Source organism: Nocardia concava NBRC 100430 (assembly GCF_000308815.1).
GTDB lineage: Bacteria > Actinomycetota > Actinomycetes > Mycobacteriales > Mycobacteriaceae > Nocardia > Nocardia concava.
This window is the reverse complement of the sequence record NZ_BAFX01000204.1, coordinates 1-56,295: the sequence shown is the minus strand read 5'-3', so window position 1 is coordinate 56,295 and position 56,295 is coordinate 1. Positions and strand designations below refer to the sequence as shown.

Sequence of the window (56,295 nt, the reverse complement as noted above, 5' to 3'; positions counted from 1 at the left end):
GCGCGAGCCGACCGTTCAACTCCGCGAGCTGTGCCTGCGCCTGCTGCAGGGCCTGCTCCTGCAGGATCACGGCCTGCGCCAGCACGTACAGCGCGTCGGGCTGGGAGGCGATGAGCCGCTGCACGGCCTCGGCGGCCTGCGGGTCCTTGGTCACCGGCTGCGCGGCGCGAATGCGCTCGGCCAGATTGCCGATGAGCTGCTGTTCGGTGTGGTCCATGCGATCTCCAATCCGTGGAAGGTCTGGAAACCAACGTATGAACCCCGCGCCCCGGCAACCATCCGCCGAGAGTCCGGAACCGGCCCGCCGGGTGGCTGGCGCCCGGTCGGGCGTCGCAGCCGCGTGGCGGGTTCCCTCCACAACGCGGGTACCGCACGATGGTCGGACCCGAGCGCGGAAAGGAAAGCGCGGAAAGGAATAGGAATGTCCACGGAATCGGAGTCCAGGGTTTCCCTCGCGGTCGCGGAAGGCGAGCACTTGGAACTGTTCCGAAAGGAGTTGCAGGAAGCCTTCACGCAAGCGTTCGTCGAACAGTCGGGCCACCCCGTGGACGAGCCCATTCCATCGGATGATGATGTGCTGAAGGTCTTTTCGTCGCCGGGTGCGGCGATCTATCACATCCTGCTGAACGAGAAGCGAGTCGGCGGCGCGGTGGTGACCATCGATGGCGAAACGAACCGCAACTCCCTCGACTTCTTCTACGTATCACCGGGACTTCATGGCCGCGGCGTCGGCCACGCGGCCTGGAAGGCCATCGAAGCCCAGTACCCCGAAACCGAGGTATGGGAACTCGGTACACCCTACTTCGAGAAACGCAACATCCATTTCTATGTCAACAAATGCGGATTCCATATCGTTGAATTCTTCAACCGGAACCACCCTGATCCGCATGACCGGGACGGGGATGACCAGATGGCTGGGCATCTCCCGGAAGAGGACGACGGATTCTTCCGGTTCGAGAAAGTCATGAAACATTAGCCTCGATCCTTCTCGCGGAGGGGGTGGAAACCAGCCGTTCGGCCGATGCCTCCCCCCGTTCGGCGGATAGACGTCGAGAAGGAAGTCCGGCGAGTATCGACGCGAGGAGCGCAACCCACAATTAGGACCAGGGACAAGGACCTCGAGCATGATCAATACCGCGAAGGCCAACGCATCCACCCGTGACACTGCCTCGAACGTTGTGGGCGGCATCGATATCAGCATGCTCGTCACCCGCGTCGGCTTCGGCGCCCTGCTGTTCGTGCATGGCAGCCAGAAGCTGTTCGGCTGGTTCGGTGGCGCGGGCCTGGATGAGGCGGCGCAGGCCTTCGATGAGTGGGGCTATAACCCAGGCAAATTCTTCGCGACCTTGGCCGGGCTGAGCGAGATCACCGGCGGACTGCTGTTGGCGCTGGGGTTGCTGACTCCGCTGGGCGCCGCCATCGCGCTGGGCACCATGGTGAACGCCGTGTACGTCAACCGGGGTGGTGGTCTCGATACGTGGGAGGCGCCCTTGCTCTACCTTCTCGCCGCGGTGGCGCTGGCCTTCGCCGGTCCGGGGCGCCTCTCGTTGGATCACGGTCGTCCGTGGCAGTGTCAGGGTCTGGTTTGGGGCGCCGGTGCGGTCGCGCTGGGGGTAGCGGCCGCGCTGATAACGCTCGTTGTGAAGTAGGCGGCGGTAAATTCCGACGCCCCAGAGAGGAATATCTACTGTGACCAAACGCTCGACTACGCCTCGATCGGGCATCGCCCGCCTCGGGGCCCTCCTTGTCGGGTCCGTTCTGCTGTCTGCGTGTCTTGCGGGTTGTGGCGGCGGCAGCACACCACGACAGGGTGATGGGCGTCCTGCCGAAGAGCAGGCGGTCGGCATGGTTCCTGGTGCCCCACTGGTGGATCCGCCCGATCTCAACCCGGCGACCCCCGGCGACCTCACCGTCCAGCTCAGAGTGACCGAGCAGGACGTGATGATCTCGGGCAAAAAAGTGCGCGCGGAAACCTACAACGGCAGCCTCGTCGGACCAACCCTGCACGCGGCTCCCGGTCAGCGTGTCACCTTGCAACTGATCAACGAACTCGGCACACCGACCAACTTGCACTTCCACGGGCTGCACGTGTCCCCGGAGGGGAACTCCGACAACGTCTATCTGTCCAACCAGCCTGGTCAGACCCTGACCTACCAACTCGACATCCCTGCGGACCACGCACAGGGGACGTATTGGTATCACGCGCACGAAATGTGCGCGGGGAAGGGCCAGTCGACGCACACGATGTCGATGACCGATACTCCGGCGACGGCTCGCTGCGACGGGACCGAGAGCCAGGTCGGGGCGGGTCTGTCGGGAACCATCATTGTCGGGGACGTGCGCGAATCGTTGCCGGCGGCCTACCGCGGGGTCACCGCACATACCTTGGCGCTCAAGGACACCCAGATCAGTAAAGACAACTCGATCGTCTACCCCGAAGGCGTCCTCGAGCCCCGAAACCCGACGGTTCGCTTGGTCAACGGGCAATACCAGCCCACGATTACCCTGAAAGCCGGGGAAACCCAGCTGTGGCGAATCGCCAACGAGGGCTACGCCATCGTCTACGACCTCCAACTCGACGGCGCTACCTTCACCGTCGTCAGCGAAGACGGGACCCCGGTCGCGGCACCGACTCAGGCCACCCACCTGTTGATGCCGCCCGGCTCACGCCGCGACGTCCTCGTCACCGCTGGAGCCGCCGGATCGACCTGGCTCAGAACCCTCCCCTACGTGACCGGACCGCCCGGCGGCAGCGGCGACGAATACCCCGACACCCCCCTCATGAAAGTCGATGTCGCGCAAAGCGACACGGGACCGGCCGCCACCGGTCCGGCGGGCATGGCCGCCTCGCCCCGGATCGACGGGCCGATACCCGGCTCACTGCCCGACATGTCCAAAGAACCCGTCGCCCAATCCCGAAACCTCGAACTGAACGACAACGGCGAATCCGACTTCTACATCAACGGCAAGATGTTCGACCACCATTCGCCGACCTTCACGACACCGGCCACGCTCGGGACAGTCGAGGAATGGACGCTCACGAACATCAGTACCCACCAGAATCATCCATTCCATCTCCATACCGCACCGTTCCAGGTTCTCAGCATGAACGGCGTCGCCCCGCCATCCATCGACTACAAGGACGTCGTGAACGTGCCTGCCGCAGTCGATGGCGTACCCGGGAAAGTGGTGATCCGGATTCGTTTCGCGGATTACCCCGGCAAATGGAACTTCCACTGCCACGTCACCGGACACGAGCAGAACGGAATGATGGGCTACATGAACGTCATCGCCGCCGGCGCAACCGGGTAGGCGGCAGCTCCCGCGATATGGCTGGTCGGCTGAATCACTAGTCTTCCGAGAGGTATTCGCCGATGACGGCGAGGTTTGCGGCGCGGTGGCGGTGGGCGGTGTCGCCGAGTGCCGCCGCGACCGCGGCCACCAGTCCCTCGGCCAGGATGACCTGGGGGATTCGGCTGGTTACCGTGACCTCGTCCTGGAAGGTCATGTCCGGCATGCCGGTTACCAGGATCAAGCCCGCGAGCGCGGTCACCGGTGATCGTGCGAAGGACGTCATTCCGATCACCGTCGCGCCGCCCGCGCGGGCCAGTTCGGCGGCCCGGAGGCTGGGTGTGCTGGATCCGCTTCCGGTGACGATCAGCGCTACGTCGGTGGGGCCCAGCATGCGGGCGGCGATGTGCTGGCTCATCACGTCGGCCGGGGCCGAGGCGCGCAGGCCCAGCGACATCAACCGGGTGGCGATGGTTTGCGCGACCGGCAGCGACAATCCGTTGCCGACCACGAGAACCGTTGCGGCGGTGTGGATCTTCGCGACAGCGGCCGTCACCGCGGTGTCGTCGAGCAATGCGGTCATCGCCGGAATGGCCGCCGCCGTATGGGCGAACGTAGCCCGCACGGTGCCCGCCGCGCCCTCCAGTTCGGGGGCTGCGTCGGCGGTGAGCGCCGCTTCCCGGGCCAGGACCATGCGCAGTTGCTGATATCCGGTGAATCCCAGGCTCTGACAGGCCCGCACCACCGTCGCCCGCGAGGCTCCGGCGGCGTCGGCGACCTGCTGGGAGGACATCTCCACCACGGCGGCGGGCCGCTCGCTGAACACCTGCGCCACATTGCGTTCCGCGGGCAGCATCGACGGGGCGAGCGAACGGATGTGCGCCAGTACCTCTCCCGGCCGCAGCGCCGCCGGGTTCACGCCCGCCACCGGCCGGTCACGAGCTTGGTGCGGATGCGTCCCGAGATCTGGTCTATCACCATCGTCACTCCCACCACCACCAGGAACAGCGTGCCCACCGTGGACCAGTTCCGATACTGCACATTCTGCACCAGCATGGACCCGATGCCGCCGGCACCGATCAGCCCGAGAATCGCCGACGCGCGGACGTTGATCTCGAAGCGGTACAGCCAGAACGCGAACACCGCCGGCGCGACCGCGGGCCACAGTCCCCACCGGATCACCTGCGCCTGCGAGGCACCGCAGGTGCGGGCCGCCTCCATGGCGCCGAGGTCGGCGGCCTCCATCGCCTCGTAGCCCCATTTGCCCAGGCTGCCGATCGTGCGCACGCCGATGGCGAGCGCGCCGGTGAAGGGGGTGAGTCCGGTGACGGACAGGATGACCACTGCGATCACGATCTCCGGTACCGCGCGCAGCAGGCCGAACACCCCGCGCAGCGGAAGCCGCAGCCAGAGCGGCGCGAGGATCGATGTGGCCGCGAACGAGAGCGGGAAGGAGACGACGATCCCCAGAATCGTGCCCAGCCAAGCCATTTCGACGGACTTCGCGGTGGCGGCGAAGGCGTCGCCGAACGCGGCCCAGTCCGGCGGCAGCAGCATCAGCCGCAGATAGTGCACGAGACTCGACGGGAAATCCGCCAGCCGATCCCATTTGATCTTCGTATGCGCGACGGCGGCCAGGACGATCAGCGTCAGCGCCACCCACGCCGCGTGTGACGCCCAGCGCCGGGGCGGATCGGGCCGCACCGCAACGGGTTTGGTGGTCACGGGGGTCGCGGTCGTGACACCTGCCGTCGGTTCTTCGTGGCCGTTCGGGTCGCTCATGCCAGCAGCCTCTTCCGAACCTGCACCGACACGGCCTCGATGGCCACCACGACGACCAGGATCTCCAGAATGATCAGTGACAGCTCGTGATACCGGTAGAAGCTGCGCACCTCGTCGATCAGCATCCCGAGCCCGCCCGCGCCGACGAGCCCCAGCACCGCCGAGGAGCGCACGTTCGTCTCCAGCACGTACAGCGTGTGAGAAGCGAAGGCGGGCAGGATGTCCGGCATGATCGCGGCCCGGTTGGCCTGGGTGTAGGTGGCGCCCGCGGCGAGGGCCGCCTCCTGCCCGCCGCGCTCGACGGCATCGAGGGCCTCCGACACCAGTTTCACCAGGATGCCCAGATTGAACAGCACGAGCGCGAGAATGCCCGGCAGCGCCCCGATGCCGACCATCGACACCAGTACCGCTGCCGACATCAGGTCCGGGATCGCGCGAATCACGTTCATCACCAGGCGAACCGCGCCGAGCCGCCCGGCGTTCGGATTGGTGATACGGGAGGCGAGAAAGCTCAGCGGAAACGAGATCAGCGCGCTGACCGCGGTCGCGATGATCGCCATCTGCAGTGTCTCGAGCAACGGTGCCACGGTCTCGGGGAAGAACCAGTAGTCCGGCTGCAGCAGTTCCCCGATCTTCGCGGATCCGTTGCGCCAGTTGGCGATGATGTCGGACAGATTGCCCTGCACCCCGATCCAGGAGGCCGCCGTGGCCGCCAGGACGACGGCGAACACCGCCCAGCCCCGCCAGGCGGTGCGGGGCTTGTGCGGACGTACGGAATCGACTGTCATAGTTCCGCTTTCGCGTCCATCACGTCCTCGCCGGTGAGCGAGCGGCCGTAGATGCGTTCGAACACGGTCTCGTCGGCGGCCGCGGCGGGACCGTCGAAGACCACCCGGCCCTCCCGCAGTCCGATCAGCCGGTCGCTGTAGCGGCGGGCCAGGTCCAGGAAGTGCAGGTTCACGACGACGGTGATGCCGAGGTCGGCGTTGATCCGTTGCAGGTCCCGCATGACGACGTGTGAGGTGGGCGGGTCGAGCGAGGCGACCGGCTCGTCGGCGAGGATCACCTTCGGCTGCTGGGCCAGGGTACGGGCGATGGCGACCCGCTGCTGCTGGCCGCCGGAGAGGTTCGCGGCCCGCTGGTAGGCCTTGGCGACGATCTCGACGCGTACCAGCGCCCGCATCGCCAGCTCGACATCTTCGGCCCGCCACGCGCCGAGCAGGCTGCGCCAGGTCGGGGTGTCGTGTAGGCGCCCCATCAGCACATTGTTGAGCACGGTGGTGCGCTGGGCCAGGTTGAAGCTCTGGAAGATCATCCCCACGTCGGCGCGCAGGTCGCGAAGCTCCCTGCCGTGCAGCATCTTTCCGTCCGAGGATCGCAAAGTCCGCTGGCCCACGGTGATCCGGCCGGAGGTGGCCGGAACGAGCCCGTTGACCGCCCGGATGAGCGTGGATTTGCCCGCGCCGGACAAGCCGACCACGGCGACCATCTCGCCCGGTGCGATCGACAGGCTCACGCCGTCCAGGCCGGTATAGCCGTTGGGGTAGCGCACGCAGATATCGTCGAGGACGATGCCCGCGGCATCGGAGGTGTTCATGCGCCGGTGACTCCCTTACCGAAGGATCGGGCCTACTTGCCGATCGAGTCCGCCGTCGTCTTGGCCTGCATCAGCGCGGCCGGGTCGGCGGGCTTCAGTCCGGTGATCTGATAGATATCGGTGAGCGCCTGCACGCCTTCGGGTGTGCCCGCGTAGTCCAGCATCGCTTGGCGAATCTTGTTCTGCCACTCGGAGTTCAGTTTGCTCGTGATCGATACGCCGTCATTGGGCACCTCGTCGGTGAGCGCGAAGACGACGAGCTTGGTCTTCACATCCGGGGTGTCCTTCAGCAGCGTGGTGCGGGCATCCCAGTAGGAGACGCCGACCTCGTCGTCGCCCTTGAGCACCGCCTGCACGGCGGCCGGGTGGCTGCCGACCCGGGTGAGCTCGGTGTCATTGCGGATATCCAGCCCCGCGGCCTTCAGCGCCGCCGCCGGATAGATGTATCCCGCCGACGAACCAGATTCCAGCGCAACCATTTTCGTGCCCTTGATCTTGGCGATCGTGTCGAGGCCCTTGGGTCCGTTGCCGGGCGCGGTGCCGTTGCAGTACAGCAGGCCCTTGCTGTCGGGCGCGGGGGCGTCGGCGCAATACTTCGACGGATTGTTGGTGTAGAACTGGGCCGCGTAGGTGATCTTGCCCGCCCGCACGCTCTGCAGTGACGGTACCGCCTGATACCGCAGGCAGGCCTGCACCATCTGCAGGGGCGGCAGCATGGCGATCTGGGCTTGCCCGGCGCCGATCGCCTCGACGGCGGCCTGATAGTCCTGGGTGATCACGCCCTTCACCGGAATGCCCAGGCGCGCGGTGAGCGCCTCTTCCAACGGTTTCACGCTCTGCACCAGCTTGTTGGCGTCGCCGGAGGGCACCAGCGCGAGGGTGAGCTTGGTGGGTGCGGCCGCGTTCGCCTCGGCAGTTCCTGTGCAGGCGTTCGGGGCCGTACCGGAACCGGTGGTGGCCGTCGTGGATTCGTGTGCGCCACAACCGGACAGCAGTGCCGACGCGGTGGCGAGTGCTGCGACGAGACAGGGGATTCGGTGCCGAACGTTCATGGTTCCTTCTTCATTGCCGACCGCTGGGCATCGGACCCGGTGGTCCAGCGGGAAATTCGGGAGTACAGCGCCTCGAAGCCGGGCCCCGACAGGTCGGGACTGCCGCCGCCGCGGCCGAAGCGGTCGATATGGGCGGTGGCGCAACCCATCTCGTGCGGGATGTGCAGGTCGTTGGCCCAGATATCGCCGATCGACATCAGGCTGGCCGGGTCACCGTCGCCGAGCAGGTCTGCGACGATGCCGCGTAGGCCGTCGGGTTTGCCCGCGTCGGTGACGATCTCGTCGAAGACGCCGGTGAGGCCGAGGACGTCGAGGGTCTCCAGCACGCCCGGTTTCGGCGCGTTGGTGACCAGTACCGCGCGTGTGGGCAGACCGGTGAGGAACTCGCGGAGCCCGGCGGGGGCGTGCACCGACAGGATTCCGGCGGCCAGGTCGGCGCGGCTGGCGTGGTAGCACTCGTTCAGCGCGGCGGGATCGAGTTCCGCCGCCCCGAGGGCCTGCACGAAGTAGTAGCCGTCCGGATAGCCGTCGATCCGGCCCGCCAGGAAATCACGCAGCTCGGATTCGATACGCGCGGACAGGGTTTCGCTGGCGCGTGCGGCGATGTACCGGGCATAGCTCCACACGGGATCGTCACCGAGGCAGATCGTGCCGTCGAAATCGATAACCAGGGTTCGCGGCGGGAGCACACCAGAAATCTAGCCACCCCATGGTCGTTTCGTCCATGGTTTGGCGTGTTACGAAACAAGCGTTCATCCAGCATTCACATGCGCGGGCGGGCAGGTGACCGGTGCGGGGCGGCTTATCGTGCGGGATGGGGAGATTCGGGCGCGTCGGCGGGTGCGGAGGTGAGCCCGGTGCAGGAAGCCGAGCCCGATCAGTCCGGCGGTGGCGGTGGCGAGGCCGAACTCCCAGCCGGGAGGTATCCAGGTGAGGGACAGGGCGGCGTGGTCGGTCCTGGCGGGGATGTCCACGGTGAGGAAGGCTCCGGAGACGGTGGTGTGCGGGATTTCCGTGCCGTTCAGGGTGATTCGGTAGCCGGGCCAGGCGAGGCGAGAGAAGACGATGCGGCCGCCGGATTTGGAGGTGACGCGGGCCGTGGCGGTGGAGCCATCGGCGGATGCCTCGGCGACGGTGACATTCTTCGTGTGGGCGATGGCGCCGTTCGTCTCGGAGATCGGACCGGTTTCGCGTTCCAGGACGGCGATGAAGCGTTCGTGGCCCGGGCAGGGCACCCACTTCCAGCCGGAGGGCGCGGGTTCGGCGCCGGCGTTGGGGTACTGGGCGCGGTGCAGGACTACGCGATCGACCTTCATCAGGTCGACAACCCTTGCGCCGGTGGAGGGTTCGGTGTCGAAAATGCGGCGGAGGGCGTCGGGGCAGGTACTGCCGTCCCAGGACATGCACAGCAGGGCGCTGAAGGCGGCGTGGCCGACGGGGGTGTAGGCGTTGACATAGCGGCGGCCGACGGCCTTGGCGTAGCTGCCGATGGCGAGCGAGCCGTAGGCGCGGTCGAGGCTCTTGTCGGCGGGGGCGATGAGGGCGCGGTCCGCGAGTTGCAGTGTGAGACCGGGGAATTCGGGGAAGGCGGCGGACATGTCCGAGCGCTTCTCGGGGAAGTGGTAGGACATCGGTGTCTCGGGCGCGGCTTTCACCTGGGCGAAGGCGATGGGGAACATAGCCAGGACGGTCAGCGTGCAGGCGAGCGCGATGCCCCTCGAGCGGGCGGCCCACAGCACGCCCGCACCGAGGGCGGCCACCGCGGCCGCCGCGATCAGGTGCCGCGGCCACAGATCCGGCGCGGCCGAGAACGAGCGCACCAACAGCACCCCGATCAGGACCGCGGCCGCGATCCGCCGACGTCGCGCGGCGCTGAAATCGCCATGGCGGCTGAGTAATACGCACACCAGCACGAGCAGGCCGACCGCCACCATCGGCAGCACTCGGGCCGGCCAACGCAGCGGGCCCACCGCGCCCGGTCCGGCCGTCCACATCAGCATGCCGCCGGCGAAGAGAGCGATCCCGCTGTATTCGCGGGCATTTCGGCACACCGCGGGCCAATCGATGAAGGCGAGCGCGGGAACCAGGAACCAGGCGATGTACACCATGGGCAACGGTTGGACGAAACCCCACCAGCCCTCGAAAGCCGGTGTGGTGCTGGGCAGGCTGGCGTTCAGCGACTCCGACCACGGCACGGTCAGGAAGGACTCGTTGCGGATACGCGCATTCCCACGCCAGGTCACCTGTGAGGACAGCAGCAGCGGCAGGTTCGCGATCAGCCCCGCGAGTCCCGCGCACCCGGAAGCCAGTGCCAGTCGCAGCGGCCCCGCCCAGCTCTTCTGATGGATGACCTCCCCGGCTATCACCGCCAGAATCATCAGCGCGGCTTCCACTCCGGGAAATACGTACTGAATCGTCAATGCCAGCCAGAGGAAGGTGAACACTGGAATCGGCCCGCTCCGCCCGCGCGCGTAGCGTGCCGCCGACGCCCACGCGTGCAGCAGCCAGGCGGTCCCGGTCTGTGAGGTGAACCAGCTCGCCTGGTCGAAGAACAGGAACCATCCGCTCAGCGGAAACGCCACGCCCGCAACGGCTCCCCACGCCGGTCTCGCACCGTACGCCAGGCAGATCCGATAGACCCCGAGCCCCGCGATGACCGAGAAGACCAGCTTCACGATGGTGGCGTAGACCGCGAGATTGTCCACCGACGGCGCCAGGAGATAGATCAGCAGTTGTGGCGGATTCAGCAGCGCGGCTTCCTCCAGCGTGTAGTTCCCCGCCATCCACTCCCACGGCACCAGAGCCGGGAACCGTCCCTCGCGCAGTTGCGTCCCGAGCAGCACCCACATCGGCGCGTATTGCGTTTCGGTGTCGTCGGTGAAGTAATGCCGGGCATTCGCGAGCAGCACCACGAGATATCCGGCGACGACCCCGAGTGCGGTGAGCATTCCCCACATGCGGATATCGCTGCTGTCACTTCGGGATTCGACCTCGGCGCTGCTATTCACGGAGAACTGACGCTATGGCAGTTCGATGGGACGCGACAAGAACGCCTCATGGCGGTTTATCGCCCCCGAACGGGGGGATTTGTCCGCCGGTCGGCTGGATGTCGGACAGATCGGATCCAACCGATCGGCTGGACGACTTCGGTCGTGCGAGCGTAGCGACCATGGGGACGGGTCCATACGGTTGATCCAGTTCACGAACGGATTCCTGAAGGAGACCCCAACGATGAAGAAACGCTTGCTCGGTGCGCTGGTGGTCGGTGCCGGCCTCACCGCGGTCACGGTCGGCCTCGCCGCGCCGGCCTCGGCCTGGCCGGACGAGATCCACATCGGTGATGCGTGTCATGAATCCGGTGCGCGCGCAGAGGACCCCTGGGGCACTCCGATCGTGTGCGTCGACCCGGATCCGAATGACCAGAGCGCCGACCTGTTCTGGGTGCACGGCTGATTCAACGCTCGACCACCGAATTGGTCCTGTCCGGATATCCGGACAGGACCAATTCGCGTATTTACATTGTCTCGCAACGGAATCGACGGAGTGGCATCGACTATGTCATTCCGGGACCGGCCTCGCCGAACGGCGAAGCCGCCGTCATCGGCCGAATGGATCTCACTTCGAACGGTTGGACTGACCGGTGGTGAGGCGGCGAGTACTCGGGTGAGGGGTGCCGGGTACTCGCCGCATCCGGGTGGCCTGCCGGGGCCACCGCGTGGTCACCGTTGGATTCGCTTCACTCGATCCTGAGCGATTGCCCCGCGGGGTCGCCATGCGACTGATGGCGGTGGTCATACCCTGCGGGCGGTGAGCCGATCACGGCTTGCGGGTGGCGACGCCGCGATCACAACGATCGTAGGCAGGTGCGGTGTCGGTCGACCATCCGCCGACCGGCCGGAACCACCCGTCTTTCAGCGGGTTTCGCGTCGGCCCGGAGCGCGATGGGACGGAAAAAGATGGCGGCGAGTACCCGGGCGAGGGAATGGGATGCCGGGTGCTCGCCGCCGCCGGTGGACTGGGGAGGCCACCGGGTTCCGGTGGCTGCGGATGCCACCGGGTCGGTCAACGTCGGATTCCGCTCAGCCGAGGCTGAAGGGCTGACCCCACAGGGTCACCACGGAATTGACGTTGGTGGTCGAGACTTTCACCCGCACGAAGGCGCGGGCCTGGGCGTACCCGCCGCAGCCGTTGACGCCGATCGTCGAATCGGCCCAGGTGACGCTGCCGCTGGTGCCTTTGAACTTGTTGCGAGTGTTGTGCGATTCCTTGCCGAAGTCGTCGGCTTCTTCCTCGTCGAGCAGGTACACGGCCCTGGCTTGGCCGGGGCCGAGGGACAGGTTGCCGCCGGCCTTGCCGCCGATCTCCGGTTTCTTGCCCTCCCAGTCGGACTTGGCGTCGACGCCGCCGTTCACGCCGCCGCCGTTGATGGTGACCTGGCAGGCGACGACGTAACCGGGATAGATCTTGCCGCCGTTGGCATTCGGCCCCGACAGCTCGACCTGCGCCGACGCCGACACCCAGGCGTTGCGGTGCACCGGGGTGGCGCCCATGGACGGGCTGATGGTGGCGGACTCGCCGACCAGGCGGACCGTCACCACGGTGCCGTCGGACAGGGTCTGGGTGAGCTCGCCGCCGGGCAGCGGGACGAAGGTGTCGGCGTTGGCGGCGCCGGTGGAGAACAGGCCCAGGGCAGCGGTAGCCGCGGCGCCCGCGCCGGCGACCCGCACCATGGTCTTACGGATACTCATGACTTTCCTCAAGGGTGGTTTCGAATTCGCTTACGCGAGAGATGAATTGGCTTCTCTGGCCGAAAGTCAGCCGATACTGAACGGCTGCCCGTAGAGGCTGGTCTTGGAGTAGTTGTCGCCGATGATCTCCACCACGGCATAGGAACGTGCCTGCGCATAGCCCGCGCAGCCCTGAATCTGCAGTTCGACGTCACGGTATTCGAGGGAGTAGGTACCCGCCTTGGGGATGTCCTTGCCCTCGACCCCGACGAAGGCCACCTGACCCGGCCCGAGCTTGAGCCCGAGCGACCCGCCCGCACCCACGGAGTTGAGGCTGACACTGCCCGAAACCCCGGCCGAGATGGCATCCTCACCGATGCTGACCTGGCAGCCCACGATGTAGCCGGCGCTGATACGCGAAATACCGTGCGTGGAGGAGTTATTGGTGCCCGGCGCGTTGGTGGCGCCGTTGTTCGGTCCGGCCGTGCCCTCCGGGGTCGCGGTGACCTCGGCGGCCACAATGCCCGAAAGCCAGGCCACGCGCCCGGCGCCGTTGGCCGAGAGCGACGGCGAGATCACCGCGTGCTCGCCCGTGCGGGTGATCGTCACCCCCGGACCGACCCGCTGCCCGTCCGGCAGCGGCACGAAGGTGTCGGCGTGTGCCGCGCCCGTGGACGACAGACCCATGGCCACGGCTGCGGCGGCACCGAGCCCGGCAGCTCGTAGACCGCACTTGTCCGTGCGAAAACTATTCATTTCTACCCTCATCAGATACCGAGAGCGGTGCGGGGATTGTGCACCGCTGGGACGAATCGCGGCCCGTCGAAGATGGCGTGCGGACCGCGATTCGCAGCGAGCCTAGGACCGTGCTCGAAGGCCCGGATACCCGCCGACCGGCCGGAACAATCCGCCGATCGGGGGAAATCATCGACCTATGGGATGAATCCGGTGTGAAATGCCATCCCGCGCATCGGTATCGGTGTAGTAGTCGAAGACTTCGGTGCTGCTATCCGTCAAATGGCTGGAGAATCCGCCGAACGACGGGTGCGTCCCACCGATCGGCGGATGGGCGGCGTGACAAGGGATTCCTACCATCACTGCGACAGACGACAGAACATGGCGGCCCCCAGTGATAGTCCGCATCTGAGTCATTTGTTTCCCGCACTCGATGGCGCGTGCAACACCACCCTCCCCTGAATTCGAAGGTAGCTCCGATGAGGAAAATCACCACTCTCACTCTCGCCACCGCCGCCACCCTCGGTGCAGTCGCCTGCACCGCACAGGGTGCCAATGCCGCTCCGACGCAACAGAACCCGGGCATCCACTGGGACACGAAGATCGACGGTGCCTCTGTCATGCTGAAGACCGATGCGGGATCGCTGGCCACTCAGGACGGCCAGTTTCAGGTCCGTGACACCAGCGGCGGTGTAGTCACCCAGTTCCCGCTGAGCTGGATCGACAACGCCGGCGCGCACCCGATCGCGGCCCGAATCGACGGCAACACAGCCACTTTCACCCCGAATATGGACCCGGCCGCCGTCACGCCGGCTCCGGCCCTCCCGGTCCCGGTCGCGAAGGACATCGCGAGCCAGGCCGATCAGGATGCCGCGTTCTCCGCCGCGGTCAACCAGTTCGGCATCGTCACCTCCATGGGCACGATGCTCGGCACCCTGATCGGTGGTGTGGCGGGCTGTGCCATCGGTGCGGTCGGCGGTGCGATCGCCGGTGTCGTGATCATGTCGGTGCCGACCGGTATCGCGGGCTGTGTCGCGGGCGCGGCCATCGGCATTCCGCTCGGTGCCGCCGGTGGTCTGGTGCTGGTGGGTGCGCCCGCCGCCATCGCGGTCGGTCTCGGCCTGGCCCAGCGCCTGACCGCGCCGGACTCCACCCCGGCGAAGTAGCGGGCCACTTGTTCGAGTCGGTGCGAAACTCGCACCGACTCGGACGATCCCGTAAAGAAGTGATAACCTGCCCGACCGCCACGACCTGCTCGACGCTCGGCGCCGTTGCCCTTCGAGTGGCTGATCGAGTGGCGGGGAAGCACCGGTCATGCGCTCGCGAACGGCTGCGCGGCGCGGTCGAAGACGTTGCGGCCCATGATGTAGGTGGCTGCTACCGCGCGCTCGTCGCCGAGCATCATGAGCGAGAAGAGTCGGTCGGCGAAGTTGGCCGACACTTCGGTGCGGCGGCGTAGCACCGGGGTGGCGGCCCAGTCCAGGACCACGAAGTCGGCTTCCTTGCCTGGTTGGAAGTTGCCGATGCGGTCGTCGAGGTAGAGCGATTCAGCGCGGCCGAGGGTGGCCAGGTAGAACCCGCGCAGCGCCGACAGTTTCGTCGCTGATCCTCGGGCTTTCGGCTCTCGTTGAGCATGACGACCTTGTATGCCTCATTCAGCGTCTGCAACTGCGAATAGCTGGTTCCCGCACCGCAATCGTTGCCCAGGCCTACCCTGGCGCCGGCCTTGCGAGCGGCGTCGAGATCGAAGGTGCCCGACCCGAGGAACAGGTTCGAGGTGAGACAGAACGCGATGGCCGCGCCGGTGCCGGCCATCCGCTCCCGGTCAGTGTCGTCGATGTGCACACAGTGCCGGTAGGTCGAGCGCGGGCCGAACATACCCAGGCGGTCGTAGACGTCGAGATAGGAACGCGCACCGCTGAATCGGGCCAGTACCTGTTGGCCGTCGGTGATGTTTCGCGAGTATGACATCTGGATGACAGGGTGCACCGCCGAGCCGTGTGCACCCGGCCGTCGCGACGAATCTTCCGAAACGCTGACTTCGGTCTATCCTGCCGGCATCGTCGCCATGGGGATCGGCATGGGCCTGGCCATGACACCCTCCACTCAGGCTATTACCAGCTTTGGCCGAACTCGCCGCCGAGGTACATCTGTCGGTCTACCACCTGGTCCGGGTGCTCCGGGACTCGACCGGCCAGACGCCGCACCGATTCCTCACCAGGCTGCGGATCGAGGAGGCGAAACGCCTGCTGCGCGGCACCGACCTGCCACTGGACCGGATCGCCCAGTGGTGCGGCTTCGCCACGCCCGGCGCGCTCTCCACCGCGTTCCTGCGCCACACCGGGGTCCGGCCCTCGGCTTACCGCAATTCCTGACCGGCACACCGCAATTCCGCGCATGGGACGGGCAAGCATCCACACGCTAGCGTTCGTTGAATGCAGTCCTATGACGTCACCGCCGAAACCGCCGCCGGGCCCGCAGCCGTGTGGGTCTTGCTGCTCGACCCGCGCAGCTGGCCTATCTGGACCCCGATCGACGCCCTGGAAGCCGGGCAGTCGACGGGCCTCTCCGTCGACGGCCGGGACAGCGTCGGCGCGGTCCGCGCGTTCCGCACCGGAAGAGTGGTCACCAAGGAGCGGATCACCACCCTGGAACCGGAACGCCGGTTCGCCTATGAAGGCGTCGAGAACCCCTACCTACGCGACTACAAGGCCGCGATCGAACTTCAGGAGTTGCCCGGCGGCGGCGCCCGAATCCGTTGGCATGGAACATTTTCGGCGCGCCGGGGTACAGGCTGGTTCCATCAGTGGTACTTGCGCCGCTTCATGCAGACCATGGCAACCGGCCTCGCCGAACACGCCGCCGAACGGACCGACCTCCACCATCGGCCCGGAGCAACCGAGACGCCCCCGCAGAGCTGAATATCGCTGGGCGCCAGTTTCTTTCGCAAAACTGCGAATGGCGCACTCCCACATGAACTCTCGGCCGGCGCGAAGCTTCGCCGCCGCCGGCCGTATGGCGCCGCACTGCTCGACGACGACGCAGTCCTGGATTCGATGCGCGCGCTGGGAAAGACGTGACGGCCAGCGACGATGCGGATCGGCAGCGCCTACGCGGCCTCCGGTCGGTAACAACGCACACTGGGGGCAACTTCGGTTCGGAACGCGGGCTGGACTCGCAGTCTGACCGAGGGCCTGACAAGCGGTGATTTCCAGATGGCCGATGTCTGACCGGATCACGGGGCTGTAGCGCGCGCAATATGATCTCGGTACCAGTGGTAGCTGGCACGGGGCGTGCGCCGCTGGTCGGTGTAGTCCACATGAACCAATCCGAAGCGCGGCCGGTACCCGTGCGCCCATTCGAAGTTGTCCAGCAGCGACCAGCAGAAGTAGCCGTGCAGGTCGACACCGGCCTGCACCGCCCGCTCGGCGGCCTCGATGTGGTTGCGCAGGAACGCGATACGGTCCTGATCGTCGAATCCGCCCGCCGGATCCGGGGCGTCGAGATACACGCAGCCGTTCTCGGTCACATACATCGGCGGCAGGTCCGGATACTGCTCGTGCAGCGTCAGCAGCGCCTCGGTCAGCCCCTCGGGTTCGACCGGCCAGCCCATGGCGGTACGCCCGACATCCGGCAGGCGGGTGGTATCCACTCCGATATCGGCGATGGTCCGCCGTGCGGAATCGGCTTCGGTGTGGGGCGCGGCGGCGGTGTGCAGGCGGTAGTAGTAGTTGACGCCCAGATAGTCCAGCGGCTGCCCGATCACCGCGAGATCGCCGTCGTGGCGGAAGCCGAAATCCGAGACACCCTCGAACATGCGCTCCAGTTCGGCCGGATAGGACCGGGCGAACAGCGGATCGGTGAACTGCCGCCGCAGCAGGGTGTCCATCCGCTCGGCCGCGGCCCGGTCGGCGCCCGAGCTGGACACCGGCACCGTCGGCGACTGATTCAGCACGATCCCGAATTGCTGTTCCGGACGGGCGGATTCGCGCATCCGGCGCACGGCCAGGCCGTGCGCCAACAGCAGATGATGCGCCGCGGCCAGCGCGCCGTGGCCCTCCCGGGCGCCGGGTGCGTGCCGGCCTTCTCCGTATCCGGCGATCGCGCACGGGTAGGGTTCGTTCATCGTCGTCCAGAAGTCCACGCCCGCACCGAGTTCCCGGTGCACCAGCGCGGCGTAGTCGGCGAACCGGTGCGCGGTGTCGCGCACCCGCCAGCCGCCCGCGTCCTCCAGGGTCTGGGGTAGATCCCAGTGGTAGAGGGTGAGGAACGGTTCGATCCCGCGCTCGCGCAGCCGGTCTATCAGGCGCCGGTAGAAATCGAGTCCGCGCACCCGCGCCGGGCCGCGGCCGTCGGGCTGGATGCGGGGCCAGGCCACCGAGAACCGGTAGGCGTCCACGCCGAGCCCGCTCAGCAGGTCGATGTCCTGGGCCCAGCGGCGATAGTGGTCGGCGGCAGGTTCCCCGGTGTCGCCGCCCGCGACGCGGCCCGGTTGTGCGGCGAAGTGGTCCCAGATCGACTCGCCGCGACCGTCGGCGCGGGTGGCGCCTTCGATCTGGTAAGCGGAAGTGGCTACGCCCCAACGGAAATTCGGCCGGAAGCCGCTGGTGTGCATGATTCTCCTGTCGGGAAGGAGCTCCGTTTCACCCCGGGGCGCGTGCGGTACTGGCGCGGACGGTCAGGGTGGGCGGAAGCAGAGTAGAGGGAGCGACCGGTTCGCCGACCAGCAGGCCGACGAGCAGATCGACAGCGCGCTCACCGACCTCGGCGGCGGGGATGGTGATATTGGTGACCGGGACGACCGGGTGTTCGGCGATGTCGTCAGGGCAGAGGGCGACCACGGACAGATCGCCGGGGACCTGTCGCCCGCGGGCGGCGAAGGCCACCATCAGCGGCTCCAGGATCGGCTCGTTGTGCACCACGAGCCCGGTCAGGCCGGGCTGTTCGGCCAGGAGCTGATCGACCAGCCGCCGGGCCGCCTCCACCGTCGGCGCGCACGCCGAGACCGTCGCGGTCATGCCGTGCGCGCGGGCGGCGGCCTGGAAGCCCTCGGAAACCCGGGGCGCGAACGCGGTTTCGCGGGCGTACACCTCCGGCGGCGAGCCGACCATGGCGATGTTGCGATGCCCGAGGCTCGCCAGGTGCTCGGCGCACGCCGCGCCCGCGGCCCGGAAATCCAGGTCGATGCAGGTCAGCCCCTCCGGATCGGCCGGAAAGCCGATCAGCACGCTGGGCAGGCCGATGGTGCGCAGCAGCGGCAGCCGGGCGTCGCGCAACTCCACGTCCATCACGATCAGCCCGTCGGCGATCGAGCCGTTCATCACCCGGCGCAACCCCTGTTCGCCCTCCTCCTGGGTGAGCAGCAGCAGGTCGTAATCGTGGTGGCGTGCCGCGGTGGCGGCCGCGACCGCGAACTGCATGACCACGGGCACACCGACATTGGCGCGCAGCGGAATCATCAGGGCCAGAATGTTGGACCGCTTGCCCGCCAGCGCCCGGGCACCGGCGTGTGGCCGGTACCCGAGTTCCGCGATGGCCTCCTGCACGCGCTGCCGGGTGGCCGCGGAGATGGCCCGCTTGCCGCTGAGCACATAGGACACCGTGCTCGGTGAGACACCCGCACGCTGCGCCACCTCGGCGATCTTGACCAAACGACACCCCGTTCTCGGTGCTGACGCCGAAGTTTATCCCGCGCGTGCCGCTCGTCATCGCGGCGCCCGTACCGACACTGACGGCCCGGTCGCCCGCACGAGCAGCCCTTGTTCATCGGGTTCGGCTGTGCCACCCGCTATCTCGGCCGCCGAGTGGGCGCCGATCAGCAGCACCCGCCAGCCGCCGTCCGGGCCGCTGACCCGCACCTCGGTACCGGAGTGCGTGGTGTGGAATTCCACCGCGTCGGTGCCCGACGGAATCGAGGTGCGGATGTCCGCGCCCGCGGCGAGCTGGTAGGCGTGCAAGGTGACATCCGCGGCGTGGTCGTAGTCGGGCCGATCATCGACGGCGCCGACCGGGATGACCGCGCCCTGCCGCACCAGCAGCGGAATGCTCATCGCGGAATGGGTTTCCCGGATCCAGCGACCGCCGACCACCTTTTCCCCGGTCAGGAATCGGGTCCAGAGGCCTTCGGGCAGGTAGTAGGTCACCGTCCCGTCGGTGCTCAGCACGGGGGCGACCAGCAGGTCCGGGCCCAGCATGTACTGCCGGTCGAGGTAGGTGCAGGCCGGATCGTCCAGGAACTCGAGCACCATGGCGCGCATCATCGGCCAGCCGTGCGCGTGTGCCTGTTCGGCCACCCCCGCCAGATAGGGCATCAGGCGCAGCTTCAACTTGGTGAAGAACCGCAGCACCTCCACCGATTCGTCGTCGAAGGCCCACGGCACCCGGAACGAGTCGCTGCCGTGCAGGCGGCTGTGGCTCGACAGCAGCCCGAAGGCGATCCACCGCTTGAACAGTTCCGGATCGGGCAGGCCCTCGAAGCCGCCGATATCGTGGCTCCAGTAGCCGAACCCGGACATGCCCAGCGACAGTCCGCCGCGCAGGCTCTCGGCCATGGCGGGGAAGCTCGATTCGCAGTCACCGCCCCAGTGCACCGGATATTGTTGCCCGCCCACGGTGGCGCTGCGCGCGAACACGACCGCCTGCCCCTCGCCGCGCCGCTTGCGCAGCAGCTCGAACACGGTCTGGTTGTAGAGCTGGGTGTAGTAGTTGTGCATGCGCTCGGGATCGGAGCCGTCGTGGTAGACGACATCGGTGGGGATCCGCTCGCCGAAATCGGTTTTGAAGCAGTCCACGCCCATATCCAGCAGCGCCGACAGCTTGTCCGTATACCATTGCCGCGCTTCAGGATTGGTGAAGTCGACGATGGCCAGGCCGGGCTGCCAAAGATCCCACTGCCACACCGAGCCGTCGGGCCGCCGCAGCAGATAGCCGCGCTCGCGGCCCTCCTCGAACATGGGGGAGCGCTGCCCGATATACGGATTGATCCACAGGCTGACCCGCACGCCCCGGGCCGCGAGTCGCTTCAGCATGGCCGCCGGATCCGGGAAAACCCGGCTGTCCCAGGTCAAGTCGCACCAATTGAATTCGCGCATCCAGAAGCAGTCGAAGTGGAACACGCTCAGCGGCAGGTCGCGTTCGGCCATGCCGTCGAGGAAGCCGTTGACGGTCTGCTCGTCATAGGAGGTGGTGAACGAGGTGGACAGCCACAGCCCGTAGGACCAGGCGGGCAGGCGTGGCGGCCGGCCGGTGAGCGCGGTGTACTTGCTCAGGATCTCCTTGGGCGTGGGCCCGTAGATCAGCAGGTACTCCAATTCTTCTCCGGCAACACTGAATTGGAGCCGCTCGACCGATTCCGAGCCGAGCTCGAAGGAGACCTTGCCCGGATGGTTCACGAAGATGCCGTATCCAGCGTCGGTGAGCAGGAACGGCACATTCTTGTACGCCTGTTCGCTGGCGGTGCCACCGTCGGCGTTCCAGATGTCCACCTCCTGGCCGTTTTTCACCAGCGGTCCGAAGCGTTCACCCAACCCGTAGACGTGCGTGCCGACCCCGAGATCGAGCTGTTCGCGCAGGAATCGGCCGTCCGGAGTATCCAGCAGCGCAAGGGCTTTCACGCCGCTGCCGGTCAAAACCCGGCCGTCGGCCTCGAAGTCCATGCGCCAAGCGGCGCGGTCGAAGCGCACGGTCAGCGCGCCGGAGGTCAGCGTCGGGGCCTCCGGATCGATGTGTGCCACCCCGTCCGGCTCGGCGTGCACCTCGAAGTGTGGCCCGCGGTCGATACCGCCGCTGAAATGGGTGACCCGCACGCTGATCACGTCGGCGAGCGGCGCCGAACAGGTGAGCGTGAGCAGCGGTCCCTTCAACGTGTCGCCGCGCTCGCGGATCGGCCGGACCGGCGCGTATACCGTGAGTTCGCCGTCCGCACAGGCGGTGTCGTAGACCTCGGCCGGGTAAGACGCCTGGACACCGGGCCGCATCAGCCAGTAGCCATCGGTGAATTTCATGGGTTACTTCAGAGCTCCTACGGTGATTCCGCGCGACAGCGTGCGCTGGAAGAGAAGGAAGAACACGACGGCGGGCAGCAGGCCCAGCAGCGCCGAGGCACTGGTCATGGTGGCGTCCATGGTCTTCTCGCCCTGCACCACCGCCAGCGCCACCGGGACGGTCAGGTTCTCGCTCGAGACCAGCAGGACCATGGGCATGAACAGTTCGTTCCAGGTCCAGATGAAGAAGAACACGAACAACACCAGCAGCGTCGGGCGGCTGACCGGCACAACAACCCGCCACAGCACCGCCCACTTGCCCGCGCCGTCGATCTGCGCGGCCTCCACCAGCTCGCGCGGGAAGGTGCCCAGCACGGAGGTGAAAAGGTAAGTGCCGAAGGCGCTTTGGACGACGGTGAAGATGATGATCACCGCCCACTCGGAATCGTAGAGACCCAGCTCCTTGGCCGCGTAGTAGATCGGGTAGATCAGCCCCTCCTGCGGCAGCGTGTTGACGATCAGGAAGGCCGCGACGATCCAGGTGCGGCCGCGCACCCGCCCGATGCCGAGTGCGTAGGCGTTGAGGATGGTCAGCACCACCGCACCCACCGACACCAGCGTGGCGATCAGCACGCTGTTCCACAGCACCTGCCCGAAGTCCACGCGGTTCCAGAAGGTGGTCAGGCCATCGGTATTGAGCCCGTGCGGCAGGGAGAGCGGGCCCCCGCTCGCGTACTCCTCCGGTGTCTTGAAGGCGTTGATCACCACGATCGCGAACGGCAGCAGCATGACCACCGCGAGCGCGGCCAGCATGGTGAGCAGCGCCCAGCCGGAGAACTCGCGCCGCGCGCGCGGCGCGGACCCGGTCTTCTCGGTGTCCGGTTCTCGCATGTCGAGCAAGCTCACAGGTCCTCACCTCGCTGCTGCACACGCATGAAAACCACGGTCAGTGCCAGGATCAGCAGGACCAGGATGGTCGAAATGGTCGAGCCATAGCCGACATCGAGCTTCTCGAAGTATTCGACATAGGCGTAGTAGGACGGCACATTGGTCGACCCGCCCGGCCCACCCCGGGTCAGCACGAAAATCGGCGCGAAGACCTTCAGCGAGGCGATGCTGGAAGTCAGCAGCACCACGGCGATTTCGGGCCGGATCTGCGGGATCGTGATGTGCCAGAGCTTGCGTCCCCAGCCCGCACCGTCGAGATCGGCGGCCTCGTAGAGTGACGGATCGACCCGCTGCATACCGGACAGGAAGATCACCACCGGATATCCCAGCTGGAACCAGACGAGCACACCCATGACCGCCCACAGCGCCCACTTCGGGTCACCGAGCCAATCTTGGGCCAGCCCTTCCAGTCCCACCGCCGTCAGCGCGGCGTCGAGCGCGCCGCCGGTGGTCTGCGGCATCAGGATCCAGCTCCACACGATGCCCACCACGGCCATCGGCAGAACCTGAGGGAGGTAGATGCACGCGCGCAGCACGCTCGCGGTCCGTGGACCGAACTTGGCGGCGATCACCTCGCCGAGCCCGAAAGCCAGCATCAGGCCCAGACCGGTGGGAATGATCGCCATCGCGACCAGCAGGCCCACATTGTGCTGGAACGAGGACCAGAATTCGCTGTCGCCCAACAGCTTCGAGTAGTTGTCCAGTCCGATGAAACGCGGTGTGGTCACCCCGTCCCAGGCGGTGAACGAGATCGCCAGGTTGGCCAGGAACGGGACACCGATCACCGCCGCCGACAACAGTGCGCCGGGGACCATGAACGGGGCATAGGAACGGATACGTAAACCTGTCATGCAGTGCAATGCCTTTCGACGCCGGCGCTGGGATCAGCGGTTGGGGAGATTGGCGTCGTAGGCCTTCTGCAGGTCCGATTGGACCTGATCGGGCGAGGCGGTTCCGCTGATGAGTTTCTGGACCTGCGAGGAGAACACGTCGTAGAAGCCGGCGGCGGGCCAGTCCGGGTAGTAGGCGAGCCCGTCGTTTGCGCTCATCTGGGCGAAGGTCTTGGCCAGCTGCTGCGATTTCGGGTCGGTGATGGCCGCCGGGTCGGCCGCGATCGGCACGCCGCCGTTGTTGCCCAACAGGTTCTGGATCTGCTTGCGCATGGTCAAGTCGATGAATTCCGTGGCCAGATCGGTCTTCTTGGACTTCTTCGGGACGATCCACAGGTTGCCGCCGGAGCCGGGGTAGAGCTTGCTGCCCGGGAAGGCGAAGGTGTCCCAGTCGAAGGTGATCTCCTTCTGGAAACGTCCGAACCACCAGGTGCCGGACATGATCATCGGATACTTCTGCTGTTCGAAGGCGTTTCCGGCGTCCTCGGCCTTGAGCCCCGCCGAATCCTTGGCGATGTAGCCCTTCTTCACCCAGTCGGAGAAGGTGTTGAAGGCGTAGGACCACGCCGCGTCGTGGAAGTCGGCCTTGGTGGTGTAGCGCTGGTAGGAGTCCACCCAGGCGCGGTCGGCCTTGGTCAGCGCCAGCTGGTAAATGTACTGGTGCCCAATGTATTCCGATCCCGCGTTGGCCAGTGGCGTGACGCCCTTGGCCAGGAAGGCGTCCATCGCGCGCATCAGGTCGTCGAAGGTGGCCGGAATCGGGATGCCGTGCTTGGCGAAGAGGCTCTTGTTGTAGTAGATCAGCCCGAATTCGCCGTAGCTCGGAATGCCGTACCAGTTGCCGCTACCCATCACGCCCTTGTCGTCGTAGCGACCGGGGACGCCCAGGGACGCCGGCAACAGCTTGTCCCAGCCGTACTTCTGCGCCGCCGGGGTGAGATCGGTGAGCAGTCCCTTGCGCGCGAGCAGCCCCGCGGTGCCATTGCCCTTCGGGTTCTCCATCACATCGGGCGCGTCCGAAGAGTTCAGGATCATCGGGCCGGTCTTCTGGATCTGTTCGAAGCCCTTGCGCTCGAACTTGACCGTGAGGTCCGGGTGGGCGGCCTGGAAGTCCTTGATCGCCTGATCCCACGCGACCCCCATCGCGCTGTTGGCGGCCTCGTAGTGCCAGATCTTGAAAACCTTGTCGTCCGACGCTTTTCCGCTGCATGCGGTGAGCGCCAGTGCGCCGGCCAGAAGTCCAGCCAGCGCCGCCATGACCTTGCTCATTTGTGAATCCTTTGCACCATTGCGAGTAGCTGCTATCGAAGCGCTTCGACAGAAGCTAGCATCTGGTGACCTAGGCCACAATGCGTCGATCGAGAATGGGCGGGTAGCGAAGAACTCGGTGAAAGCAATTGTGATGGGCCCGCGCCACTCCCGCGCAGCGACCGGTTCCGGCGCAGGTGCGGCTGCCGCACCCGCTTCAGCCGGCGAGACCCGATGATGACAGCGACTTTCTCATCGCCGCACTGGTTTTCGACGCGTGCGACCAAGCCGAATGTGGCTCCGCGGCTGGCATCGGCGTGGCGGCAGCTCGATGGCCGGCACCGGTGGCGGTTCACCATCGCGTCCGGCGCGGCCTTCCACGACGGCTCGCCGGTGCGCGCCGGCGATGTGGTGTGGCGCACTGCGCCAGTTGCGTGAGATCCCCGGGGAGACAAAGGTTCCGGTGGCCACCGCCGACGCGATCGCCGAGGACAGGCCGGACGCCGTCATCGTCACCACCGCGCGACACCCAATCGCGATCTGCCCTTGTTGCTGCCTGGATCGAGGGTGACGCTACCGCGGTCCTCGGACAGATGGATCGCCAGTTGCGGAACTCGGAAGAGAGGTTGACCGATGCGAATCGAAAAATTCCGAACCGTATTCCCCTCACGGACCGAGATTCGTCCCGCGATGCCGAGATCGCGGTTCAGCCAGTAATTGAGCAGGGCACCACCGAAGGGTTGCCGGTGCCGTTGTCCGCTCACGTCACCAAGGAACCCCGCGCACTATGTAGTGGCGGCCGGCGCCGCGCGAAGGCCGGGGCGCGGATTCGGCCAGCCGCGTGAATCTGCAGTCGTCGAGTTCCGCTGCGACCGTGTGGGGTCGGCACAGGTCTGTCCACCGAGCGATCCGGGATGGATGCGACCCCACCGCACAGCCCTACGAAACCTGGCAGGCCGCGGTGTCCATTACCGTCTTCGTAGCTCCTGGACGGGGTTATGGTCGCGAGACCCGGTATGACTACTTGCCTTTGTCTCTCGCATGATGAGGGACTGCGAGTGGCACAGGCGTATGCCGTGTTGTGCGGCATCGATGTTGGCAAGGGGCGAGCACGACGCCGTCGGGCTGAAGGTGGACGGAAAGTGCCTGTACGACAAGGTATTACTCAGCGATGAAGCCACACTGCGAGAGGTGTTCGACAAGTTGGCCGCCCACGGTCCGTTGTTGATCGTGGTCGATCAGCCGAACACGATCGGCGCGTTGCCGGTCATCGTGGCCCGTGCCTGCGGGCACGAGGTGGCCTATCTGCCCGCCCTGTCGATGTGCAGAATCGCCCTGCGAGGCCACCCGCACCACTTACCGGATTCGCGGGCCGGTCACCAGCATTCATCCCGCAATGGAACGGGAACCCACGCCAGGCGCCTACTACGAGCGCAAACGCGCCTGAGGAAAGAAGCACAACGCCGCCTTCATCTGCCTGGCCTGACGGCGCTGCGACGTCTTCTACGCCATGCTGAAGACCAAGCAGCCCTGCATATTCCAGTCTCCGCTACCGCTTGACCGGAACCAACGGAACCCCGATCGGGGGGTGAACAAAATCCGACAGATGTGAAAGGCTCGGCCGATGGAACAGCGTGTACTCGGCCGCACCGGCCGGAAGGTTTCGGAGATCGGACTGGGCACCTGGCAACTGGGCGCCGACTGGGGCGAGGTCCAGGAGGAGGACGCCCTGGGCGTCCTGGACGCGGCGGTGGACGCCGGGGTCACCTTCCTGGACACCGCGGACGTCTACGGCGACGGCCGCAGCGAGCAGCTGATCGGCGGCTTCCTGCGCCGGCGCCCGGCCGCGGACCTGTTGGTGGCCACCAAGTTCGGCCGCCGCCTGGAGCAGTTGCCCGAGCACTACAACCTCGCGAACTTCCGTTCCTGGAGTGACCGGTCCCGGCACAATCTCGGGGTAGACCGGCTGGACCTGGTCCAGCTGCACTGTCCACCGACCCCGGTCTACTCGTCGGACGAGGTCTTCGACGCGCTCGACACCCTGGTCTCCGAGGATCGGATCGCCGCTTACGGGGTCAGCGTGGAGACGTGCGCCGAGGCGCTGACGGCGATCGCCAGGCCGGGTGTCGCCAGCGTCCAGATCATCCTCAACCCGTTCCGCCTGAAGCCCCTGGACGAGGTGCTCCCCGCTGCGCGCGCCGCCGGCGTGGGCATCATCGCCCGGGTGCCGCTCGCCTCCGGCCTTCTCTCCGGGCGCTACACCAAGGAGACCCGCTTCCCGGCGGCGGACCACCGGACATACAACCGCGACGGTTCGGCGTTCGACCAGGGCGAGACCTTCTCCGGCGTCGATTTCGCCAAGGGTGTCGAGGCGGCCGTCGAGTTCGCGGCCCTGGCCCCGGACGGTGCGACCCCGGCCCAGACCGCGCTGCGCTGGATCCTCCAGCAGCCCGGCGTCACCACGGTGATCCCCGGCGCCCGGTCTCCCGAGCAGGCACGGGCCAACGCGGCGGCGGCCGACGTGGCGCCGCTGCCGGAGCAGACCCTGGCGGCGGTCCAAGACCTGTACGATCGGCGGCTGCGCGCTCAGGTGCACGGCCGCTGGTAGCAGCTTATGGGGGATGGAAAGTCATTTCTAACCGAAGCTACTGGGGCACAGTCCCTTCCGTTACGATCTCCGATGTCGCCGACTCGCAGCAGCTCACGGTGAGGTGTCACCTGATCCTGCATTACATCGACGGTCGCATGGGGACCGAGCTGCGGCGGGCGCAACTCGTCCCCTCGGCGACCCGAAGCGCTACCGACAACCGACTTCACCCGACATCATCACCAGCGACAACATCGATTGTGTGAGCCGCGTGGACCTACGGCCGTCGAATTCGGCTGCGGTGGCACGGCATACGCGGGTGCCGCGACCGGCATTCCGCTGGGCGCCACTGTGGTCTGGTGCTGACTGGTGGGATCACCGCGATTGCGGCCGTAAGGAAGGCTTTTCGCCCTAGTGCGAAAATCACACCGGCGCAGCCGAATTCGTCGATGTACTATTACCCGGCGGTGGGCCGCTGTGATCACCCGATGGTGGGCGCCCGCTCGATCCGCATCGCGGCGCGGGCGTCGCCCATCACCGAGACTCCGATGTGGACAACGTTATTGGCATGGCGACTGCTGACCGTCACCGCGTCTCCGGCACGAATCGGTTTCTCGTACTCGACAATCGTCCGGTATGGACTTGCCCTAAGCTTGTTCTTTAACCTCCAGATCGGTCGCGTTGGTAGAGGGCTGTGAGTCGCTTGACGGTTTTGCCGACGTCGTAGCGGGTGGCGCGGCGGCGATTTCGTTGTCCGCGTGGGCGCCCGGGACCGGCTCGGGTAGGTTTCGGTGCGCTGGCGGGACAGCCGATGGTGGCGCGCAGGTTCCGAAAGCCCCGGCGGACCCGGGCCGGGGTGAGTCGATGTGGCGCAACGGGTTTCTCCCAGCGGTGGCGCAAGTCGGCAGCGAGCGGGCGCGCGAGCCGCAGCTGGGTGTGGGCGGCAATGATGAGCCAGGTCCAGCGGTCGGCGGCTTCGGGAGTCCGGAGTTTGGGGCGAGTCCAGCCCAGGGTCTGTTTGAACAGGCGGAAGGTGTGTTCCAGGTCGAAACGGCGCAGGAACGCCTGCCAGGTCCGATCGACGTCCTCGGCGGTCGCGTCTGTCTTGGATGACCACAACCAAATCGGTGGCGCAGCACGGTTCTTGGACAGATGCTCGACCTCGAGACGGATCAGAGTGCCCTCGAATACCGGTAGCGGGTCGTCGTGCTCGATCCAGGCTGCCCGGCGGGTCAACCGCGGGTGGACCCGATCCCAGGCCTGCGCGCTGGCCTTGCCGTAGTTGGCGGTCGCGGTGATCGTGGCGACCGCCGGTCGCGGCCAGGACTGCGGGTCGGCGAAACGGAACTCCGGCCCGTGCATAGGCGGACGGCCGTTGGTGCCGGGCAGTCGGACCGGTTTCGGCAGTCGCATCACTCGATCCGAACGCAGCCTGCCGACCATTTCGACCGGTAGGTCGCGCAGCATCCACCCCAGTCGGCAGACGTCGTAGCCGGCGTCTGCGACGATCACGATGTCCGGGTCACCAGGCCGCCACTGACCTGCGGAGATCAGCCGATCAACGACCTCACGCAACTGGGTCGCCGTGACCGCAGCCGCATCATCTGCCGGACCCAGGCGCACCGCGTCCAGGATCTGTGTCCACGAACTTCCGCCGGGTTCGAGCGCGGCCACGAACGAATACGGCCAGCCCGGAATGAACTGCGACGCCGATTTCGCGCGCCCGTACACGTGGCAGAACAACCGTTCCGGTGAACACGCCGCGTCCGACCGCAACCATGCCGATACGTCCACCGCCAGCACGAGGCGACCGTCACCGAATCTAGGTAACTCGATGCTGGACAACACATTCCGCAACCGCCGCATATCTATCCGGCCGTCGTTGAGACCGTCGTAGAGCGCCCCGTGCCCGCGGCGGTGCTCCGGAGTCAACGTCAGCTCCACTACCGACCGCACCGCGCCTTGGGCGCAGAGCACCGCGTCGGCGAGCTCGAACAACTCATCGCCCCGCGCGGTCAGACACGCGTAGAACTCGCCGCGCATCCGCTCCAGTTCCCTCAACGCTTCCCCTGCGTCACTGCCGACCGGCAGACTCATCTCAGGCCTTCGTCTCGATCACTGCATCCTTGGTCGGAGCACATGATCAGACGAAGGCCGCCCTCTTGTCCGCCGAAACCTCAACTAAGCCAAGCGGTCTGGAACCGAAACAGGCAAAACAAGTCGATAGGAAGTCATCACGGTGGGCCGATAACTACTTTCCATGATGGAAAGTATCCGCTACGCTTTCCATCATGGAAAGTAATGAGCAGGGGGCGGCGTACACGCCTGAACAGGCGCGACGGGCTCTGGAAGAGGTATCAGCGGCCCGGGATCGACTGGTCGAGCGAGCAGCGATCCCGTGGTGGTACCACCTGGGTATCGCGGCGGGGATCGGCATCGCGATCTCCTCCTTCAGCATGGGACACGATCTCCCATCCTCGCTGGTGCCAGCAGGTTTCATCCTGGTGCCCTTCGCGCTGGGTTGGCTGGTGAGCAAGAAGACCGGTGTCGGACTCGACTTCCACCGCACCACCCCGAGCGTGCTCGCACCCTCATGGAAGTGGATCGGTTGTGTCGTGCTGTTCGTGCTTGTCGGCGCGGTGCTGCAGTGGGGATTCGACCTGCGATGGGCCATGGCGACGGCCGGGTTGGCGGTTTTCGGGCTTACATTGATCTACTCGCCACGCATCATGGCGGCGATGCTAGAGGATCTTCGCGCGGGGAGGACCAGCCGCTGATGGCACCTGCTGAGCCCGCATTCGACGAGATCGTCCATCCACCCAATCGCTTGAAATTGTGTGCCATGCTGGCCACGGCAGATCTCGTCGAATTCGCCGTCGCGCGAGAGGTTCTCGACATCAGCGACTCGGTACTCAGCAAACAGGTCAAGATCTTGAGGGACGCCGGATACGTGCGGGTCGCCAAGAAAACGCGCGATGCCCGGCCCCAGACCTGGATCGGGCTGACGAAGACTGGACGCGCCGCACTGAACGGGCACCTGGCGGCACTGCGGAAAATCGCTGAACAGGCCCAGCGCGGATAGCTGGTCAGCCACAGGCAGGTCGAACTCCCGCTCGGGCAACCAGCCACCGCAACGCGATTCGGTGTCCGGTCAGCTCAACCGAGCCTGGTTGTTCGACCTGTCAGGTCGGGTTAAAGAACAAGCTAAGTGCCTGTGAACAAACTGCTCATCTTGCCGCTGTAGCGCCCTGATCTGGGGAATCTGTTGGGGCACTGTTGTTGTGGTGGCTTGCGGCTTATGGTCGGATCGGGGCGGAGTCGACGTGGAGGCGGCGATGGTGTCCTGGCGTGAGGAGCTGGCCCGGCGCGAGACCGCGGCGGCGGAGCAGGTCGAGGGCCTGCGCCAGCAGATCGCGGAGCTGACCGAGCAGTTGGAGGTGGCCGAACAGTTGTTGTCGCGGCTGGCGATCACTCGGGAAACGATGGCCGAGATCCTCGCCGACGCCGACGAGCCGGCCCCGGTTCCGAATTCCCGCTCGCCGATCGGGGCGACGCTGGTTCCGCAACGAATGCCCGGGATGGACGCGGCGACGGCGCTGCCGGAGGACTACGGCGAGATCATGGCGGTGCTGGCCGAAGCCGAACACGGTTTGCGGGCCGGGCAGGTCGCCGCCGAGCTGGGAATACCGACGATCGACCGATCGAAGGTGGAAGGGTTGCGGTCGAAACTGAAACGTCTGGTCGCGCGGGGCTGGCTGGATCAGGAGCCTGCCGGAGTGTTCACGATCGCCAATGATGCTGGCGTAGTGGGTGATTGACAGTCCGTGTCGGGATCGAGCAGCGGTTTCACCGCCGACCCGGCACTGGCCACTCGCAGTGGGGCGGGACCTGGTGGTAGCACCAACAATCACCACAACCGTTGCACCCCACGAGATCCCGCCATGTCGTTCTACTCTCCAACCCTCATCGTTGGCACCCCCGCGACCGAGAATCCCTGCACCTGCGCGGCGTGTGTCTTCGGGCGCGCCACCCGCCACCCAGCACGGGCTCGTTACCGAGCGGGCCGTGCAGCCAGCCGTTGACGTTGCTGTCGTACAGATCCAGGCGGTCACGTTCCCGCAGGCGACGCAGGTAGCGGACCGGGATCCCGAGCTTGTCGGCGACCTGTCCATCGGCCGCGGCCGTCGGCTGATACAGGCCGTCGACACAGGTGACACCACGTTCGTCGACCACGGGGGAGACGCCGAACAACTCGATCATCCCGGTATTCGAGCGCAGCGATTGCGCCGATGCCACCACATCGACCTTGGCGGCCTGCTGCCGCTCGAGCAACGGCACCAACTCCTGCAGGGACAAATGACGGGAAGTGAAAGAAGCGGACATGGAATGCTCCTGTCTCCGAAGGCATTTCGAAGAGTGGTTGGACAAGCGAGCCTGAGAAGGCGTCGCGGACATGTGGTTTCAGAACTGGATGTGCTCTCGCACGGCCGCTGCCAGTGTTGACGCCGTCGTGACCTCGGTGCGTGCCTGGTCGAGCCGCCGAGTTGCGATGTGCAGGCGCATGGACGCCAGGTCGTGGGCGTGGACCGCGCGCTGCAGACGGTGCAGCGCCAGGTCGTGCCGGTGGTGTGCCACCCGGACATCGGTGAGGAAATGCATCGCAATCGCCTGCAGCACACGGTCCATGGCGATCTGAATGTGCTGGGGCTGACTGCCGAGCAGGTGACCCAGATCGGTGACCAGACGACCAGGCTCACCCAATATCAGTGCAGGGCTGCCCTGGTCATGGCCCGACCAATTCGGGTGGAAGGACACCGAGGCCACAGGGGCAGCCATCCACCGTCCGCCCACGGTGAGCCCGCAGAACTGGAATGCGACCATCGGTCGCGGCTCGAGGTGCTCGCCGACTGAGGCGGTGTGCTCGGCGATTTCGACCAACACGGTTCCCTCGGCCGGGACGTCCTCGGTGGCTCGGAGGGTGTACTCGCCGCGAAGATCGAGCGGGCCATCGCTGGCGCGCTGAATGAAATCGGGAATCGGCATCGCAATGTAATCCTTTCCTGGACAACAGATATGAACAGCAGACAGACTTGAAAGCTGCAATCGGGCACCGCCGGCAAGGCGGGGCAAGGCTCTTGCTCGGGTCAGTCGCGTCCGGCCGACCGCTCCGGCCACACCGCGAGGAGTTGGCCGGAGAGCAGATCCGTAATCTCGATCGAATCGACGGATTCGTCGTGCGCCGCGTTGTGGGCGACGATGCCGGCCGGCGTCGGCGTGTGTTTCCGGCACGCGTGCGCCGTGGTCTTATGCGGAAACATCGACCCGCACACGGTGATACGGACATCAGCGATAACGCCTTGGCCGTGATGCTCGCCAAGCTCGCACCAAGCGGGCAGCGGGATCCGCGTCGTATCGCCCACGGACAAGCGCCGTGGCTGGTCAAGCGATGTCCAATCCACCAGCTGCGATCGCGACGTACTACCGAAAAGGCTTGTGGCAGAAGCCTGCTGAGCTCAGCGGCTTCGCGCTTGGTTAGTCGCTTGGCGGTCGTTATCCAGACTTCGTCTCCGGTGTAGCGAACCTGCACCGGAGACTCGGCTCCGGTGGGAGTCGGGGAGCGAATTTCCATGCGTGAACTCCTGTAGGACAGGGTGATTGGATGAATGTCGGACGGGACCTTGTGGGCGGCATCGGCTCCAGGTGCTCGTGGAGATCGGCTGGCATCGGCCCGACGACATGCCGATGCCAGCCGACAACTGGAGGCCGCCTCGTAGCAAGGAGGTGACCGATTGAATGCGTGGGCCGACGATCACCAGCAGCGGTGATCGAGAGGGCTGAGCTCGGTGGCGATCCAGCCTTTTCGGTGACGTTCCAACCGGCCCGCCATCGCCATCGCCCGAGCTGTTTCGCCATGGGACGTAACCCAGACCGTCGCACAGAACTCGACTGCACCCTCGGCGCACTGGCAGCCGTGCACCGAATGCAGGCGGTACCGCCCGAGTGCGCAGTGCGTCCGTGTCACCAGCGCCGACAGCAGCCGCGCAGTCACCATGCCGCGCAGCTGAGTCGCGGACCGGCGGTGGTTGAACACCTCGACCACCAGCACCAACAAATGCAGCAACTGCTGGCGCACCAGCTCGGCGGAGTCGGAGTCCGCAGGTTCAGACCGAAGCAGGCACCACGGCGGCATCGGTGTCGGCGAACGACTCGGTGCCGATGTCGCCACGTCACGACTGAACGTGGAACGGTCGGTCATTGCGAGGCGCTGTCCGGAGTCAGCCCGGACCGCGACGCAGGCGTCTCGCCCTTCTCGGACGGTGGTCGGGACAGGCCGTGGACGATTTCGTCGGCGCTGGTCGCCAATTGCGCCAATCCGTCGGCTATGAAGCGGTGGCATCCGGCCGACGCGGCGGAGGTGATCGGGCCCGGGACCGCGAATCCCGGTCGGTCGAAGCGTTGGGCCCACCGCAGCGTCGACGCCGTTCCCGATCGCACCCCGGCCTCCACGGCCACGACCGCGCTCGACAGCGCCGCGAGCAGCCGATTCCGATCGAGGTAGGCGAAGCGAACCGGCCGCGAGCCAGGCGGGTGCTCGCTGACCACCACACCCTGCGCGGCGATATTGTCCAGCAGCTGCTTGTGTGCACTCGGATAGGCCAAGTCCAGCCCGCATGGAAGGACCGCCACCGTCACCCCGCCTGCGGCCAGCGCACTCGTATGCGCCCGTGCCTCGATGCCGTACCCGGCACCCGCCACGATCGCCCATCGGCGGCTGCACAGATCACCGGCCAACTGCGCGGCAACGTGATCGCCGTAGCTGGTACTGGCTCGCGTCCCGGTGAGGGTGATCGCCCGCGTCGCGATCTCCCGTAACGAGCCCGCCCCACGCACCCATAGCGCCAACGGCGGCACATCGCCGGGATTCGACGAACCAGACGGCAGACACGACAACAACTCCCGCGGCCACTCATCATCGTCGGGAGTCACCAACCGGCCACCACGCCGCTCGATCCGGTCGAGATCCCGTGCCGCAGCCTCGAAACCGCCACTCAACTCCACCCGCGCCCGCAGCACCGGATCCGGTACAGCACCCGACCGCAGCGCAGCGGCCGCCTCGACCGCGCCCAGACGACCAACCAGCTCGAACAACGTGATCGACGGACCGCATGCCGTCCGCGCCAGCAATGCCCACGAGAGGCGCTCGATCCTCGAGACGGTCATTTCGCCACCTCCACCGGCGAATCCGGCAGCGAAACACCGATATCGACGCGCAGCACGGCCGCAGAATCGATCCCGCACCGCACGAGCCGCTCGAGCTTGTCAGGAGGAACCGCCGCCCGCAACGCCATATCGAGCAGGTGCGCCATCCGATGCTCAGGATCAGCATCCAACGCGGCTTCCACCGCAACTCCCGCCAGAGTGCCGTAGCCGCGACGATAGGCACTGAATGCCAACAACATCGCGGCCTCAGCGCGGTCCGGTCCGGTCAACGACCTCGCCAACGTCAGCCACACCTGTTCGGCCGCAACCGAATACACACCGGCGGTGACGCCGAACATCGTGTCGCGCACAGTCTTATCGCGCAATCCCACCGCGAGCGCGGCCAGCGCCCGAGGTGCCGGATACTGACCCACAGCCATCTTCTTGATCACGTCGATCGCCCGCCACAACACGGCGCGCGTGTAGGCATCCGGGTTGTCGATCTGCAGTGCGCGCACGAAGCGCCGGTGGGCGTCCGCGGCCGCCTCCGGCAGGACCTGCGCCACCGATTCCCGCAGGATCTCGTCGGTGGCAACGAGATCCACCAGTTCAGACCGCGACCGGTAGAGCGTGCAGGCTTCCTCGACCACCCGCCGCACCGCCACCAGCGACGCGCTCGGATCAGGAAGTCGGCCCTGCACGTAGGGATGATCCAGATTCCACCAGGGCGCACCGCTCTTGATCGTGGTCACACCCCACGCGGTGGCGAGCCGAATACCGAACTCGGCCAACTCCCGTTCCAGTAAGACGATCAGATCCCGATGCGGGCGATGAGCACGCGCACCGGGACACGCCGCGGCCGCGACCCGGTCATCAACCACAACCGCGACCGCGGAAACGATCTCACGCCCGCGACAAGCTCGCGCGACCTGCGACACCAGCGGAATATCCGGGCCGCGTTCGCGCTGCGGCAGGTTGACACGGATCGCCGCGTGAACGTAGTTCCTGCCTCTTTCCGGGGCACGCTTGAGAGTCACCATGACCAGCGAGCGTTCCGGGACAAAACCGAGCATCGCGGGAATCCCGGCAATCAAATCGCCAGGGCCATCGATAGTGATTTCCGACAGCACAGAAGGCTCCTTCGTTACGAAGAAAACCCCACAGACGCAACGCACCACCGAATCAACTCGATCGCGCCGCGCCCTTCGGGGCGGTGGGCGCAACGCGTAAACACCGGCGGCGGACAAGGGCGGTCAAGCCGCGCCACCGACATCAGCGGCAGCCATGCGCCGGTCGGCCCCGTCGTTCCGTACTCGACGCGGCTTGACCGCCCGCGCCGCCGGTGTAGCGTGCGCCCGCCCACCGCCCCGAAGGCGTAGGCGCGTCATTCGGAACGCGGGCCACCTACACAGCAAATTCAGTAGCCCGTCTGAGAACCGCTGTGCCTCGGCGATAGTGATCGAGCTGAGGTTTGGTGGCAGACTTGTGTGTTGTGACAGGCAGTGGGGAGGCTGTGGCACTGAAGCTGGGCTTGAGTCTGGTTGGCCCAGTTAGTAAATGGCTGAGGTTGAAGTTCTCACCGGGGCTCTCGCCGGGCGAGATGATCAAGGCTGCCGAGCTTCTGGCCTACAAGGTCAAGCTCAGCGAGAGCCGACTGAGAAACCAGCTTCGGGCTGGTGAGGGGCCGGAGATCCCGCTGGAACTATGTGCTTCCGATGGCTCGGCGATCAGGTTCGAGACGCTCGCAGCGAGATTCGAAAGCATGGAACATGCGCGGCGATTGGTTGTTTTGGGTGAGGCCGGTGGCGGCAAGACATGTACACTGAACCAACTCGTTCTTTCTCTGCTCGAGTGGCGGGCAGGAAACCCTGATTCATCACGGGCCATGGTTCCGGTTCCGGTACGTGTGAGCCCTTCGGGTTGGGACGGTAGCCAACCGTTTTCGAAATGGCTTGCTGGTCAACTGACCTTCGAGTATCAGGTCCCTTGGAAGCTCGCATACGGCCTGGTCAGGAATGGTCACATTCTTCCGGTGCTGGATGGTATGGATGACATGGATTCGGCGGACGATGAGCCTGACCGTGCGCGCGAGGCTTTCCGCCGATTGCGTACGAAGGCTCCTTGGAGCAACCGACCGGTGGTTATCGCATGTCGGACGAACGTCTACGAGCAGATCGTGCGGAGCTCAGGGCCGGTATTGTCCGGTGCGGATATTTTGGTAGTGCAGGCCTTGACCGCCGACGGCATTTGGTCCTACCTGGACCGGTACCGCGAGCGGTGTCATATTGCGCCAGAGGTCTTTTCGCCGCTGGTGGAGGAGGTGATCGAACAACCGGATGGCCCGATCACGGAATTGCTCAAGACGCCCTTGATGCTGGGTATGGCTGCTGTGTTGCTTCACCGTGACGGGGAACAGGCCGCCATCGACCTTGCGAAGACCAGCGAGACGGAGGACGGCCAGGACCTGCTTCTCAGGTCGCTCATACCGCTTGCAGTCACAGGATCCGATGAGAACGACCGCGCCGCACCACCTTCCGAGGCCGCGGCAGGCCTTTGGCTGAGCGCACTTGCGCGTCACATCGAGCAACAACGTGTCCGAGGCCGCGAGGCAACTGGTTTCACGCTGGATCAGGTATGGCGCTTGGCGGGAATCCGGGCCTGCCTGGCCGTCCACGCGGGATTTTCGGTTCTGGCCGCCGGTGCGGTACTTGGGCTTCTCATGATGTTGGGTCGTGCAAACGCGCTCACAGTCCTCATTTTTGCCCTCGTTATCGCCCCTGTCCTCCTTACCGGGTATGGGGTTGATTCCGGGAAGCAATCCCCTTTACCTGGCTTTCGAGGGATTTCGGAACGATTCGCTTGGCGTGTTCCGGACCGCTCCCGGTGGCCCCGCGCGTTGCGGGGCAGTGCCCTCATCGGTGGGAGCGCCCTGGTGGTCTTCGCTCTGATGACGGCGTTGGCGGGCATATTCGGACCGTCCGCATCGGTAAGCGTTTACCTCGCCGTGTACGCCGTTCTGGCTGGAATCGCTGGCGCCTTCGCAGCGATCACGGGCATCATCGTCGGATTTTCGACGACCTTCGAAGAGCGAATGATACTCGGCCAAAGTGAGCAGCGAACGATTCGCGACGGCCAAATGTCGGCCCTATGGTCGGGTCTTGCGGCCTTTACTCTCTTCGGTGGGTTTGGGTTGGCCGCAGCACTCCTCATCCCAGGCAGCCGGTACGGCTCTGCGGATGTGGTGCGGGTGGCCCTGAGCTGTGGAATCTGGGCCGGGTTCTTTGCCTGGTACTCAATCGGATTCGCGGGCCAACGACATCTCGCTGCGTCGATGATCTTCAAGATGAGCGGTGAGTTTTCCAGCCGGCCGTCTGAATTTCTGGACTGGGCGCGACGAGCAGGGATACTGCGGGCCAACGGAATCGCGTACGAATTCCGCCATCTGATGTTCCAGCAATGGCTGGCCGAGGATCGGACGGGGCCCAGGGCGTAGAAATGCTAAGTACCAGACGGGACACTGCGGCTCTTGCTCGTCGGCAAGACTGTGGCCGTAGGTCGGCACGGCCTGCCGGTGACGTCGGTCGAGATGGCTTCGAGTAAGGTCCGGGTGTCAATCAGTACATGCGACCGATTTGGCGATTACCCGGATGCCCCAGATCCCCCGCACGAGGGTCTGGGGCATCAGGTCGTTCACTACGCGACCGAGCGCAGGTGCTTGGCCAATTTCTTTGCTGCCTTGTTCAGACGTGAGTGGTCCGGGCGGATGTAGCGCTCAGTTACGCGTGAGTCGGCATGTCCTGCGATCTGTTGCAGCCGGTGTAAGGGCACGCCGGCGTCGGCCATCCAGGTCAATCCCGTGTGGCGCAGGGTGTGTCGGACCAAGTGGTCGTATCCCAGCTCTGTGACGACCTTGTCCCAGTGCGTACGTGTCCGGAGTCCTCCGGTGGTGATCCGCCCACCTTGCGGGCCTATGAACAGGCGGGCGTCCGGCTTTTGTCCGCGTGCTGCAATGCGTTTCGCCACCATCGGACGGATCTGCTCGATGATGGGGACATAGCGGGCACGGTTTCCCTTCGTGCCTTTGTCGATCAATCCGCCTGGGCCGGATGTGGTCTGACGCCGCACGGTCCAGATCCAATTCGCGGTATCGATGTCGCCGACCAGGCAGCCGGAGACCTCGCCGATACGGGCTGCGGTACAGGCGGTGAACATGACGACCTCGCCCCATCCGTAGTAATGCTCGAACGAGGCGCCGACCAGGGCGTCGCACAGTTCGACCAGTGCTTGCCAGTTCGGAATCGCGAGTGCGCGTGGATCTTCGAGCTCGTCTTCGATCTGCTTGTAGAGCGACTGCCAGCCGCGGACTCGTGCGGGGTTCAGATCCACCAGGCCGTCACGGCGGGCCTGTTCCATGACCCGTACGAGGACGGCGAGGGTGTTCTTGATGGTCGACTTGCCGCAGCCCTGTTCTTCTATCCACTCGACGACAGCGCGGTCGACAATGCCGTTGGTGATGGCTGGAATCGACAAGTGCCCCAGTGTCGGGACTACCCGTTTGCGCCAGCCGCAGAGATACGGATCCTTGGTCTTGCCTTCGAGTCCCCTCAATGCGAGATCCATGTTTTCGGTCCCGTATTGAAGAAGGCTGGCGGTGGCCTGGAATGGATCGAGGCCACGCGCGGAGGCCCGGACGAGGCGATCGATCCAGACTTGCGCCTGTTCTTCGGTCGCGAAGGTCTCCGACTTCGAAGGGCGGTCACCAGTGTGTGGATCGGTCCATCGGACGCGGGCGCGGAATGGCTTGCCCGACTTGGCGCGGTGGAGTACCTCGATATCAGTGGAGAGTTTGATTCCGATGGGTGTCGATACCGAATCAGCCATGACGCGCCACCTCCGTTGAGAGGCAGGCGATCACGCTGCGGGAACGATATGGCGTGCGGCGAGGTATGCCTCGAGATCGCTCTCGGGATACTTTGCGACGCGTTCGGAGATCTGAATGAAGCCAGGCCCCTCGGCGGGCACACTGCGCCGCCACCGACGGACTGTCGAGGCGTCCACCCCGAGAATCCGGGCGACTTCGCCGGTCGTGTACATGTGCTGGCTCAGCAGTGAACGTTCGTGGGCGGCATCGTCCATGGCGAACCCCCTTCCGGTAACTCCCTCGGGCGGGAGATATCAGAAGGATAGGACCCGCTGGAAGCAGCGAGCGATCGCCCGGCAAACCCCATGTGGGATGTGAAAAAGCTGGCCTGAAGAGGCCAGTTCCAGTGAGTCGGATCTCGCCGCCGAAGCGTGCGATGAACCTGTTGAATACACCTGTGCCCGACAGTCCCGTAGGTCCTGCGGATGGTGTTGTGGTCCACAATTGGTCCACAAAAGAGAACCAGGAGGGGCGGAAAACCGCCCCCCACCTGGTCGGGCTGACAGGATTTGAACCTGCGACCACCTGACCCCCAGTCAGGTGCGCTACCAAGCTGCGCCACAGCCCGTGGCATTCGCTCTCGCTCGTGCTCGAGAAGATTACCCCAGGACCCCCCTCAAGTTCCAAATCGGCTGGTTATCGGCGTGTGGCGGGGTGGAAGACGGTTTGCGGGTGGGCGTCAAGGTTGGTCTGGCGCAGGGGAATCCGTGAGGCTGGGAGGGGTCGGGGCTGGACGGTGGAGAGTGCCGGGAGCGCAGCGGGGGTACAGGGCTCACAGCTGACGCATAGGTTCGGTACAGGGTGGTTGGAGGGAGGTGGCTGAGGCTGTAGCGATGTCTGTGTTGACCTCGGGGAATGCGCCCATCGATCGGGCCGGTATGCGTCGGGCCGATGGTGGGGCGGTCAGGGTGCTGGTGGTGGACGATGAGCCGGCGTTGGCCGAGTTGGTGGCGTTGGCGTTGCGGTATGAGGGGTGGGCGGTGGAGACCGCGGGGGATGGGCGGACTGCGGTGGGCAAGGCTCGGGAAATGCGGCCTGATGTGGTGGTTCTTGATCTGATGTTGCCCGATATGACTGGGCTCGAGGTGCTGGATCGGCTTCGGTCGGTGTTGCCGGAGCTGCCGGTGCTGATGCTGACCGCGAAGGATTCGGTGGAGGATCGGATTGCGGGGCTGACGGCGGGTGGGGACGACTACGTGACCAAGCCGTTCAGTATCGAAGAGGTGGTGTTGCGGCTGCGGGCGTTGCTGCGGCGCGCCGGTGTTGCGACCGAGGATGCCGGGTCGCGGCTGGTGGTGGGGGAGCTCGTGCTCGATGAGGACAGTCATGAGGTCAGTCGGGGTGGGGTCGATATTGTGCTGACCTCAACGGAATTCGAATTGTTGCGGCTGTTCATGCGCAACCCGCGGCGGGTGTTGAGTAAGGGTCAAATTCTCGATCAGGTCTGGAGTTATGACTTCGGAGGGCGCTCCAACATCGTGGAGCTGTATGTCTCCTACCTGCGCAAGAAGATCGACAGCGGGCGCGCACCGATGATTCACACTCTGCGAGGTGCGGGCTATGTCCTCAAACCCGCCCACTGATTCGTCGAGCCGCCGCCGCTGGTCGCTGCGGGCTCGGCTGCTGGCGGGGCAGGTGGTGTTGCTGGTGGTTGTGGTGGCGGGAGCGGGGATCACGACCGAGCTTGCGTTGCAGCAGTTTCTGGTGCATCAGGTCGACGTGACGTTGGGGGAGACGGTGAAGCGGGCGTTGGCGGATTCGGGTGGTGGGCCCAGTCTGGGGCCGCGGCCGCCGGATCAGCACGGGGCGCAGGATCAGCACGGTGCGCCGGGGCCGCCACTGCCGCCGATCGGCGAAGATTATGGGCCCGGGCCGGACTTTCTGAATCGGCGCAATATTCAACCGGACACGATCGGCGCGGTGGTCGAGGCCGACAAAACGGTTAGCGCGGCCAGGGCACGGTCCGACGGCACACAGTCGCTGTTGTCGGAGGCGGCCCAAAAGCAGCTCGCCGACGTCGCGACCGGAAAGCCTGTGACCCTGGATATTCCAGGGGAGGGTCACTATCGCGTGGCCGCCGCGACGACCTGGTCGGGTCAGACCGTGATTGCCGGGCTCCCGCTCGCTTCCGTCGACGCCATCCTGATGCGTGTGTTCCTGATTCTCGTGATCGTCACCGCCGCCGTGCTGGGGATCGCGATCTCAGTGGGCATCTGGTTGATCCGGCGCGCGCTCGCACCGCTGGACCGGGTTGCCGCGACCGCCGCTCGAGTCGCCGACCTCAGACTCGATCGCGGTGAAGTGACGCTGCCCGTGCGGGTTTCGTCCGTTGACGCCGATTCGCGCACCGAGGTCGGTCAGCTCGGCGCCGCCGTCAACCGTATGCTCGACCACATCGCCGGCGCGCTGTCGGCTCGCCACGACAGTGAGACCCGGGTGCGGCGGTTCCTGGCCGATGCCAGCCACGAGCTGCGTACCCCGCTGGCCGCCATCCGCGGGTACGCGGAATTGGCGCAGCGGGAACGCGAGGCGGTGCCGGAAGTGGTGGCGCACGCCATGAGCCGGGTCGATTCGGAGTCGCGGCGTATGACCACGCTGGTCGAGGACATGCTGTTGCTGGCCCGGCTGGATGCCGGGCGTGGGTTGGAACAGACTCCGGTGGATCTGACCCAGCTCACCGTAGACGCGGTCGCCGATGCTCATATCGCCGGTCCGGATCTGAAGTGGCAGTTGGAGTTACCGCCCGAGCCGATCGAAATCACCGGCGACGCCGCACGATTGCACCAGGTACTGGCCAATCTTCTTGCCAACGCCCGCGTGCACACCGGCCCGGGCGCCACCGTCACCATCGCCCTGACCGACGACGGTCGAGGCGGGGCACGGTGGCGGGTCACCGACGACGGTCCGGGCATTCCCGCCGAATTGCAGCCGGAGGTCTTCGAGCGCTTCGCGCGCGGTGATTCGTCGCGCTCGCGCCGCGCCGGCAGCACCGGACTCGGATTGGCCATCGTGGCGGCGGTGGTGAAGGCGCACGGCGGTGAGATCAGCGTCGAAAGCGCCCCCGGCCGGACGGAATTCACCGTGCACCTGCCCACCGCCAATTGACGCGACTAGGCCGAGCCGGTCGGCGGGAACGGCTGGGGCTGCGGCTGGTCCGGCCCGTGGTCGTGGTCGCGGTCCCCGGGCTGGTCGCGATGGTCGCGGTCGCCGGGCTGGTCGCGGTGATCGCGGTCGCCGGGACGGCCCTGGTCGTCGCCGTGGTTCTGGTTCCAGTCCGGGTCGGCGATCTGGCTCACGACCGGGACGCCGCTGTCGGCGGTCGCGGCGGAGGCGGGGATGGCGAGCGCGGCGAGTGGCACGGTGACCAGGGCGCTGGCGATGGCGACGCGGGCGGACAGTCGGCGCAGTCGCGACGGGTTCTTCGACGAGGTGTTCAACGTGCAATACCTTTCTCGGGGAGGGAACAGCCGGTCGGCTGCCCTGGTCACCCATCAAAGAGTCCGCGCCAAGGTTTGCTCTTGGTCCCACCTGTGACCCCGCTGGGAATCCTGGAACACCGATTCACCCCACTAGGCTGGCCGTCGTGGGACGACAGGCCGACAACCGAGCAGTCCGGAATGGTGCAGCCCAGAGTGGCGCACCCATGCAATTCGTCGCCGACCTCCGCGACATCGCCGTGCCCGACCCCGGCTTACGCACTGTGACCGACCCCGAGCGCGCCGCCGAACTCGTCGCGGCCGAGACCCGGGATCGGCTCGATGCGGTGCTCGAGGCCATCGAAGGTGACCCGATACTCATGCTGTCCGGCGGCGTCGACTCGATCCTGCTGGCGGCGACTGCCGTCGATCTCGGCTACCGCCCGCGTGCGGTCACCGTGTCGACCGGGGACGGCACCGATCGTGTGAACGCGACCGCGGTGGCTGCGGCGCTGGGTCTCGATCACGACATTGTCGAACTCGACGGGCCGGCCGTCGTGGCATTGGCTCGGGAGGCCATCGAGCGGTTGAAACTGGCTGAGTTGTGGGAGGTTTCGTATGCCGTTCCGATGCTCGCGATCCGGCCGCTCCTGGACCGCCTCGATACCGTCGGGCCGATCCTGACCGGCAGCGGCGCGGACGCGATCTTCGCGGGCGGTAAAACCCTTGTGAGCCAGACCGATTCCGAGGCTGTCGCGGAACTCGACCGGATCATCCGCAAAGAGTCTGCCCATAACTTCACTTACGCCCGTCGCCTGGTCCCCGATTTCTATGCGCGAATCTTGGGTGGGCACGCGGACCGCCTTGTCCATGTATTTCAGACCGTCCGCTTCTGGGAGTTGGCCGAAACTTTCGCGCCCCCGGCTTTGTTCGAGAAACAGGGCGACGAGCTGATCGACAAGCTGTGTGTCCGGATCGCCTGCGAACAACTGCTGCCCGAATCGGTGCGGAAGCTGGCCTGGTCGAAGAAGTCGGCGATTCAGCACTCGGCGGGCATCATGGGCGCACTGTCGGCCGCGGCCCGTGCCGAAGCTGCGACACTCCCGGGCGCTCAGACCTACACCGACCCGCTCACGGAGTCCTTCGAGGCCGTAGCCACCCGCCTGTACCTGGCCCGCCTCGCCGCCACCCCAACCCCTGACCAAGATCAAGGCTGGATGAACTCGATCGCGGACTCGGGGTTGGTCGCGGGTGCGCCCATGAGCATGTCCTGGTGGGTGCTGACCTGCTCGCGCAAGGCCTCGACGATCGCGGCCACTTCCGGACGCCGCAGCGTTTCGGCGCGGGCCACGAGCCAATAGGTCAGGCGGACCGAGATTTCCGGGAGGACGCGGACCAGGTCCGCATGTAGGTCGGCCATGAAGCAGGGGAGCAGACCCAGCCCGGCCGCGGCGCGGGTTGCCTCCACGTGCACGAAGACATTGGTGGAGGAGATCGACTCCCGCATCATCGGCGCGAAGGTTGGGGCCAGGTCCAGATCGTCGACCTGCAGCATCGAGTCGATGAAGTAGACCAGCGGATGCTGGGCCAGGTCCTCGACCGAACGCGGCGCGGGGTGGTCGGCCAGGTAGCCGTGCGAGGCGTAGAGCGCGAGGGTGTAATCCCCGAGCGGGATCGCGCGGGCTCGGCGTAGCTGGGGTTTGCCGACCACCACTTCGATATCGAAGCCGGAGCGTTGCAGCGAGGCCAGGCGGGTCGCGGTGACGATCTCGACGGAGAGCTTGGGGTGCCGGCGCTGCACCGAGGCGATGGCGGGGGCCGCGAGGTACGCGCTGAACCCGTCGGTGGCCGACATGCGGACCACGCCTTCGAGTGTCGGCGTATCGGAAGTCAGTGAGCGAACGGCGGATTCGATGGCCTCGGCGGCGGTCAGCGCCTCGCGGCCGAGATCGGTGAGCTCCCAGCCGCCCGCGCCGCGGATCAGCACCCGGCCGCCCAGCGCCTGTTCCAGCGCGGCGATCCGCCGGGAGATGGTGGTGTGGTTGATCCCCAGTTCCTCGGCCGCCGAGACGTAGCGGCCCGTCCGGCCGACGGACAGCAGGACCAGCAAATCATCCGGGCTCGGGCGGCTTGTGGCGGGGGTCACGCTCATTTCTGCATTCTTGCAGATTGTGGCTGCGGAACTGGTCATTGCAGCCAGCGGCGATGTGCACGAATACTCCTTGGCATCGAAGTTTGTGGGCCGCATCACAGATGAGGGTGAGGCGGCCCGAGCGTGAAGGAGTTGCGCGATGAGCGTCCCGGATACTCGACCGGAAGCGGGCGGCGCCCTGGCCGGATTACGGCGCGTGGTCGCCGCGTCCATGGCGGGGACGGTGGTCGAGTGGTACGAGTTCTTCCTCTACGGCACTGCGGCCACCCTGGTGTTCAGCAAGGTGTTCTTCAAGAGCGGCGGCAATGATCTCGACGCCATCCTGGCCGCGTTCATCACCTACGCGGTCGGCTTCGCGGCAAGGCCGTTGGGCGGCATCGTCTTCGGCCACTACGGCGACAAGCACGGCCGCAAGAAGCTGCTGCAGCTGAGCCTGGTGCTGGTCGGCGCGGCCACCTTCCTGATGGGCTGTCTGCCGACCTTCCACCAGGTCGGCTATCTCGCCCCGGTGCTGCTGGTGGTGCTGCGCTTCGTGCAGGGCTTCGCCATCGGCGGCGAGTGGGGCGGCGCGGTTCTGCTTGTGGCCGAACACAGTCCGAGCCGCAGTCGCGCGTTCTGGGCGTCGTGGCCGCAGGCGGCGGTGCCGCTGGGCAATATGCTGGCGACGGTCGTGCTGCTGGCGCTGACCTCGACGCTGTCGGACGCGGCCTTCCTGTCGTGGGGCTGGCGCGTGGCCTTCTGGCTCTCGGCGGTGGTCGTGCTGATCGGCTACTACGTGCGCACCAAGATCACCGACGCGCCCATTTTCGTTGCCGCGCAACAGCTTGCCGAGCAGGAGAAGTCGAAGTCGTTCAGCGCGCTCGAGGTGTTCAAGCGCTACCCGCGCGGCGTGTTCGTCGCGATGGGGCTGCGCTTCGGCGAGAACATCATGTACTACCTGGTGGTCACCTTCTCGATCACCTATCTCAAGGTGCATGTCGGCGCGAACACCAAGGTGATCCTGTGGTGGCTGCTGGTCGCGCACGCGGTGCACTTCCTGGTGATTCCGCAGGTCGGACGGCTCTCGGATCGCTACGGCCGCAAGCCGGTCTACCTGGCGGGCGCGCTGCTGGCCGGCACCTGGGGCTTCTTCGCCTTCCCGATGATGGACTCCAAGAACAACATGGTCATCCTGTCCGCCATCGTGATCGGCCTGATCTTCCACGGCATGATGTACTCCGCGCAGCCCGCGATCATGGCCGAGATGTTCCCCACCCGCATGCGGTATTCCGGTGTGTCCCTTGGTTATCAGGTGACCTCGCTGGTGGCGGGTTCGCTCGCGCCGATCATCGCGGTGCGACTGCTGAAGGACTACAAGTCCTCGGTGCCGATCGCCTGGTACCTGGCCGCCGCCGCGGCGGTGACCGTGGTGGCGGTGCTCTTCGCCCGCGAGACCAAGGGCATCGACCTGGAGGCAATCGATGCGGCGGACGCGAACGGAACTGCGGTACAACATGATTCGAAGCAGAACGACCCTAAGGTGACGGTGGCATGACGGAGACGACCGGACCCCTGCTCGGTGAGCTGGCCGGACGGACGGCATTGGTGACGGGCGGCGCGAGCGGTATCGGGGCGGCCTGCGCCCGCGAGCTCGCCGCCCGCGGGGCGGAGGTGACCGTCGCCGATATCGACGGCGACGGAGCGGAGAAGGTGGCCGCCGATATCGGTGGCCACACCTGGCAGGTGGATCTGTCCGATGTCACCGCGTTGGAGGAACTGACCCTGGCGACCGACATCCTGGTGAACAACGCCGGGGTGCAGACGGTCAGCCCGATCACCGAATTCGCCCCCGAACGCTTCCGCTTCATGCTCGCCCTGATGGTGGAGGCGCCGTTCCTGCTCACCCGCGCGGCGCTGCCGCACATGTACAAGCAGGGGTACGGCCGGATCATCAATCTCTCGTCGGTACACGGCCTTCGGGCCTCGGCCTTCAAGGCGGCGTACGTGACCGCCAAGCACGCGCTGGAGGGGCTGTCCAAGGTGACCGCGCTCGAGGGCGGGCCGTACGGGGTGACCAGCAACTGCGTCAACCCCGGATATGTGCGAACCCCGCTGGTGGACAAGCAGATCGCCGATCAGGCCTTCGCGCACGGCATTCCCGAGCAGGAGGTGGTGGAGCGAATCATGCTGACCGACAACGCGATCAAGCGTCTGGTGGAGCCGGAGGAGGTGGCTTCGCTGGTCGGCTGGCTGGCCTCCGACTCGGCCCGCATGGTCACCGGGGCCTCGTACACCATGGACGGCGGATGGAGCGCCCGATGATCGACCTGGCGCAGGTGGCGGGCGCACCGCAATGGATGCCGAGCGAAGACGACATCGCGACAGCCCGGATCACCGACTTCACCCGATTCGTGCAGCAGCGCTACGGGATTCAGGCCGACGACTACGCGGCGCTGTGGCAGTGGTCGGTCGAGGACATCGAGGGCTTCTGGTGGATGGTCTGGGAGTACTTCGAGCTGGGTGCGGCACCCGTCGAGGTGCTCGCCTCCACCGAGATGCCCGGTGCGCGATGGTTCCCCGGTGCACGTCTCAACTACGTGGACCAGGTGGCCAGGCGGGCCCGCACCGACCGGCCCGCCATCATCGCCATGAGCGAGGACACCCCGCGCCGGGATCTGTCCTGGGCGGAAATGCTCTCCCGCACAGCCATTCTCGCACGTTCCCTGCGGGAGCTCGGGGTCGGTCCCGGTGACCGGGTGGCGGGTTATCTGCCCAATATTCCCGAGGCCGTGATCGCCTTCCTCGCCACCGCGAGCATCGGCGCGATCTGGAGTGCGTGCGGCCAGGACTACACCGCCTCGGCCGCGCTCGATCGGCTCGGGCAGCTCGAGCCGACCGTGCTGGTCACCGCGGACGGCTACCGCTACGGCGGCAAAGCGCACGACAAGATCGACGAAATCGCGGCGCTACGTGAGGGTTTGCCGTCGCTGCGGGGGACCGTGCTGGTATCCCGGCTCGGGCGCACCCTGCCCGATGTCCTGGACTGGAATGACGCCACCGAGGAGCTGTTCGCGGCGGAACCGCCCGCGCTCACCTCGGAGCCGGTCGATTTCGAGCATCCGCTGTGGGTGCTGTACTCGTCCGGCACCACCGGCAAGCCCAAGGGCATCGTCCACGGACACGGCGGCGTCGTGCTCGAGCATCTGAAAGCGCTGGCCCTGCAATCCGATATCGGACGTGACGACACGTTCTTCTGGTACACCAGCCCCAGCTGGATGATGTGGAACTTCCAGGTCTCCGGGTTGCTCACGGGTGCGACCATCGTCTGCTACGACGGCAGCCCCTCGCATCCCGCGCCGGATGCGTTGTGGGCGTTGGCTTCCCGCACCGGAACGACGGTGCTCGGCACGAGCCCGGGCTATGTCCTCTCCTGCGAGAAGGCGGGCTCGCATCCAGCGATCGCCCACGGCCTGACCGCCCTGCGTCAGATCGGGATCACCGGTTCGGCCTTCCCGGCATCGTCGTCGATCTGGTTGCGCGACAACGTCGGCGACATCCCGGTCTCCTCCATCAGTGGCGGCACCGATGTGGTCTCGGCCTTCATGGGTGGCGTCCGCACCCTCCCGGTCCGCCCCGGCGAGCTCTCCGCCCCGTATCTCGGTGTGGCACTGGAGGCTTGGGATTCCTCCGGCGAACCCGTCCAGCACGCCGTCGGCGAACTGGTCATCACCAAGCCGATGCCCTCGATGCCGGTGTCGTTCTGGAACGACCCCGACGGCACCCGCTACCGCGACGCCTACTTCGACATGTACCCCGGCGTCTGGCGGCACGGCGACTGGATCACCCGAACCCCGCACGGCGGCATCACAATTCACGGCCGCTCAGATTCCACCCTGAATCGCAACGGCATCCGCATGGGCAGCGCCGACATCTACCAAACCGTCGAATCACTCCCCGAAATCGCCGAATCCCTGGTCCTCGGCATCGAACAACCCGACGCCGGCTACTGGATGCCCCTGTTCGTAGTCCTCGCCCCCGGCCAGACCCTGACCGCCGAACTACGCCAGCGCATCGCCGCCGCCATCCGCACCGACCTCTCACCCCGCCACGTCCCCGACGAAATCATCGAGGCCCCGGGCATCCCCCACACCCGCACCGGCAAGAAACTCGAAGTGCCGTTGAAACGCCTGTTCCAGGGCGCGGATCCGGCCCGCGTCGTCGACCCCACCGCGATCGACGATCCGTCCTTACTGGCCTGGTACCTCCAGCATCGATCCCACTCCGCGACCCGAATCGCGGCGCGCACGGATTGATTCCGGCAGCTGATATTCGGCTGATCCGGCGGCCGGGTTGTCCCGCCGAGCCGCCGAGTGGCACAACACTGAGGGGATTTGTCCAAAATCGCCACGATGATGTGCCACTCGGCGGGTGGTTAGAGTGCTGAGGGTGGAGGACAAGCATTTGGTCTACTGCCGGATCGAGCGCGAGGGCGCGGTGCTGGTGATTCGGCGCGCGCCCGGGGTGTTCCTGGCGGGCCGGTGGGAATTGCCCGGCGGCGGCGTGGAATCGGGTGAGCACCCGGAGGCGGCTGCAATCCGCGAGGTCGGCGAGGAAACCGGCCTCGCAGTCGAGATCGTCGAGGAGCGATCGACGCACTCGTGGATGGATGTGGCCGGGCGTCCCTTGCGGATCCACGCCCGAGTTTATGACGCGGCCGAAAACGAATCCCGCAGCGTCACACTCAATCCCGCCGAGCACGACCACCACGCCTGGGTCACCCCTGACCAGGCCCACGCACTCGACCTCGCCGACCACTTCCGAGACGCGGTGCTCGGCGGCGCCTAGCGTGGTCCTCGGTGAGCCGATCCACGCCGGAGCACCGCGCCGCGCCCGATAGTGCCCACCGCGAGCTGAGCGGCGAAGGCGCTGGCCACGTCGATGACGAACGGGGCATGGAGCCGCGCCGAGCCTCGTGCACCGGGTCGGCTCGGGGCCGGGCGGCACGCGAAACGCCGGGGGCGTCAGTAGGTGGGTGGAGTCGAATTGGCCGGAGTCGTCGAGCTGACGGGGGTCGAGGAGGTGAGCATGCCGACGGCGACGGTGACTGCCGCATCGAGGGCGATCGAAGCGCCCGCTGCCGGAGTTTGATCGAGGATCTTGCCTGCCTTGGTGGAATCGGTGACCTTCGTGGTGGTCTGCTGCAAGGTTCCCTTCCATCCGAGGGCCTGCAGCTTCGCCTTCGCGGTGTCGAAGCTGAGGCCCACCAGGTTGGGCACGGTGATGGTGGTCATGGTCGGTCCGGTCGAGATGTAGACCGTGACCGTCGTACCGGCGGCGCGGGTGGTTCCGGCGGCCGGATCCAGTTCTACCACTGTGCCTTTCGTGCGTTTGTCGTCGCGTTGCACCTCCTTCACTACGAATCCGGCCTTCTCCAGCTGCGCCTTCGCCTCGGCGATCGCGCTGCCGACGACGTCGGGGATCGCGATGGTCTTCGGCTGCGGCTGGGTGGTCACCGGCTGTGTCGTTCGGGGCGGCGTGTACGGCGGCTCGGTGGTGGGCTTCGCCTCGGTCGTGGTGGGCTGGGCCGTGGTCGGTTCGGTGGTGGTGATCGCCGGTTGCGTCGTGGTGGTCACCGGCGCCGCGGAGGTCGAGGCCGTCGGATGTCCGTTGTCGGCGCGCGCCAGGAAGTAGGCCACCAGCGCCAGCACCGTCACCAGCGCCAACCCGATCACGATCCGCGCCGTGCGGCCGCCCCGGCCGGAAGGGGCTGGGCCGGTGCCGATTCCCGCATCGCGCGGACCGGTCGGTTCGGGTGGCGGTGACGTCACGAGCTGCGTGGGTGGCAGCCCCGCCCGGTTGGGGGTCGTGCCGGGCTGAGTGGATGGCGTGGCGGAAACGGCAGGTGGAGGCCCTGACTGGGCCGACATCGGCCTGGGCGGCATGGCAGAGCCCGGCGCGACCCGTGTCGTAACGGGCCGCAGTGCGGTGCGCGTGGTGTTGGGCCTCGGCCCGGTATCCGGATTGCCGGGACGAGGTGCCGTGGTGGCGGGCCTCGGGCCGGTATCCGGATGCGCCGGGCGCTGAGCCGTAGGGCCGGGTCTGGTTCCCGTATCCGAACTTCCGGGCCTCGGCGCGGTGCGGGTGGTGGCGAATCGTGGCCCGCTGAGCTGATCGGTGGTGCGTGCCGGGCCGGTGTTCATCGGGGGAGTCTGCTTGAGGACCTGCGCCGCGCTCCATGCCAGATGCGAGCAGCTGTCGTACCGGCGCTCCGGTTCCTTGGCCAGGGCCCGCGTGATCACATCGTCGAAACCCCTGGGCAGCATCGGGTTTCGCTGTGATGGCAGCGGGATCGGCTCGTAGGCGTGCCCGTGGATGATCCGGCCCACGTTCTGCCCGGGATACGGCGCCTCCCCGGTCAGCATGTGAAACAGCGTGCACCCCAGCGAATAAACGTCCGCCCGCGGATCGACCTCGCCCGGCCGAGTCAGCCGCTCCGGCGCCGCGTACTGGAAGCTCGCCAGGATCTCCCCGTGCTGGGTCAACTGCCGGCTCTCGTCGATCGCCTTGGCGATCCCGAAGTCGGTGAGCAGCACCCGTTCCGGCCGCCCGTCGGCGAGCAGGATATTGGCGGGCTTCACATCCCGGTGCAGGATCCCGGTCTCGTGCGCGTGGTCCAGCGCCGCCGCGGTCTCGGCGACGATCCGCACCGCCCGCGCCGGATGCATGGGCCCCTCCCGCAGCGCCCGCGCCACATCGCTGCCGTCGACGAAGGTCATGGAGATCCACAGCCGGTCGTCGTCCTCGCCGCGCGCATACACGGTCACGATGTTCGGATGCTGCAGCCGCGCAACGGTATCTGCCTCGCGCCGGAACCGCACCTTGTGCTCGTACTCCCCGCCGTCGGGCATGCTCAACAGCTTCAATGCCACGAATCGCGGCAGATCCCGATCCCGCGCCTGATACACGGCGCCCATCCCGCCGGCACCCAGCTTCCGCAGAATCTGGTATCCGGCGAAATACTCGCCCGGCTCTAGCCTGGTAACCACTGCCACCTCCCCGTCGCATGAATATCGCGAGAAAGGTCGAGAGCGAATCAGTGCGCCATCGAGAGCGAATCAGTGCGCCGCCATCACGACCTCGGCGCGCGCGGCGAGTCGCGAGCGGGTCGCTGCCCAGAGCAGCAGGGCGCAGAGCGAATACACGGCACCGATCAGGCAGGACGCCGGCCAGCCCCGGGTGCTGTAGGCCCAGGCTGTGGTGAGCGCGCCCAGTGCGGAACCCAGGGAGTAGAAGGACATGTACGCGCCGATGACGGTGCTGGCCCGGGTCGGGTGGGCCGTGGTCAGGAGGTGCTGGCTGCTGACATGGACCGCCTGGACGGCGAAGTCGAGCAGGACAATGCCCGCAATCAAGAACCAGAGGGTCGGTTCGGTTCGCGCGATGAGCAGCCAGGATGCCGTGAGCAAGGCCAGCGACCATCCCGTAATCGTTTGCGCACGACCGGAATCGGCCCATCGGCCCGCCCTGGCGGCACCGAGTGCTCCGGCCAGGCCCGCGAATCCGAACAGGCCGATCACGGTGCTGCCGAAATTCCACGGGGCCGAGCCGAGCGGCAGGGCGAGTCCGCTCCACAGGGTTCCGAAGGACGCGAACAGGAAGAACGCGATCAGACCGCGGACCAGGAACAGGCGATCCGTGCGCACCAAACCGGCCATCGATACCAAGGTGGGGAGGTAATGCGCGCCAGCGGTTCTCGGATCCGAGGGCAGCGCGGCGCGGACCATCGGGGCGAGCAGCACGCACAGCAGCGAGAGCAGCGCGTACACCGCCCGCCAGCCGATCGTGTCACCCAGCAGCCCGGCGAGAATCCGCACACCCAGGATGCCGAGCACCACCCCCGACGTGACCGCGCCGATGTTCCGGCCCCGCTCCTCGGGCGCGGACACGGCGGCGGCGTAGGCGACCGTCACCTGGACCACCACCGCGAACACGCCCGCGCAAACCAGGCCCGCGAACGCGACCACCCCGTTCGGCGCGACCGCCACCATTCCGGCCCCGATCGCCGTCAGCAACAGCTGCGCGCCAATGAGCTTGCGGCGGTTGACGACATCGCCCAGCGGGACGAGCGCCACCAGCCCCGCGAAGTAGCCGATCTGCCCGGCGGCGACCAGCCAGCCCAGCGACCCGGCATCCAATCCCAGGTCACCGCCTGCTTTTTCGAGCACCGGCTGGATCGCGTAGATCGTCGACACCGCCACCGCGCACACCAGTGCCAGCACGAATCTCTGCACTCCCGTGATTCCCGTCGTCACCACGCCTCCCGAATCAGTAGCAAAATGAAACTATTCGAAGAGTAGGTACTATTGGTTTCGAATTGCAACCGATCGGGAGGAGCTGCGATGACCGCGACACTCGGCGAAGGCCGTGCGTGGACCGATCCCATCTGCCCCGTCGCTCGCGCGGTCGACTTGGTGGGCGACCGCTGGAGCCTGCTCATCGTGCGCGACGCCATGGACGGCGCGGCCACCTTCACCGAGTTCCAGCAGCGGCTCGGGATCGCCCGCAATATCCTCACCGACCGGCTGCGCAGACTCGTGGAGTCCGGGATTCTGGTGACCACCACCGCGCCCGGCGGTAAACGGCACAGCTACGAATTGACCTCGGCCGGTGCGGATCTCTTCACCGCTATCGTGGCACTGCGGCAGTGGGGTGAACGACATGCCTTCGAGGACAATGAATCCCGATCGGTGCTGCTGGATCTCGACGATCAGCCGATCGCCGAACTGCGCCCGCGGAACCGGACCGGCAAGCCGGTCACCGCGGCCACGACCAGCGTGCGAAAAGTGTCCTGACGCAACGGGATAACGCTACGAGATGTAGGCGATGAGTTCGTCGATGTAGGAGCGGAAGAGGCTGGCCATGTCGACCGAGTCCGGGTCGACGAGCCATTGGAGTTGGAGGCCGTCCATCATGGCGAAGACCTGGCGGGCGACGACGGCCGGATCGATGCCCGCGCGGATGCTGCCGTCATCGATGCCCGCCTGCAACGCCGCGGACAGGTACACCTGTAGCAGGCGGTAGCGGTTCAGGGCCCACTCGTGGGCGGGGTGGTCGGCGGTGACGGCCTCGCTGGTGAGGACCGTGAACAGACGGACCAGTCCCGGCACGTGCATGTTGTGGTCGACCAGCTGGGCCAGGCGCAGCAGCGCGTCCTTGCCATGTAACTGCTGGTCGAAGCCCAATCGGTCGTAGTCGAGGCGGTCGCGGTAATCGAGCACCGCGGACAGCAGGGCCGCCTTGTTGGGGAAGTAGTGCAACAGGCCGGGCTGGGACAGGCCGCAGCGGTCGGCGATCTCGGCGATGGAGGTGCTGCGATAGCCGTTGTCGGCGAAGGCTTTCAGGGCCTCGTCGATGATCTGCTCGCGGCGGTCGTCGCCCCGGCGGCGGCGTCGGGGGTGGGGCGTCATGAGGTGGGACACTAGTCAAGGGTGTTGAGCAGGCAAAATCCTGCAATGGTCACGAAACGATAACAGTACCTAATGACCACTCGGTAAACTGGATTTCCACTGGCACACTCGTGCCAGCCGTACAGGGCAGTACGAGGGAAGGGATTGCCGATGAGTCAGGCCCCGATCACGCCGATCACGCTGCGGGGAGCCGCCGGAAAGCTGGCCGGGTGGCAGATCGAGCCGCCCGCCGAGCGCCGCGGCACCGTGCTGCTGGTGCCGGGCTTCACCGGATCCAAGGAAGACTTCGAGGCCGTGCTGCCGCTGCTGGCCGAGGCCGGGTATCGGGCGTTCGCCTACGACCAGCGCGGGCAGTGGCAGTCCGAGGGGCCCGACGAGGTGTCGGGCTACACCATGGCCGATTTCGTCGGCGACCTGCAGGGCGTGGTGGATCAGATCTCCCCGGATGAGCCGATCCACCTGGTCGGGCATTCCTTCGGCGGGTATGTCTCCCGCGTCGCGGTGGTCGAGCGGCCCGGTCGTTTCCGCAGCTTCACCCTGCTCGCCTCCGGCCCGTCCTCGGTGGAGGACATCAACTTCCCGCCGCCGCAGCTGGTCGCGCAGATGGTGGAAGCCGGTGGGCAGGAACTCATCTGGCAGCAGATGAGCACCGCGATGTTCGAGGCCGGGCAGCAGCCGTCGCCGGCGCGCATGGAGTTCCTGCATCAGCGGATCCTGCAGACCAAGAAGGCCAATATTCTGGGAATTCTCGGCTGTATGACCGAGCCGCCGCTGAAAGATCCCTCGGCGCTGCGTGATTCGGGCGTACCGCTGCTGGTCGCGTACGGCGACACCAACGATCTGTGGGCGCCGGAGGTGCACGAGGCGTTCGCGAAGCAGCTCGGTGCGCAGACGGTCGTGTTCCACGGTTCCGGCCATGTTCCGAACGAGGATGTCCCCGAACAGGTATCCGCCGCCCTGGTGAACTTCTGGAAGGAACAGGCATGACCGACGTCATCGACGATCTGCTCGCGAAGCTCGACCTGCCCGCCAAGATCCGCCTGGTCTCCGGCGCGAATTTCTTCCGCTTCGCCGGTGATTCGAGCATCGGGCTGGCGGAGATGCCGGTCTCCGACGGCCCGTCCGGCGTGCGCGGCGAGCAGTGGGACGAGCGCGACCCCTCGGTGAGCCTGCCCTCGGGCACCGCGCTGGCCGCCACCTGGGATCGCGATCTGCTCACCGAGATCGGCGCGCTGATCGCCGCCGAGGCGCGGCGCAAGGACGTGTACGCGGTCCTCGGCCCCACCATCAACCTGCATCGATCCCCACTCGGCGGGAGGCATTTCGAATGCTTCTCCGAGGATCCGATGCTCACCGCCGAGATCGCCGAGGCGTACGTGCGATCGGTGCAGGCGCACGGGGTGAGCGCGTGCCCGAAGCACTACGTGGCCAACGATTCCGAGACCGAGCGCTTCACCGCCGACGTGATCGCGGATGAGCGGACGCTGCGCGAGCTGTACCTGTACCCGTTCGAGCGCTCCGTGGAGGCGGGCGCGTGGATGATCATGGCCGCCTACAACTCGGTCAACGGCGTCACCATGACCGAGAACGAGCTGCTCGACGAACCGCTCAAGGGCGAGTGGGGATTCGACGGCGTGGTGGTCTCGGACTGGACCGCCGTGCGCTCGACCGCCGGTGCGGCCAAGGGCAATGACCTGGCCATGCCGGGTCCGTGGGAGCTGTGGGGCGCGCCGCTGGAGGAAGCGGTGCGCAACGGCGAGGTGCCCGAGTCCGCCATTGACGAAAAGGTCCGGCGCATCCTGCGATTCGCGGTCCGGGTGGGTGCGTTGAACGGGTCGCCGCAGCCGGTGCGGCCGTTCACCGACGAGGCCGCGCAGCGCGTCGTCCGCGAGGCCGCCGCCAAGGCCATGGTGCTCGCCGCCAATGACGGCACCCTGCCGCTGGGCAAGCCCGCGCAGGTCGCGCTGCTCGGATCCGCCGCCGCCGAACCGCGTTTCATGGGTGGCGGCAGTGCCACCGTGATTCCCGCGCACACCACCTCGCCGTTGCAGGGGCTCTCGGAGGTGTTGCCAGTGGTCCACACGCCCGGTGTTCACCTGAGCGAGAACATGATTCCGGTGCCGCTGGAGCTGGTCACCGATCCGGAGACCGGCGCCGAGGGGCTGTCGCTGCGCTACCTCGACGGCGATGAGGTGCTGGAGGCCGAGCATCGCACCGCGGGCAGCCTTATGCTGTTCGGCAATCCGAATGCCATGCGGGCCAAGGCCATCGAACTCCGCGGCCGCCTGCGCGCCGACGCCGCGGGGGAGTGGCGCATCGGT

Annotated in this window: 53 protein-coding genes, 1 tRNA gene and 4 pseudogenes (1 of these 58 only partly in view); 24 read left to right on the top strand and 34 right to left on the bottom strand. The window is 66.4% G+C overall.

Annotation, left to right across the window (positions count from 1 at the left end):
* Positions 1–217: the 5' end (the start) of a DUF2076 domain-containing protein gene (locus ON43_RS40710; protein WP_051180152.1), read on the bottom strand. Its footprint begins 368 nt before the window's first position; 217 of the gene's 585 nt are visible here — the first part of the coding sequence; it begins with the start codon at positions 215–217; its stop codon lies off the left edge, out of view.
* A gap of 204 nt (positions 218–421) precedes the next feature.
* Between ON43_RS40710 and ON43_RS40705 the strand changes: the two genes are divergently transcribed.
* The 3 genes from ON43_RS40705 (at position 422) to ON43_RS40695 (ending at position 3,312) form a co-directional block, all read left to right on the top strand.
* Positions 422–976 carry a GNAT family N-acetyltransferase gene (locus tag ON43_RS40705; protein WP_040816307.1) on the top strand — a complete coding sequence of 185 codons (555 nt, stop codon included), beginning with the start codon at positions 422–424 and terminating at the stop codon, positions 974–976.
* Positions 977–1,124: 148 nt separating this feature from the next.
* On the top strand, positions 1,125–1,649 hold the full coding sequence (locus ON43_RS40700; RefSeq protein ID WP_040816306.1) for a DoxX family protein: 525 nt from the start codon (positions 1,125–1,127) through the stop codon (positions 1,647–1,649).
* Between the two features lie 40 nt (positions 1,650–1,689).
* The gene (locus ON43_RS40695) at positions 1,690–3,312 is read left to right on the top strand and encodes a multicopper oxidase family protein (protein ID WP_218003527.1); all 1,623 of its coding nucleotides are present in this window, start codon (positions 1,690–1,692) and stop codon (positions 3,310–3,312) included.
* A 37-nt stretch (positions 3,313–3,349) separates the two neighbouring features.
* Here the strand turns inward: ON43_RS40695 and ON43_RS40690 are convergent, their stop codons facing one another.
* From ON43_RS40690 to ON43_RS40660, 7 genes are all read right to left on the bottom strand, one after another.
* Positions 3,350–4,210 carry a MurR/RpiR family transcriptional regulator gene (locus ON43_RS40690; protein ID WP_157514436.1) on the bottom strand — a complete coding sequence of 287 codons (861 nt, stop codon included), beginning with the start codon at positions 4,208–4,210 and terminating at the stop codon, positions 3,350–3,352.
* Positions 4,207–5,073 (bottom strand): phosphonate ABC transporter, permease protein PhnE, encoded by an 867-nt coding sequence (gene phnE / locus ON43_RS40685; protein ID WP_051180149.1) that lies wholly within the window; start codon positions 5,071–5,073, stop codon positions 4,207–4,209. The genes ON43_RS40690 and phnE (ON43_RS40685) overlap by 4 nt, the downstream gene beginning before the upstream one ends.
* Complete coding sequence (gene phnE, locus ON43_RS40680; RefSeq protein WP_040816303.1) at positions 5,070–5,861, bottom strand: phosphonate ABC transporter, permease protein PhnE; 792 nt, start codon at positions 5,859–5,861, stop codon at positions 5,070–5,072. The genes phnE (ON43_RS40685) and phnE (ON43_RS40680) overlap by 4 nt, the downstream gene beginning before the upstream one ends.
* On the bottom strand, positions 5,858–6,670 hold the full coding sequence (gene phnC / locus ON43_RS40675) for a phosphonate ABC transporter ATP-binding protein (protein WP_040816301.1): 813 nt from the start codon (positions 6,668–6,670) through the stop codon (positions 5,858–5,860). The genes phnE (ON43_RS40680) and phnC overlap by 4 nt, the downstream gene beginning before the upstream one ends.
* A 32-nt stretch (positions 6,671–6,702) precedes the next feature.
* On the bottom strand, positions 6,703–7,722 hold the full coding sequence (locus tag ON43_RS40670; protein ID WP_040816299.1) for a phosphate/phosphite/phosphonate ABC transporter substrate-binding protein: 1,020 nt from the start codon (positions 7,720–7,722) through the stop codon (positions 6,703–6,705).
* Entirely contained in the window at positions 7,719–8,411 is a 693-nt protein-coding gene (locus ON43_RS40665; protein ID WP_051180147.1) for an HAD family hydrolase, read from the bottom strand. The genes ON43_RS40670 and ON43_RS40665 overlap by 4 nt, the downstream gene beginning before the upstream one ends.
* A 63-nt stretch (positions 8,412–8,474) precedes the next feature.
* The gene (locus ON43_RS40660) at positions 8,475–10,679 is read right to left on the bottom strand and encodes a hypothetical protein (RefSeq protein ID WP_051180170.1); all 2,205 of its coding nucleotides are present in this window, start codon (positions 10,677–10,679) and stop codon (positions 8,475–8,477) included.
* A gap of 274 nt (positions 10,680–10,953) precedes the next feature.
* On the opposite strand from ON43_RS40660, the gene ON43_RS40655 reads away from it, so the two are divergent.
* Positions 10,954–11,175, top strand: a complete 222-nt coding sequence (locus ON43_RS40655) for a hypothetical protein (protein WP_157514435.1) — start codon at positions 10,954–10,956, stop codon at positions 11,173–11,175.
* A 626-nt stretch (positions 11,176–11,801) separates the two neighbouring features.
* Here ON43_RS40655 and ON43_RS40650 read toward each other — a convergent pair.
* Both ON43_RS40650 and ON43_RS40645 read right to left on the bottom strand, forming a co-directional pair.
* Entirely contained in the window at positions 11,802–12,470 is a 669-nt protein-coding gene (locus ON43_RS40650) for an MspA family porin (RefSeq protein ID WP_040816294.1), read from the bottom strand.
* A gap of 66 nt (positions 12,471–12,536) precedes the next feature.
* Positions 12,537–13,205, bottom strand: a complete 669-nt coding sequence (locus ON43_RS40645) for an MspA family porin (protein ID WP_040816292.1) — start codon at positions 13,203–13,205, stop codon at positions 12,537–12,539.
* A gap of 458 nt (positions 13,206–13,663) precedes the next feature.
* On the opposite strand from ON43_RS40645, the gene ON43_RS40640 reads away from it, so the two are divergent.
* Positions 13,664–14,350 carry a DUF8020 domain-containing protein gene (locus tag ON43_RS40640; RefSeq protein WP_051180145.1) on the top strand — a complete coding sequence of 229 codons (687 nt, stop codon included), beginning with the start codon at positions 13,664–13,666 and terminating at the stop codon, positions 14,348–14,350.
* Positions 14,351–14,496: 146 nt separating this feature from the next.
* Here the strand turns inward: ON43_RS40640 and ON43_RS46995 are convergent, their stop codons facing one another.
* Together ON43_RS46995 and ON43_RS47300 are read right to left on the bottom strand one after the other, a co-directional pair.
* On the bottom strand, positions 14,497–14,754 hold the full coding sequence (locus ON43_RS46995) for an amidohydrolase family protein (RefSeq protein ID WP_373283540.1): 258 nt from the start codon (positions 14,752–14,754) through the stop codon (positions 14,497–14,499).
* Positions 14,755–14,876: 122 nt separating this feature from the next.
* A pseudogene (locus ON43_RS47300) lies at positions 14,877–15,155 on the bottom strand (amidohydrolase family protein); the annotation flags it as partial.
* Between the two features lie 152 nt (positions 15,156–15,307).
* Here ON43_RS47300 and ON43_RS40630 point away from each other — a divergent pair.
* Both ON43_RS40630 and ON43_RS40625 read left to right on the top strand, forming a co-directional pair.
* Positions 15,308–15,559 carry a helix-turn-helix domain-containing protein gene (locus ON43_RS40630; RefSeq protein WP_040816291.1) on the top strand — a complete coding sequence of 84 codons (252 nt, stop codon included), beginning with the start codon at positions 15,308–15,310 and terminating at the stop codon, positions 15,557–15,559.
* A gap of 60 nt (positions 15,560–15,619) precedes the next feature.
* Entirely contained in the window at positions 15,620–16,105 is a 486-nt protein-coding gene (locus ON43_RS40625) for an SRPBCC family protein (protein ID WP_051180143.1), read from the top strand.
* Positions 16,106–16,419: 314 nt separating this feature from the next.
* On the opposite strand, the gene ON43_RS40620 is transcribed toward ON43_RS40625, so the two are convergent.
* Genes ON43_RS40620 through ON43_RS40595 form a run of 6 tightly spaced genes read right to left on the bottom strand, consistent with a single transcriptional unit; the run spans position 16,420 to position 24,273 of the window.
* Positions 16,420–17,799 carry a GH1 family beta-glucosidase gene (locus tag ON43_RS40620; protein ID WP_040816289.1) on the bottom strand — a complete coding sequence of 460 codons (1,380 nt, stop codon included), beginning with the start codon at positions 17,797–17,799 and terminating at the stop codon, positions 16,420–16,422.
* A 28-nt stretch (positions 17,800–17,827) separates the two neighbouring features.
* A complete protein-coding gene (locus ON43_RS40615; RefSeq protein ID WP_040816287.1) occupies positions 17,828–18,835 on the bottom strand; it encodes a LacI family DNA-binding transcriptional regulator in 1,008 nt (335 codons plus the stop codon).
* 54 nt (positions 18,836–18,889) lie between these two features.
* Positions 18,890–21,187, bottom strand: coding sequence for an alpha-xylosidase (gene yicI, locus ON43_RS40610; RefSeq protein WP_040816285.1), 2,298 nt, complete (start codon positions 21,185–21,187; stop codon positions 18,890–18,892).
* Positions 21,188–21,190: 3 nt separating this feature from the next.
* A complete protein-coding gene (locus ON43_RS40605; RefSeq protein ID WP_218003525.1) occupies positions 21,191–22,072 on the bottom strand; it encodes a carbohydrate ABC transporter permease in 882 nt (293 codons plus the stop codon).
* Positions 22,069–22,965, bottom strand: coding sequence for a carbohydrate ABC transporter permease (locus ON43_RS40600; protein ID WP_040816284.1), 897 nt, complete (start codon positions 22,963–22,965; stop codon positions 22,069–22,071). Before ON43_RS40600 ends, ON43_RS40605 begins: the two co-directional genes overlap by 4 nt.
* A 33-nt stretch (positions 22,966–22,998) precedes the next feature.
* On the bottom strand, positions 22,999–24,273 hold the full coding sequence (locus tag ON43_RS40595) for an ABC transporter substrate-binding protein (protein ID WP_218003523.1): 1,275 nt from the start codon (positions 24,271–24,273) through the stop codon (positions 22,999–23,001).
* A gap of 213 nt (positions 24,274–24,486) precedes the next feature.
* On the opposite strand from ON43_RS40595, the gene ON43_RS47295 reads away from it, so the two are divergent.
* Positions 24,487–24,690, top strand: coding sequence for an ABC transporter substrate-binding protein (locus ON43_RS47295; protein ID WP_373283537.1), 204 nt, complete (start codon positions 24,487–24,489; stop codon positions 24,688–24,690).
* 119 nt (positions 24,691–24,809) lie between these two features.
* Here ON43_RS47295 and ON43_RS40590 read toward each other — a convergent pair.
* Positions 24,810–24,995 (bottom strand): annotated as a pseudogene (locus ON43_RS40590) (M18 family aminopeptidase); the annotation flags it as partial.
* 315 nt (positions 24,996–25,310) lie between these two features.
* Here ON43_RS40590 and ON43_RS44265 point away from each other — a divergent pair.
* Both ON43_RS44265 and ON43_RS40585 read left to right on the top strand, forming a co-directional pair.
* Positions 25,311–25,587: pseudogene (locus ON43_RS44265) on the top strand (IS110 family transposase); the annotation flags it as partial.
* Positions 25,588–25,876: 289 nt separating this feature from the next.
* Positions 25,877–26,860, top strand: coding sequence for an aldo/keto reductase (locus ON43_RS40585; protein ID WP_040816282.1), 984 nt, complete (start codon positions 25,877–25,879; stop codon positions 26,858–26,860).
* 639 nt (positions 26,861–27,499) lie between these two features.
* Here the strand turns inward: ON43_RS40585 and ON43_RS40580 are convergent.
* Positions 27,500–28,936: an NF041680 family putative transposase gene (locus ON43_RS40580; RefSeq protein WP_040816281.1), complete on the bottom strand. Its 1,437-nt coding sequence runs from the start codon at positions 28,934–28,936 to the stop codon at positions 27,500–27,502.
* A gap of 194 nt (positions 28,937–29,130) precedes the next feature.
* Between ON43_RS40580 and ON43_RS40575 the strand changes: the two genes are divergently transcribed.
* The 3 genes from ON43_RS40575 (at position 29,131) to ON43_RS40565 (ending at position 30,657) form a co-directional block, all read left to right on the top strand.
* Positions 29,131–29,616, top strand: coding sequence for a hypothetical protein (locus tag ON43_RS40575; protein ID WP_040816280.1), 486 nt, complete (start codon positions 29,131–29,133; stop codon positions 29,614–29,616).
* Positions 29,616–29,921: a transcriptional regulator gene (locus ON43_RS40570; RefSeq protein ID WP_040816279.1), complete on the top strand. Its 306-nt coding sequence runs from the start codon at positions 29,616–29,618 to the stop codon at positions 29,919–29,921. The genes ON43_RS40575 and ON43_RS40570 overlap by 1 nt, the downstream gene beginning before the upstream one ends.
* Positions 29,922–30,174: 253 nt before the next feature.
* Positions 30,175–30,657 (top strand): hypothetical protein, encoded by a 483-nt coding sequence (locus ON43_RS40565; protein WP_040816365.1) that lies wholly within the window; start codon positions 30,175–30,177, stop codon positions 30,655–30,657.
* Between the two features lie 145 nt (positions 30,658–30,802).
* Here ON43_RS40565 and ON43_RS40560 read toward each other — a convergent pair whose 3' ends face one another.
* The 6 genes from ON43_RS40560 to ON43_RS40540 form a co-directional block, all read right to left on the bottom strand.
* On the bottom strand, positions 30,803–31,222 hold the full coding sequence (locus tag ON43_RS40560) for a hypothetical protein (protein WP_040816277.1): 420 nt from the start codon (positions 31,220–31,222) through the stop codon (positions 30,803–30,805).
* Positions 31,223–31,300: 78 nt separating this feature from the next.
* Positions 31,301–31,882 carry a hypothetical protein gene (locus ON43_RS40555; protein WP_040816275.1) on the bottom strand — a complete coding sequence of 194 codons (582 nt, stop codon included), beginning with the start codon at positions 31,880–31,882 and terminating at the stop codon, positions 31,301–31,303.
* A gap of 101 nt (positions 31,883–31,983) precedes the next feature.
* On the bottom strand, positions 31,984–32,259 hold the full coding sequence (locus ON43_RS45380) for a hypothetical protein (protein ID WP_157514434.1): 276 nt from the start codon (positions 32,257–32,259) through the stop codon (positions 31,984–31,986).
* 389 nt (positions 32,260–32,648) lie between these two features.
* Positions 32,649–33,095 (bottom strand): Rv3235 family protein, encoded by a 447-nt coding sequence (locus ON43_RS40550; RefSeq protein WP_157514433.1) that lies wholly within the window; start codon positions 33,093–33,095, stop codon positions 32,649–32,651.
* The gene (gene dprA, locus ON43_RS40545) at positions 33,092–34,060 is read right to left on the bottom strand and encodes a DNA-processing protein DprA (RefSeq protein ID WP_051180140.1); all 969 of its coding nucleotides are present in this window, start codon (positions 34,058–34,060) and stop codon (positions 33,092–33,094) included. Before dprA ends, ON43_RS40550 begins: the two co-directional genes overlap by 4 nt.
* Positions 34,057–35,169: a DUF4192 domain-containing protein gene (locus ON43_RS40540; RefSeq protein WP_157514432.1), complete on the bottom strand. Its 1,113-nt coding sequence runs from the start codon at positions 35,167–35,169 to the stop codon at positions 34,057–34,059. Before ON43_RS40540 ends, dprA begins: the two co-directional genes overlap by 4 nt.
* Before the next feature lie 383 nt (positions 35,170–35,552).
* On the opposite strand from ON43_RS40540, the gene ON43_RS40535 reads away from it, so the two are divergent.
* Positions 35,553–37,532 carry an NACHT domain-containing protein gene (locus ON43_RS40535; RefSeq protein ID WP_157514431.1) on the top strand — a complete coding sequence of 660 codons (1,980 nt, stop codon included), beginning with the start codon at positions 35,553–35,555 and terminating at the stop codon, positions 37,530–37,532.
* A 200-nt stretch (positions 37,533–37,732) separates the two neighbouring features.
* Here the strand turns inward: ON43_RS40535 and ON43_RS40530 are convergent, their stop codons facing one another.
* From ON43_RS40530 to ON43_RS40520, 3 genes are all read right to left on the bottom strand, one after another.
* Positions 37,733–38,920, bottom strand: coding sequence for a tyrosine-type recombinase/integrase (locus tag ON43_RS40530; protein WP_040816268.1), 1,188 nt, complete (start codon positions 38,918–38,920; stop codon positions 37,733–37,735).
* 30 nt (positions 38,921–38,950) lie between these two features.
* Complete coding sequence (locus ON43_RS40525) at positions 38,951–39,175, bottom strand: helix-turn-helix domain-containing protein (RefSeq protein WP_051180138.1); 225 nt, start codon at positions 39,173–39,175, stop codon at positions 38,951–38,953.
* A gap of 276 nt (positions 39,176–39,451) precedes the next feature.
* Positions 39,452–39,528 (bottom strand) — tRNA-Pro (locus tag ON43_RS40520).
* A gap of 310 nt (positions 39,529–39,838) precedes the next feature.
* Between ON43_RS40520 and ON43_RS40515 the strand changes: the two genes are divergently transcribed.
* Both ON43_RS40515 and ON43_RS40510 read left to right on the top strand, forming a co-directional pair.
* Entirely contained in the window at positions 39,839–40,543 is a 705-nt protein-coding gene (locus ON43_RS40515; RefSeq protein WP_040816267.1) for a response regulator transcription factor, read from the top strand.
* Positions 40,521–42,065, top strand: a complete 1,545-nt coding sequence (locus tag ON43_RS40510) for a sensor histidine kinase (protein WP_040816266.1) — start codon at positions 40,521–40,523, stop codon at positions 42,063–42,065. Before ON43_RS40515 ends, ON43_RS40510 begins: the two co-directional genes overlap by 23 nt.
* A 5-nt stretch (positions 42,066–42,070) precedes the next feature.
* Here the strand turns inward: ON43_RS40510 and ON43_RS40505 are convergent, their stop codons facing one another.
* The gene (locus ON43_RS40505; RefSeq protein ID WP_040816265.1) at positions 42,071–42,397 is read right to left on the bottom strand and encodes a hypothetical protein; all 327 of its coding nucleotides are present in this window, start codon (positions 42,395–42,397) and stop codon (positions 42,071–42,073) included.
* A 206-nt stretch (positions 42,398–42,603) separates the two neighbouring features.
* On the opposite strand from ON43_RS40505, the pseudogene ON43_RS46620 reads away from it, so the two are divergent.
* Positions 42,604–43,164: pseudogene (locus tag ON43_RS46620) on the top strand (asparagine synthase-related protein); the annotation flags it as partial.
* Between the two features lie 419 nt (positions 43,165–43,583).
* On the opposite strand, the gene ON43_RS40495 reads toward ON43_RS46620, so the two are convergent.
* Positions 43,584–44,528 (bottom strand): LysR family transcriptional regulator, encoded by a 945-nt coding sequence (locus tag ON43_RS40495; protein WP_086008115.1) that lies wholly within the window; start codon positions 44,526–44,528, stop codon positions 43,584–43,586.
* A 139-nt stretch (positions 44,529–44,667) separates the two neighbouring features.
* On the opposite strand from ON43_RS40495, the gene ON43_RS40490 reads away from it, so the two are divergent.
* The 4 genes from ON43_RS40490 to ON43_RS40475 all read left to right on the top strand — a co-directional run bounded on the left by ON43_RS40490 (position 44,668) and on the right by ON43_RS40475 (position 49,352).
* Positions 44,668–46,062 (top strand): MFS transporter, encoded by a 1,395-nt coding sequence (locus tag ON43_RS40490; RefSeq protein WP_040816262.1) that lies wholly within the window; start codon positions 44,668–44,670, stop codon positions 46,060–46,062.
* Positions 46,059–46,829 carry a 3-hydroxybutyrate dehydrogenase gene (locus ON43_RS40485; RefSeq protein WP_040816260.1) on the top strand — a complete coding sequence of 257 codons (771 nt, stop codon included), beginning with the start codon at positions 46,059–46,061 and terminating at the stop codon, positions 46,827–46,829. The genes ON43_RS40490 and ON43_RS40485 overlap by 4 nt, the downstream gene beginning before the upstream one ends.
* Positions 46,826–48,820 carry an acetoacetate--CoA ligase gene (locus ON43_RS40480; protein WP_040816357.1) on the top strand — a complete coding sequence of 665 codons (1,995 nt, stop codon included), beginning with the start codon at positions 46,826–46,828 and terminating at the stop codon, positions 48,818–48,820. The genes ON43_RS40485 and ON43_RS40480 overlap by 4 nt, the downstream gene beginning before the upstream one ends.
* A 133-nt stretch (positions 48,821–48,953) precedes the next feature.
* Positions 48,954–49,352 carry an NUDIX domain-containing protein gene (locus ON43_RS40475; protein WP_040816259.1) on the top strand — a complete coding sequence of 133 codons (399 nt, stop codon included), beginning with the start codon at positions 48,954–48,956 and terminating at the stop codon, positions 49,350–49,352.
* 176 nt (positions 49,353–49,528) lie between these two features.
* Here the strand turns inward: ON43_RS40475 and ON43_RS43255 are convergent, their stop codons facing one another.
* Both ON43_RS43255 and ON43_RS40465 read right to left on the bottom strand, forming a co-directional pair.
* Positions 49,529–51,553 (bottom strand): protein kinase domain-containing protein, encoded by a 2,025-nt coding sequence (locus ON43_RS43255; RefSeq protein WP_157514430.1) that lies wholly within the window; start codon positions 51,551–51,553, stop codon positions 49,529–49,531.
* 69 nt (positions 51,554–51,622) lie between these two features.
* A complete protein-coding gene (locus tag ON43_RS40465; RefSeq protein ID WP_040816353.1) occupies positions 51,623–52,819 on the bottom strand; it encodes an MFS transporter in 1,197 nt (398 codons plus the stop codon).
* An 87-nt stretch (positions 52,820–52,906) separates the two neighbouring features.
* Here ON43_RS40465 and ON43_RS40460 point away from each other — a divergent pair, with 87 nt between their 5' ends.
* A complete protein-coding gene (locus ON43_RS40460) occupies positions 52,907–53,359 on the top strand; it encodes a winged helix-turn-helix transcriptional regulator (RefSeq protein WP_040816257.1) in 453 nt (150 codons plus the stop codon).
* Positions 53,360–53,374: 15 nt separating this feature from the next.
* On the opposite strand, the gene ON43_RS40455 is transcribed toward ON43_RS40460, so the two are convergent.
* Positions 53,375–53,974: a TetR/AcrR family transcriptional regulator gene (locus tag ON43_RS40455; protein ID WP_040816255.1), complete on the bottom strand. Its 600-nt coding sequence runs from the start codon at positions 53,972–53,974 to the stop codon at positions 53,375–53,377.
* Positions 53,975–54,124: 150 nt separating this feature from the next.
* Between ON43_RS40455 and ON43_RS40450 the strand changes: the two genes are divergently transcribed.
* Positions 54,125–54,961, top strand: coding sequence for an alpha/beta fold hydrolase (locus tag ON43_RS40450; protein ID WP_051180132.1), 837 nt, complete (start codon positions 54,125–54,127; stop codon positions 54,959–54,961).
* A partial coding sequence (locus tag ON43_RS40445) for a glycoside hydrolase family 3 protein (protein WP_040816253.1) occupies positions 54,958–56,295 on the top strand: 1,338 nt, incomplete at its 3' end. The genes ON43_RS40450 and ON43_RS40445, both read left to right, overlap by 4 nt.

Coding starts and splice junctions, on each gene's coding strand:
- ON43_RS40555 (WP_040816275.1), bottom strand. CDS start 31,882: ATGCCGATTCCCGATTTCATTCAGCGCGCCAGCGATGGCCCGCTCGAT.
- ON43_RS40655 (WP_157514435.1), top strand. CDS start 10,954: ATGAAGAAACGCTTGCTCGGTGCGCTGGTGGTCGGTGCCGGCCTCACC.
- ON43_RS40550 (WP_157514433.1), bottom strand. CDS start 33,095: ATGACCGACCGTTCCACGTTCAGTCGTGACGTGGCGACATCGGCACCG.
- ON43_RS40525 (WP_051180138.1), bottom strand. CDS start 39,175: ATGGACGATGCCGCCCACGAACGTTCACTGCTGAGCCAGCACATGTAC.
- ON43_RS40645 (WP_040816292.1), bottom strand. CDS start 13,205: ATGAATAGTTTTCGCACGGACAAGTGCGGTCTACGAGCTGCCGGGCTC.
- ON43_RS47295 (WP_373283537.1), top strand. CDS start 24,487: ATGATGACAGCGACTTTCTCATCGCCGCACTGGTTTTCGACGCGTGCG.
- ON43_RS40650 (WP_040816294.1), bottom strand. CDS start 12,470: ATGAGTATCCGTAAGACCATGGTGCGGGTCGCCGGCGCGGGCGCCGCG.
- ON43_RS40600 (WP_040816284.1), bottom strand. CDS start 22,965: ATGACAGGTTTACGTATCCGTTCCTATGCCCCGTTCATGGTCCCCGGC.
- ON43_RS40640 (WP_051180145.1), top strand. CDS start 13,664: ATGAGGAAAATCACCACTCTCACTCTCGCCACCGCCGCCACCCTCGGT.
- ON43_RS40595 (WP_218003523.1), bottom strand. CDS start 24,273: ATGAGCAAGGTCATGGCGGCGCTGGCTGGACTTCTGGCCGGCGCACTG.
- ON43_RS40570 (WP_040816279.1), top strand. CDS start 29,616: ATGGCACCTGCTGAGCCCGCATTCGACGAGATCGTCCATCCACCCAAT.
- ON43_RS40620 (WP_040816289.1), bottom strand. CDS start 17,799: ATGCACACCAGCGGCTTCCGGCCGAATTTCCGTTGGGGCGTAGCCACT.
- ON43_RS40460 (WP_040816257.1), top strand. CDS start 52,907: ATGACCGCGACACTCGGCGAAGGCCGTGCGTGGACCGATCCCATCTGC.
- ON43_RS40625 (WP_051180143.1), top strand. CDS start 15,620: ATGCAGTCCTATGACGTCACCGCCGAAACCGCCGCCGGGCCCGCAGCC.
- ON43_RS40575 (WP_040816280.1), top strand. CDS start 29,131: ATGGAAAGTAATGAGCAGGGGGCGGCGTACACGCCTGAACAGGCGCGA.
- phnE (WP_051180149.1), bottom strand. CDS start 5,073: ATGAGCGACCCGAACGGCCACGAAGAACCGACGGCAGGTGTCACGACC.
- ON43_RS40560 (WP_040816277.1), bottom strand. CDS start 31,222: ATGTCCGCTTCTTTCACTTCCCGTCATTTGTCCCTGCAGGAGTTGGTG.
- ON43_RS40510 (WP_040816266.1), top strand. CDS start 40,521: ATGTCCTCAAACCCGCCCACTGATTCGTCGAGCCGCCGCCGCTGGTCG.
- ON43_RS40565 (WP_040816365.1), top strand. CDS start 30,175: ATGGTGTCCTGGCGTGAGGAGCTGGCCCGGCGCGAGACCGCGGCGGCG.
- ON43_RS40585 (WP_040816282.1), top strand. CDS start 25,877: ATGGAACAGCGTGTACTCGGCCGCACCGGCCGGAAGGTTTCGGAGATC.
- ON43_RS40485 (WP_040816260.1), top strand. CDS start 46,059: ATGACGGAGACGACCGGACCCCTGCTCGGTGAGCTGGCCGGACGGACG.
- ON43_RS40455 (WP_040816255.1), bottom strand. CDS start 53,974: ATGACGCCCCACCCCCGACGCCGCCGCCGGGGCGACGACCGCCGCGAG.
- ON43_RS40580 (WP_040816281.1), bottom strand. CDS start 28,936: ATGAGTCTGCCGGTCGGCAGTGACGCAGGGGAAGCGTTGAGGGAACTG.
- dprA (WP_051180140.1), bottom strand. CDS start 34,060: ATGACCGTCTCGAGGATCGAGCGCCTCTCGTGGGCATTGCTGGCGCGG.
- phnC (WP_040816301.1), bottom strand. CDS start 6,670: ATGAACACCTCCGATGCCGCGGGCATCGTCCTCGACGATATCTGCGTG.
- ON43_RS40480 (WP_040816357.1), top strand. CDS start 46,826: ATGATCGACCTGGCGCAGGTGGCGGGCGCACCGCAATGGATGCCGAGC.
- ON43_RS40705 (WP_040816307.1), top strand. CDS start 422: ATGTCCACGGAATCGGAGTCCAGGGTTTCCCTCGCGGTCGCGGAAGGC.
- ON43_RS40515 (WP_040816267.1), top strand. CDS start 39,839: ATGCGTCGGGCCGATGGTGGGGCGGTCAGGGTGCTGGTGGTGGACGAT.
- yicI (WP_040816285.1), bottom strand. CDS start 21,187: ATGAAATTCACCGATGGCTACTGGCTGATGCGGCCCGGTGTCCAGGCG.
- ON43_RS40660 (WP_051180170.1), bottom strand. CDS start 10,679: ATGTGGGGAATGCTCACCGCACTCGGGGTCGTCGCCGGATATCTCGTG.
- ON43_RS40530 (WP_040816268.1), bottom strand. CDS start 38,920: ATGGCTGATTCGGTATCGACACCCATCGGAATCAAACTCTCCACTGAT.
- ON43_RS40450 (WP_051180132.1), top strand. CDS start 54,125: ATGAGTCAGGCCCCGATCACGCCGATCACGCTGCGGGGAGCCGCCGGA.
- ON43_RS40490 (WP_040816262.1), top strand. CDS start 44,668: ATGAGCGTCCCGGATACTCGACCGGAAGCGGGCGGCGCCCTGGCCGGA.
- ON43_RS40670 (WP_040816299.1), bottom strand. CDS start 7,722: ATGAACGTTCGGCACCGAATCCCCTGTCTCGTCGCAGCACTCGCCACC.
- ON43_RS40495 (WP_086008115.1), bottom strand. CDS start 44,528: ATGAGCGTGACCCCCGCCACAAGCCGCCCGAGCCCGGATGATTTGCTG.
- phnE (WP_040816303.1), bottom strand. CDS start 5,861: ATGACAGTCGATTCCGTACGTCCGCACAAGCCCCGCACCGCCTGGCGG.
- ON43_RS40700 (WP_040816306.1), top strand. CDS start 1,125: ATGATCAATACCGCGAAGGCCAACGCATCCACCCGTGACACTGCCTCG.